Annotated in this window: 46 protein-coding genes, 2 pseudogenes and 1 riboswitch; of the genes and pseudogenes, 24 read left to right on the plus strand and 24 right to left on the minus strand. The window is 66.0% G+C overall.

The genetic code is table 11. The features are described 5' to 3' along the window. Positions 1–457 precede the first annotated feature (457 nt). Positions 458–727 (plus strand): annotated as a pseudogene (locus VAE54_RS07255) (IS110 family transposase); the annotation flags it as partial. A 137-nt stretch (positions 728–864) separates the two neighbouring features. After that, positions 865–1701 carry an IS110 family transposase gene (locus tag VAE54_RS07260; RefSeq protein ID WP_322801326.1) on the plus strand — a complete coding sequence of 279 codons (837 nt, stop codon included), beginning with the start codon at positions 865–867 and terminating at the stop codon, positions 1699–1701. A gap of 470 nt (positions 1702–2171) precedes the next feature. Here VAE54_RS07260 and cofD read toward each other — a convergent pair whose 3' ends face one another. Then, positions 2172–3095 (minus strand): 2-phospho-L-lactate transferase, encoded by a 924-nt coding sequence (cofD, locus tag VAE54_RS07265; protein WP_322801281.1) that lies wholly within the window; start codon positions 3093–3095, stop codon positions 2172–2174. A gap of 254 nt (positions 3096–3349) precedes the next feature. Between cofD and dnaG the strand changes: the two genes are divergently transcribed. From dnaG to VAE54_RS14595, 3 genes and pseudogenes are all read left to right on the plus strand, one after another. Next, on the plus strand, positions 3350–5293 hold the full coding sequence (dnaG, locus tag VAE54_RS07270; protein WP_322801282.1) for a DNA primase: 1944 nt from the start codon (positions 3350–3352) through the stop codon (positions 5291–5293). Between the two features lie 302 nt (positions 5294–5595). After that, positions 5596–5661 (plus strand): annotated as a pseudogene (locus VAE54_RS14590) (sigma-70 factor domain-containing protein); the annotation flags it as partial. 258 nt (positions 5662–5919) lie between these two features. After that, positions 5920–6921 (plus strand): sigma-70 family RNA polymerase sigma factor, encoded by a 1002-nt coding sequence (locus VAE54_RS14595; protein WP_416223785.1) that lies wholly within the window; start codon positions 5920–5922, stop codon positions 6919–6921. 13 nt (positions 6922–6934) lie between these two features. On the opposite strand, the gene VAE54_RS07280 is transcribed toward VAE54_RS14595, so the two are convergent. Further along, on the minus strand, positions 6935–8749 hold the full coding sequence (locus tag VAE54_RS07280) for a heme o synthase (protein WP_322801284.1): 1815 nt from the start codon (positions 8747–8749) through the stop codon (positions 6935–6937). A 431-nt stretch (positions 8750–9180) separates the two neighbouring features. Here VAE54_RS07280 and VAE54_RS07285 point away from each other — a divergent pair, with 431 nt between their 5' ends. Genes VAE54_RS07285 through VAE54_RS07300 form a run of 4 tightly spaced genes read left to right on the plus strand, consistent with a single transcriptional unit; the run spans position 9181 to position 12249 of the window. After that, a complete protein-coding gene (locus VAE54_RS07285; RefSeq protein WP_322801285.1) occupies positions 9181–9633 on the plus strand; it encodes a Fur family transcriptional regulator in 453 nt (150 codons plus the stop codon). Then, positions 9630–10619, plus strand: a complete 990-nt coding sequence (locus tag VAE54_RS07290; protein WP_322801286.1) for a metal ABC transporter substrate-binding protein — start codon at positions 9630–9632, stop codon at positions 10617–10619. The genes VAE54_RS07285 and VAE54_RS07290 overlap by 4 nt, the downstream gene beginning before the upstream one ends. Continuing rightward, a complete protein-coding gene (locus VAE54_RS07295; RefSeq protein ID WP_322801287.1) occupies positions 10619–11407 on the plus strand; it encodes a metal ABC transporter ATP-binding protein in 789 nt (262 codons plus the stop codon). Before VAE54_RS07290 ends, VAE54_RS07295 begins: the two co-directional genes overlap by 1 nt. Further along, the gene (locus VAE54_RS07300) at positions 11404–12249 is read left to right on the plus strand and encodes a metal ABC transporter permease (RefSeq protein ID WP_322801288.1); all 846 of its coding nucleotides are present in this window, start codon (positions 11404–11406) and stop codon (positions 12247–12249) included. The genes VAE54_RS07295 and VAE54_RS07300 overlap by 4 nt, the downstream gene beginning before the upstream one ends. A 58-nt stretch (positions 12250–12307) precedes the next feature. Here VAE54_RS07300 and VAE54_RS07305 read toward each other — a convergent pair whose 3' ends face one another. The 8 genes from VAE54_RS07305 to VAE54_RS07340 all read right to left on the minus strand — a co-directional run bounded on the left by VAE54_RS07305 (position 12308) and on the right by VAE54_RS07340 (position 20784). Beyond that, a complete protein-coding gene (locus VAE54_RS07305) occupies positions 12308–12862 on the minus strand; it encodes a CPBP family intramembrane glutamic endopeptidase (RefSeq protein ID WP_322801289.1) in 555 nt (184 codons plus the stop codon). A 155-nt stretch (positions 12863–13017) separates the two neighbouring features. After that, positions 13018–14253 carry an HlyD family secretion protein gene (locus tag VAE54_RS07310; protein WP_322801290.1) on the minus strand — a complete coding sequence of 412 codons (1236 nt, stop codon included), beginning with the start codon at positions 14251–14253 and terminating at the stop codon, positions 13018–13020. Between the two features lie 68 nt (positions 14254–14321). Continuing rightward, positions 14322–15575 (minus strand): HlyD family secretion protein, encoded by a 1254-nt coding sequence (locus VAE54_RS07315; protein WP_322801291.1) that lies wholly within the window; start codon positions 15573–15575, stop codon positions 14322–14324. Positions 15576–15673: 98 nt separating this feature from the next. Next, positions 15674–16627: an ABC transporter ATP-binding protein gene (locus VAE54_RS07320; protein WP_322801292.1), complete on the minus strand. Its 954-nt coding sequence runs from the start codon at positions 16625–16627 to the stop codon at positions 15674–15676. Beyond that, a complete protein-coding gene (locus VAE54_RS07325; protein ID WP_322801293.1) occupies positions 16620–17549 on the minus strand; it encodes an ABC transporter ATP-binding protein in 930 nt (309 codons plus the stop codon). Before VAE54_RS07325 ends, VAE54_RS07320 begins: the two co-directional genes overlap by 8 nt. A gap of 39 nt (positions 17550–17588) precedes the next feature. Then, positions 17589–18710: an ABC transporter permease gene (locus VAE54_RS07330; RefSeq protein ID WP_322801294.1), complete on the minus strand. Its 1122-nt coding sequence runs from the start codon at positions 18708–18710 to the stop codon at positions 17589–17591. A 160-nt stretch (positions 18711–18870) separates the two neighbouring features. Beyond that, positions 18871–19506, minus strand: a complete 636-nt coding sequence (locus VAE54_RS07335; protein ID WP_322801295.1) for a TetR/AcrR family transcriptional regulator — start codon at positions 19504–19506, stop codon at positions 18871–18873. A 255-nt stretch (positions 19507–19761) separates the two neighbouring features. After that, positions 19762–20784 carry a glycosyltransferase gene (locus VAE54_RS07340; RefSeq protein WP_322801296.1) on the minus strand — a complete coding sequence of 341 codons (1023 nt, stop codon included), beginning with the start codon at positions 20782–20784 and terminating at the stop codon, positions 19762–19764. A gap of 1275 nt (positions 20785–22059) precedes the next feature. On the opposite strand from VAE54_RS07340, the gene VAE54_RS07345 reads away from it, so the two are divergent. Then, complete coding sequence (locus VAE54_RS07345) at positions 22060–22836, plus strand: sortase (protein WP_322801297.1); 777 nt, start codon at positions 22060–22062, stop codon at positions 22834–22836. 128 nt (positions 22837–22964) lie between these two features. On the opposite strand, the gene VAE54_RS07350 is transcribed toward VAE54_RS07345, so the two are convergent. From VAE54_RS07350 to VAE54_RS07365, 4 genes are all read right to left on the minus strand, one after another. Beyond that, a complete protein-coding gene (locus VAE54_RS07350; RefSeq protein ID WP_322801298.1) occupies positions 22965–24887 on the minus strand; it encodes a heavy metal translocating P-type ATPase in 1923 nt (640 codons plus the stop codon). A gap of 3 nt (positions 24888–24890) precedes the next feature. After that, complete coding sequence (locus tag VAE54_RS07355) at positions 24891–25352, minus strand: Fur family transcriptional regulator (protein WP_322801299.1); 462 nt, start codon at positions 25350–25352, stop codon at positions 24891–24893. A gap of 200 nt (positions 25353–25552) precedes the next feature. Continuing rightward, positions 25553–25921, minus strand: coding sequence for an NUDIX domain-containing protein (locus VAE54_RS07360; protein WP_322801300.1), 369 nt, complete (start codon positions 25919–25921; stop codon positions 25553–25555). Positions 25922–26039: 118 nt separating this feature from the next. Then, positions 26040–27365 carry a pitrilysin family protein gene (locus tag VAE54_RS07365; protein ID WP_322801301.1) on the minus strand — a complete coding sequence of 442 codons (1326 nt, stop codon included), beginning with the start codon at positions 27363–27365 and terminating at the stop codon, positions 26040–26042. Between the two features lie 196 nt (positions 27366–27561). Here VAE54_RS07365 and VAE54_RS07370 point away from each other — a divergent pair, with 196 nt between their 5' ends. The 5 genes from VAE54_RS07370 to VAE54_RS07390 all read left to right on the plus strand — a co-directional run bounded on the left by VAE54_RS07370 (position 27562) and on the right by VAE54_RS07390 (position 33809). Then, positions 27562–28161 carry a hypothetical protein gene (locus tag VAE54_RS07370; RefSeq protein ID WP_322801302.1) on the plus strand — a complete coding sequence of 200 codons (600 nt, stop codon included), beginning with the start codon at positions 27562–27564 and terminating at the stop codon, positions 28159–28161. After that, positions 28158–29543, plus strand: coding sequence for a hypothetical protein (locus tag VAE54_RS07375; protein ID WP_322801303.1), 1386 nt, complete (start codon positions 28158–28160; stop codon positions 29541–29543). Before VAE54_RS07370 ends, VAE54_RS07375 begins: the two co-directional genes overlap by 4 nt. Before the next feature lie 293 nt (positions 29544–29836). Continuing rightward, positions 29837–32110, plus strand: coding sequence for an FdhF/YdeP family oxidoreductase (locus tag VAE54_RS07380; RefSeq protein WP_322801304.1), 2274 nt, complete (start codon positions 29837–29839; stop codon positions 32108–32110). A gap of 77 nt (positions 32111–32187) precedes the next feature. Beyond that, positions 32188–33051: a formate dehydrogenase accessory sulfurtransferase FdhD gene (gene fdhD, locus VAE54_RS07385; protein WP_322801305.1), complete on the plus strand. Its 864-nt coding sequence runs from the start codon at positions 32188–32190 to the stop codon at positions 33049–33051. Next, positions 33048–33809 carry a WecB/TagA/CpsF family glycosyltransferase gene (locus VAE54_RS07390; RefSeq protein WP_322801306.1) on the plus strand — a complete coding sequence of 254 codons (762 nt, stop codon included), beginning with the start codon at positions 33048–33050 and terminating at the stop codon, positions 33807–33809. The genes fdhD and VAE54_RS07390 overlap by 4 nt, the downstream gene beginning before the upstream one ends. On the opposite strand, the gene VAE54_RS07395 is transcribed toward VAE54_RS07390, so the two are convergent. From VAE54_RS07395 to VAE54_RS07415, 5 genes are all read right to left on the minus strand, one after another. Next, positions 33773–35179, minus strand: a complete 1407-nt coding sequence (locus VAE54_RS07395; RefSeq protein WP_322801307.1) for a glycoside hydrolase family 10 protein — start codon at positions 35177–35179, stop codon at positions 33773–33775. The two genes, VAE54_RS07390 and VAE54_RS07395, sit on opposite strands and share 37 nt — an antisense overlap. 375 nt (positions 35180–35554) lie before the next feature. Further along, a complete protein-coding gene (locus VAE54_RS07400; protein WP_322801308.1) occupies positions 35555–36676 on the minus strand; it encodes a thiamine ABC transporter substrate-binding protein in 1122 nt (373 codons plus the stop codon). 87 nt (positions 36677–36763) lie between these two features. Continuing rightward, on the minus strand, positions 36764–37411 hold the full coding sequence (locus VAE54_RS07405) for a TenA family protein (RefSeq protein WP_322801309.1): 648 nt from the start codon (positions 37409–37411) through the stop codon (positions 36764–36766). 24 nt (positions 37412–37435) lie between these two features. Further along, complete coding sequence (locus tag VAE54_RS07410; RefSeq protein WP_322801310.1) at positions 37436–38086, minus strand: thiamine diphosphokinase; 651 nt, start codon at positions 38084–38086, stop codon at positions 37436–37438. A gap of 17 nt (positions 38087–38103) precedes the next feature. Beyond that, positions 38104–38226 (minus strand): hypothetical protein, encoded by a 123-nt coding sequence (locus VAE54_RS07415; RefSeq protein ID WP_322801311.1) that lies wholly within the window; start codon positions 38224–38226, stop codon positions 38104–38106. 95 nt (positions 38227–38321) lie between these two features. Then, a riboswitch (TPP riboswitch) is annotated at positions 38322–38482 on the minus strand. Positions 38483–38775: 293 nt separating this feature from the next. Between VAE54_RS07415 and VAE54_RS07420 the strand changes: the two genes are divergently transcribed. Beyond that, a complete protein-coding gene (locus tag VAE54_RS07420) occupies positions 38776–39036 on the plus strand; it encodes a glutaredoxin family protein (RefSeq protein WP_322801312.1) in 261 nt (86 codons plus the stop codon). A gap of 75 nt (positions 39037–39111) precedes the next feature. Then, positions 39112–39447 carry a co-chaperone GroES gene (locus VAE54_RS07425; RefSeq protein WP_322801313.1) on the plus strand — a complete coding sequence of 112 codons (336 nt, stop codon included), beginning with the start codon at positions 39112–39114 and terminating at the stop codon, positions 39445–39447. A gap of 188 nt (positions 39448–39635) precedes the next feature. Here the strand turns inward: VAE54_RS07425 and VAE54_RS07430 are convergent, their stop codons facing one another. Then, positions 39636–40595, minus strand: coding sequence for an ABC transporter substrate-binding protein (locus VAE54_RS07430; protein ID WP_322801314.1), 960 nt, complete (start codon positions 40593–40595; stop codon positions 39636–39638). 202 nt (positions 40596–40797) lie between these two features. Here VAE54_RS07430 and VAE54_RS07435 point away from each other — a divergent pair, with 202 nt between their 5' ends. Continuing rightward, positions 40798–41205: an FHA domain-containing protein gene (locus VAE54_RS07435; protein WP_322801315.1), complete on the plus strand. Its 408-nt coding sequence runs from the start codon at positions 40798–40800 to the stop codon at positions 41203–41205. Between the two features lie 15 nt (positions 41206–41220). On the opposite strand, the gene folP is transcribed toward VAE54_RS07435, so the two are convergent. The 4 genes from folP to VAE54_RS07455 are packed head-to-tail and all read right to left on the minus strand — an operon-like array spanning position 41221 to position 44895. After that, positions 41221–42603, minus strand: a complete 1383-nt coding sequence (folP, locus tag VAE54_RS07440; RefSeq protein WP_322801316.1) for a dihydropteroate synthase — start codon at positions 42601–42603, stop codon at positions 41221–41223. Continuing rightward, the gene (locus VAE54_RS07445) at positions 42581–43069 is read right to left on the minus strand and encodes a 6-carboxytetrahydropterin synthase (RefSeq protein WP_322801317.1); all 489 of its coding nucleotides are present in this window, start codon (positions 43067–43069) and stop codon (positions 42581–42583) included. The genes folP and VAE54_RS07445 overlap by 23 nt, the downstream gene beginning before the upstream one ends. Before the next feature lie 21 nt (positions 43070–43090). After that, a complete protein-coding gene (locus VAE54_RS07450; RefSeq protein WP_322801318.1) occupies positions 43091–44224 on the minus strand; it encodes a glycosyltransferase family 1 protein in 1134 nt (377 codons plus the stop codon). 11 nt (positions 44225–44235) lie between these two features. Then, a complete protein-coding gene (locus VAE54_RS07455; protein ID WP_322801319.1) occupies positions 44236–44895 on the minus strand; it encodes a hypothetical protein in 660 nt (219 codons plus the stop codon). Between the two features lie 343 nt (positions 44896–45238). Between VAE54_RS07455 and fabG the strand changes: the two genes are divergently transcribed. The 6 genes from fabG to VAE54_RS07485 all read left to right on the plus strand — a co-directional run bounded on the left by fabG (position 45239) and on the right by VAE54_RS07485 (position 49467). Next, entirely contained in the window at positions 45239–45988 is a 750-nt protein-coding gene (gene fabG, locus VAE54_RS07460; protein ID WP_322801320.1) for a 3-oxoacyl-[acyl-carrier-protein] reductase, read from the plus strand. Positions 45989–46054: 66 nt separating this feature from the next. Next, positions 46055–46450 (plus strand): Asp23/Gls24 family envelope stress response protein, encoded by a 396-nt coding sequence (locus VAE54_RS07465; RefSeq protein WP_322801321.1) that lies wholly within the window; start codon positions 46055–46057, stop codon positions 46448–46450. Continuing rightward, positions 46410–46904: a transcription antitermination factor NusB gene (gene nusB, locus VAE54_RS07470; protein WP_322801322.1), complete on the plus strand. Its 495-nt coding sequence runs from the start codon at positions 46410–46412 to the stop codon at positions 46902–46904. Before VAE54_RS07465 ends, nusB begins: the two co-directional genes overlap by 41 nt. Positions 46905–46965: 61 nt before the next feature. Continuing rightward, positions 46966–47283 carry a Sec-independent protein translocase subunit TatA/TatB gene (locus VAE54_RS07475; protein WP_322801323.1) on the plus strand — a complete coding sequence of 106 codons (318 nt, stop codon included), beginning with the start codon at positions 46966–46968 and terminating at the stop codon, positions 47281–47283. Then, positions 47243–47983 carry a twin-arginine translocase subunit TatC gene (gene tatC, locus VAE54_RS07480; protein ID WP_322801324.1) on the plus strand — a complete coding sequence of 247 codons (741 nt, stop codon included), beginning with the start codon at positions 47243–47245 and terminating at the stop codon, positions 47981–47983. Before VAE54_RS07475 ends, tatC begins: the two co-directional genes overlap by 41 nt. Before the next feature lie 119 nt (positions 47984–48102). Further along, positions 48103–49467 carry a cyclic 2,3-diphosphoglycerate synthase gene (locus tag VAE54_RS07485; RefSeq protein ID WP_322801325.1) on the plus strand — a complete coding sequence of 455 codons (1365 nt, stop codon included), beginning with the start codon at positions 48103–48105 and terminating at the stop codon, positions 49465–49467. Positions 49468–49798 lie beyond the last annotated feature (331 nt).

Below are 49798 nucleotides of genomic sequence, written 5' to 3' on the forward strand. Positions count from 1 at the left end.
AGCGAGCCCTACGGTTAGCGTAATCAAGGCAAGCAAACTGAGCAAGCCTTTTGCGATCTTTAGATAGCGGTTCATTTTGCACCTCCATACTTCGTGCCTGAAGGGCGATCCGAAACGGGCCCAACGACAAAGCTCAGCCGCGCCGCCGAAGGCGGCGTCGGCTGGAGCGAGTGGTTATTAGAATGTCGTTGCGGTTGGGCGCGGAGTGTGCTATCCTGATCGCGATGAGTGACGGGAACGCACCGGGACGGAGCGTGTGGGCGAGCCGCCGCGGCCTATGGGATGGTCCCTGACCAAGCCCGCTTGTGTTATTTGGCTCCCCGTCGCATACTCTCATCTGGGACAGCCTCTCTTCGCTGAGCCCGCATCGGTAGTTGAACCGCCTGCCCCAAACACCTGCACTTGCGTAACCGCAGGTGCAAGTGTCCGCGCCCAACCCTATCTTATGGAGGCTCACATGGACAACTCTCTCTCACCGCGCTTCGTCGGCATTGACCTGCACAAACATTTTGCCGTCGTCGCCGCCGTCAACGCTCAGCAACGCCTCGTCCTGCCACCCACGCGCCGCATTGACCTCGACGAGTTCCCTGCCTGGGCGCCCACCCATCTCTACCCCACCGATGTCGTCGTCCTCGAAGCCACCAGCAACGCCTGGTGGCTCTACGACCTCATCGCCCCTCTCGTCCAGCGCGTCGTCATCGCCAACGCACTCCAGGTCAAGTGGATCGCGCACGCCGCCGTTAAAACCGACAAACATGACGCCGTTCGCCTCGCCAAACTCCTCGCCGCCAATCTCATCCCAGAGGTCTGGGTGCCACCCCTCACGTCCGCGAACTCCGTGCCCTCCTCGCCCATCGTCGCGCCCTGGTCAAACAGCGCACCGCCGTCAAGAACCGCCTCCACAGCGTTCTCCATCGCCATCACGTTAACCCGCCCACTGGCGACCTCTTTGCCGACCACAACCGCGATTGGTGGCTCGCCCTCGACCTTCCACCTACCGAACGGCTGCGCACCCACCAGGACATCGCTACCCTCGACCACATCGAACATCTCCTGGCCGACCTGGACGCCGAACTCGCCCGCCTCAGCACCCAGCCGCCCTGGAACGAGTTCGTGCCGCTCTTAATCCAAATCCCCGGCCTGGCCCTGCTCAGCGCTATGACCGTCCTGGCGGCCATCGGCGACATCTCCCGTTTCCCCACCGACAAGCAGCTCGTCGGCTATGCCGGCTTGGGGGCTGGCGTTCGGCACAGTGGCAAGTCACACCACGACGGCCACATCTCCAAACAGGGCCGCCGTGACCTGCGCCGGGTGCTCATCGAGGCAGCCTGGAGTGCCGTCAACACCCATCCCTACTGGAAGAGCCAGTTCGCCCGCCTGTGCCGCCACAAGCCGCAAGGCGTTGCCATCGTGGCCATCGCCCGCAAACTCCTCGTCGCCATCTGGCACATCCTCTCCGAACGCGTCGCCGATTGCCACGCCGAACCCGCGATGGTCGCCTGCAAACTGCTGCGCTGGTCCTGGCAACTCACCGACGAGCAGCGCGGCGGCCTCACCTCCCGCCAGTTCGTCCGTTACGGCCTCTTGCGCCTGCAGCTTGGCCACGACCTCAAAGACCTGACCTACGGCGGCAAGCCGCGCGGTCTGGCCCCGGTCGACGAAATCCTGGCCCTCTTCCCTGAGTTGGCCCCTCTGGCCTGATCGGGAAGCGGCCCCAATTGCATAGCACCTTTCGAGCCCGCGCCGCGAAAAAAGTGGGCGCTGGGGAGGGGGGAGGTATGTCTTATGCCCGCCTGATCGAGCGGGAATGGAATTGGACAAAGATTTTTTGGATAAAGAGGAACTGGAGGGATTCACCCGGCGGGTCGCGGAATCCCGGCCGGGCATCGCGGAAATCGCCGCATGGCGGAGAACCCACACCGCCCCCGAAGACCGGGAGCCTCCCCGGCTCCCTGCGACCCGCTGCAAACCCCTCCTCTTCGAGCGCCCCAGCCGCTTTCTCACTTCCCGCAGGTTGTTGCAGACCGCCTTCGGACGCCGAGCCCCCGCGAGGGGGCCTGCACGATGCCGGCGAACAGCCTGCGCTACGCCAAAACCGCATCGTTTCCCGTGAGTTGCGTCATGTAAGTCATGCTATGGATCATCCGCCGCGGAATGGCGAGGCCCTGCGCTTAGGAGGCCACCCATTGCAAGATTTCCTCGGCGAGACGGAGGCGCGCGGCGGGATCCAGAATGCGGATATCGGTGACCAGCGGGCGGATCCCCATGGCCTCCACCGCGGGGGCCAGGGCGGCATCGGCGCGATCGAGCACAAAGCCGTCCAGGAAGGACCGATAGCATCGGGCGACGCCGAGAGCGGAAGGGGCCTCTCCCAGCTCGGCCATCATTTTGGCCGCCGGCCCTTTCAGCGCCTGCCCGCCGATGATGGGCGAGACCGCCACGACGGTTCGATCCTGCAGCAGCTCCCGAACGCCCGGAAGGGCCAGGATGGGGCCGATGCTCACATACGGATTCGAGGGGGCGATCACCACCAGATCCGCCTTCTCCAGGGCGGCCTGGGCCTCCGGAGATAGCCGCGCCCCTTCCAGGCCTTCCCAGCGAAAGCCCCGCACCCGCGGCTGGCACCCCCGGCGCACGAAGTAATCCTGAAACGGCAGCGGCCCCTCCTCCGTGTCCACGATCGTCCGCACCGGCTCGTCGCTCATCGGCCAGATGGCGACCTCCACCCTTAGGGCGCGGCGAAGGCGGGCGGTGACCTCGCTCAGCCGCAGGCCCTGACGCAACAGGAACGTGCGATAAACGTGAGTGGCCAGATCCCGATCCCCAACCCGGAACCACGTCTCCCCACCGTATCGCCCCAGCATCTCCAGCGCTCCCCAGGTATCCCCCCGGATCCCCCATCCGGTCTCCGGGTTGGCGATCCCGGCCAGGGTATACATCACGGTATCGAGATCCGGGCACACCACCAGGCCATGCCATTCGAAATCATCGCCGGTGTTCACGATCACCGTGAGATCCTGCGGCGGCACCGCGCGGGCGAACCCCTCCGCCATCCGCGCGCCGCCCACCCCTCCGGCCAGAACCACGATCCGCATGGCGCATCCCTCCTCTTGGATCTCGCTCCGGGCAGTGGAGTGCGGTGCCTAGGCACCGCACTCCGTTCCGCGCCGCTCCCGACCCGATCCGGATTTGGCAGGATCCCTTCCGACCGCTATGATGGAGACCAGAAGGTGCCCATCCTTTCCCCCATCCCCCAGGAGGAGCCCTTCACCTGCGGGAGGATCCCAGCGGTCCGTATCCGGAACCGAACGCGTCATCGACAGAGCATCCTGTGCTGTCCGGAGCGCCCATGTCCCTGATCGAGGAAATCAAATCCCGACTGGATATCGTCGAGATCATCGGCGAGAGCGTCCCGCTGCGCCGCTCGGGGAAGAACTATATCGGGTTCTGCCCTTTTCATCATAATGTGCGCACGCCGGCCTTTGTGGTTTTCCCCGATACCCAGACATGGCGGTGTTTCGGCGCCTGCAACACCGGCGGGGATGTCTTCCAGTTCGTGATGCGGCGGGACGGGCTGACCTTCGCGGAGGCCCTGCGGGTCCTGGCGCAACGGGCTGGCATCCCCCTCGAGCCGAAGACGCCGGAGGCCGAGGCCCGGGAGCGGGAGCGCGCGCGCCTCCGCGAGGTCCTGGAGGCCGCGGCCCTGTTCTATCAACACCAGCTCCGTCACAGCCCGGAGGCGGAGCCCGCGCGGGCATATCTGGCCGCCCGGGGGCTTACTCCCGAAACCATCGAGGGCTTCGGCCTGGGGTATAGCCCCAGCGCCTGGCATGCGCTCATCGATTTCATGCGCCACCGGGGCTTTTCGATGGAAGCCCTTCAGGCCGCCGGCCTGGCAGTGATCCGGGAGGACGGCACGGCCTTCGATCGGTTCCGGGGCCGCCTGATGATCCCGATCCGCGATCCTCAGGGCCATGTGATCGGCTTCGGAGCCCGGGCGCTGGGGGGCGAGGAGCCGAAGTATCTCAATTCCCCCCAGACGCTCCTTTTCGACAAAAGCGCGGTGCTCTTCGCGCTGGATCGGGCCCGCGCGGAGATCCGACGGACCGGCGTGGCGGTGATCGTCGAAGGGTATTTCGATGCGATCATGGCCCATCAGGCAGGCTTCACCAACGTGGTGGCTGCGCTGGGAACCCGCCTCAGCGAGGCCCAGCTGCGCCTGCTGAGCCGCGGGCTGAAGCGCCTGGTGCTGGCCCTGGACGCCGACCCGGCCGGGATGCACGCGGTGTTGCGAGGGCTGGCCTCGGCCCGCGAGGCCTTCCCCGAGACCACCCTGGAGCTCAGCCCTCGGGGATGGATCCACCTGAGCGGTCAGCTCGGAGTGGACCTGCGGGTGCTGTCCCTGCCGGAAGGCGTGGATCCCGATGAGCTCATCCGCCGCGATCCTCAGGAATGGGCCCGGGCAGTGGAGAGCGCGCGCCCGGTCATCGCCTTCCTCCTGGATTACCTGGCCGCGCAGCATCGCCTGGAGGATCCGAAAGGGAAAGCCGCCTTCGTGCGGGAGATCGTTCCCATCCTCGCCGCCATCCCGGATCCGGTGGAGCGGGATGTTTACATCCAGCAGGCCGCCCGCATGGCCCGGCTGAACGAGCGGGTGCTGCTGGAGCAGGTCACCAGCCATCGCATGAGCGGGCATGAGCGGCGGGCCCGCAAGGGATCGGCGGCGCTTCTGGCCTCCGCCCCCGAGAAACCCCGAACAGGCCTCGAGGCTTTCGGAAGCGGAACGGAGGCAGAGGCGACCCTGCTGGTCATGCTGGGCATAGGGCCTGACCTCCTGCCCTACCTGAACGTCCGCTTCGCCGAGCTGGGCCTGGAGCCGCTTACCGAAGAGGATTTCCTGGATTCCACCCACCGGGCCCTCTTCCGGAACCTAACGGAGTTCGGACCGGTGGAGGATTGGCCGGAGGAGGCGACGGATCCCCAGCGCCCCGGGCTGCTCCGAACCTTGTGGCTGGAGCTTCTTCAGCGCCGCGGGCCGCTGCTGCGAGGGTTCGACCCGGAAGACAAGCGATGGGCGGAGGAGGCGTTGCGCCTGGCGCTGTGGCTCCGCGAACAGCGCCTGAAAGGAATCCTTGAAGAGCTCCAGGCGCTGGCGGAGTCCGTGCCGGATTGGCCGCAGGACGAATTCATGGCAAAATGGCAGACGCTGGCGGAAGAGCTCAATCAGACGCAACGCTTCCGATACCGCCGATGGACGATGGATGATCCGCTTTCCACAACCGTCCGACGGTAGCAGGCCGCACTGCCGAAGGGCCGCCCCAGAAGTCGAGTCTACCCGATCCGTCGGGAAAGGAGTGTCCGCGGATGTCGCAACAGCCATGGGAGAACGATGAAGAGAAGCGGGGCCTCGAAGAGGAATGGCCGGAGGAAGAGGAAGGGTTCCTGGAGGAGGAAGAGGAGGAGGTGGCGGAGGAACCCTTCCCGGAGGAACCGGAGGAGACTGAGCTGGAAGAGATCGAGAGCGAGGGGATCGAGGAGGAAATCGAGGCCCTGGAGGAGTGGTGGGGCCCGGAGGTGGCCGAGGACCCGGTGCGGATGTATTTGCGGGAGATCAGCCGGGTGCCGCTGCTGGAACCCACCCAGGAGCTGGATCTGGCCATCCGCCTCCAGGCCCCCCGGCGGCTGGATGAGATCCGCGCTGGCCTGCGCAAGCCTTCCCAGACGGATCTGGCGATCGCGGTGTATCGGGATCTGGTGGCCACATGGGAGAAGGCCACCGAGATGGCCGCCCGGCTCCGCCGTCCGATGCCCCGCCTGAGCGATCTGATCGCCGATGTCAGCCGCCCGGTTCTGGAAGCCCGCGCGCGCTCCCTCGAACCCTACCTGGAGCGCCAGCGAGGCAGCCGCCGGCTCGCCGACCTGCTCCAGCAACTGGTCCGGATCTACACGGACCTGTTGCTCCTTCCCCCCGAGGCGCTTTCGTATCTGGCAGAACATGCGGACGCGGGTTCGGCCCCGGCGGTCCGCTGGCCGAGCGAGCGATCCCTTCGGGCCCATCTTCCCCCCGAGGAACACCTGAGCCGGTGGTGGCGACATGTGCGGGATCAGGCGGCGGAAGCCCGTTCGTGGTTGATCCGGGCGAACCTGCGCCTGGTGGTCAGCGTGGCCAAGAAATACATCGGCCGCGGCGTCTCTTTCCTGGACCTGATCCAGGAGGGAAACCTGGGGTTGTTGCGCGCGGTGGAGAAATTCGATCCGGGACGAGGCTTCAAGTTCTCCACCTATGCCACCTGGTGGATCCGCCAGGCCATCACCCGCGCCATCGCCGATCAGGCCCGCACCATCCGCATCCCGGTCCATCTGGCGGAGTTCCTGAGCCGCCTCATGCGCGCTCAGCAGAAGCTCCAGCAGGCCCTGGGCCGGGATCCCACCCCAGAGGAGCTGGCCCTGGAAGTGAACCTGCTCTCCCCCCAGGAGGTCCTGGAGATCCAGGCCGCCTGGAACGCCAACCAGCCCCTGCCTCCCCATCTGGCCCGCCGGCTCCGGGAGGCCACCCGGAAGGTGGAGCGGGCGCTGCGCTGGGCCGCCGAGCCGATGTCGCTGGAAACGCCGGTTGGAGAGGAGGAAGACAGCGAGCTGGCGGATTTCATCGAGGATCAGGGAACCCGCAGCCCGCTGGAAGAGGCCCATCTCACCATGCTCCGGGAGCAGCTCCGCGAGATCCTGGATACGCTCCCCGAGCGGGAGCGGCAGGTGCTGGAGGTCCGCTTCGGGTTAAAGGACGGCCAGTGGCGGACCCTGGATGAGGTGGGGCAGATGTTCGGGCTGACGCGAGAGCGGATCCGGCAGATCGAAAGCAAGGCGCTGCGCAAGCTACGCCACCCCCATTACAGCCGACGGTTGAAGGATTACCTGAGCTGATCCCTCACCGCATTCACTGGCGAATTGCCCGATCCAGCACCATCCAAACGAAGAGCAGGAACAGATAGGCGTTCGACGCGTGATACATCCGGCGGGCAGTGGCCTTCTCCGGTGCCCGCCAGAGGCGAAACGCCAAGAAGAGCAGCCATGCACCCAGCGCCAGCGCCCCGGCCAGATAGATCCACCCCATCGCTCGCGTGGCGAAGGGAACCAGCGTGAGCAGCACGAGAAGGATCGTATACAAGAAAGCCTGGAAGGCCGCCGGCCGCACGCCCGCCACCACCGGCAGCATCGGAACCCCCACTTCCCGATAATCCCGCTCCGTCAGGATGGCGAAAGACCAGGTATGAGGGGGCGTCCAGAAGAAGATCAGCGCGAATAAAAACAGCGCCATCGGATCCACCCGCCCGGTCACCGCCGCCCAGCCCACCATCGGAGCGAACCCTCCGGCCGCCCCGCCGATCACGATGTTCTGCGGCGTCCACCGCTTCAACCCCATCGTGTAGATCCCCACATACCAGATCCATCCCGCCAGCGCCAGCAACGCCGCCGTCGTGTTCACGAAGGTCCACAGGAGCAAAAAGCCGAGGAGGGAAAAGAGCGCCGCCACCCCCGTCGCCTCCCCCCGCCCCAGCCGGCCGGCCGGGATCGGACGACGGGCCGTGCGATGCATCCGCCGGTCCAGCTCCGCGTCCCACACGTTGTTCATGGCGTTGGCCCCGCCGGAGATCAAAAAGCCCCCCAGCAGGGTGTAGATAAAGGTCACGATGGGGGGCAGCCCGCCCTGGGCGATCATCATCGCCCCGGCCGTGGTGACCAGAAGCAGCGCCACGATCCCCGGTTTCGTCAGGGTGAAATACGGCTCCCAGAGATTCCGCAGACGGACGGTTTCCTCGGGGATGCCCTCCACCCATTGCGCCTCGCCCAGCGCCCATGTCCAGGCGATCCCCAGCGCCGCCCAGATCGCCGTGGCCAGCCCCAGATGTAGGGCGTTCAACAGCGCCGGGAACCCCATCCACAGGTTGATGGCCCCCAGGCCGATCTGGATCAGATAGAGCACGAAGGCCGCCAGAACCCAGTGGAAGATCCCGCGGGCGATCCCGCGCCAGGTCGCCAGCCGCACGGCGAGCCAGGCCAGCGCAAGGCCCACGCCGAGGGCGGCCAGCCGATGCAGCATGTGCACACGGCCCAGCAGATCGCCCGGCCAGACCACCCACCCCTCACAGAAGGGCCAGCTCGAGCACGCCCGCGAGGCCCCGCTCCCCGTCACTGTCGCCCCCACCAGCGTGAGGATGAACAGCCCCATGCCCGTCATCCCGATCCAGCGCATGGCACGGGCAGCAGATTGAACCGAAGAAAGCTCCCGATGCGGCGCGTGGGCGGACCAGGGGGCGGAGGCGCGCACCGCCGCCACCAGCGTCAGGGCCAGGATCGACAGCGCCAGCCCCAGATGGACCGCGACCATCGTGGGCGGGAGCTCCAGGATCACCGTGAGCCCGCCCAGCAGGGCCTGCCCGAACACCAGCCCCAGCGCCCAGAGGAGCGGGCGGTAGAGATCTGGACGTCGTTCCTTTCCCCAGGCGATCCACGCGGAAAGCGCCAGCAACGGCGTCGCGCTGGCCGCCAGAAGCCGGTGGATCCACTCGATCCAGGCGGCCGGATCCTCCAGCGGAGGAATCACCCGCCCATGGCATAGCGGCCAGTCCGGGCAACCCAGACCCGATCCGGTCGTGCGCACCAGCGCCCCCCACATGGTCAGCAAGCCGATCGCCAGCGCTGTGATCCCCAGCAGGATCCGCAATCCCTTCCAGGCCTTCGCGCTCTGCATGGGATGCTCCGACAAAGAGGAAGATTCTTCACGGATATATCATACAGACAAATCCCCATCCGCCCCACTCTATCCCCCGGAAATTGCAACATCCAGATCCAGTAATCAGGAGGCATGGCAGCTGGCCCTTCCCACGCCGCTCGGCGGTCAGGAAGCTTTCGCCCGCACTTTCGCCACCCCTGCGGTTCCTGCCAACAGCTCCCGCGGGTCCGCCGACGGTCGTTCTGGGGATCACCACGGCTACAGGCGCTTCGAACCCCCCAACGACTCGGACGATTGTCTCGGTCAGAAGGCGGCCCGAGGAGATTCGATCTGGACCTCGGGAAGGTTGACGAATGAAAGTTGTCGCCCTATATTTGCAATAGCAAAAGATTGCAACAAGATCCTCCTGACCGACCGGTTGGGAAAGGCGCCGCCCCCGGAGGGACGAGATGCCGCACTGTCATCCGATCCGACGAACCCTTCGTCAACACGGCTGCCGGGCCACGCCCCAGCGAGTGGTGATCCTGGAGGCCCTGCGATCTTCCGGGCGCCACATGACGGCCGAGGAGATCCATGCCGCGGTGCGGGATCGCTTCCCTGCGATGGACCTCTCCACGGTGTACCGAACGCTGCGGCTGTTCACCCGGCTCGGGCTGCTGGAACGCCACGTGCTGGGCGAGGGACGGATCGTTTACGAGTGGCGGGATCGGCCAAGCCATGGCCATCTCCGGTGCCGGTCCTGCCATCAGATCTTCCATCTGGAAGAATCGGTGCTCGAAGACCTGCGTCAGGAGCTCCAGAGCCGCCTGGGCCTGCCTGTGGAGCAGATCACCCTGAGCGCTCTGGGGCTCTGCTCCCGCTGTCGAGCTCGGGGATCCTTTCCATCGGAGGCGAACCCATGAAAATCAAGAGCTATCGATGGGGAGGGATACTGCTGGCTGTTCTGCTGCTTGCCGCCTGCGCATCGCCCCGCCCTGCAGCCCCCGCCCGCCGGTTGCGCGTGGTCGCCACCGTCGCCCCTTTAACGAATCTGGTCTATAACGTCGGGGGGAATCGCATTGATCTCCACGGCCTGATCCCGGAGGGGGTGGATTCCCATACCTTCGAGCCTGCCCCGGAGGACGCCCGATATCTGGCGCAGGCCGATCTGATTGTCCTCAATGGTCTGAACCTGGAGACCTCTATTGAGCGTCTGGCCCTGGCGAACAAGAAGCCTGAGGCCGTCTTGCTGAAGCTGGGGGATATGCTCCTCTCCCGGGAGGAGTGGATCTTTGACTTCTCGTTCCCACCCGAGAAGGGCGATCCAAACCCGCACGTGTGGATGGACCCTATCTACGCTCGGGGCTATGTGGAGCGGATCCGGGACGCCCTGGTGCGAATGGATCCGGCCAACCGGGCTTACTACGAGCAGAACGCGGCGGCGCTGCTCGCAGAGCTGGACCGGCTGGATCGCGCGATCCGTGAGGCCATCGCTACGATCCCGCCATCGAACCGCAAGCTGCTCACCTATCACGATTCGTGGGCCTACTTCGCTCGTCGCTATGGGATGACCGTAATCGGGGCCATCCAGCCCTCGGATTTCCGGGAGCCTTCGGCGCGGGAGGTAGCCGCCCTGATCGAGCAGATTCGACGGGAGAAAGTCCCGGCCATCTTCGGCTCGGAGGTATTCCCCAGCAAGGTCCTGGAGCAGATCGGCCGGGAGACCGGCGCGCGCTATATCGACACGCTGCGGGATGATACCCTGCCGGGGGAGCCAGGAAGTCCGGAGCATAGCTATCTTCACATGATGGTGGAAGACGTGCGGACCATGGTGACCGCCCTGGGGGGGCGCGCCGACGCGTTGCAGGCGGTGGACATCCGGAACATCCCGGATCGGAGCCGGCCGTGATGACGCCGCTGGTGGAGCTGCGCGGAGTGACCTGTGGCTATAACGGGCAGCCGGTTTTCCGAGACCTCTCTTTGCGGCTGGAGCCAGGCTGCTTCGTGGGTGTGGTAGGCCCAAGCGGAGCGGGGAAAACCACCCTGCTTCGCGTCCTGATGGGCCAGATCCGCCCCCTCACCGGAGAGGTTTGGTTTGAAGGGCACCCCCTGTCGCAGGTGCGCCCGCTGCCGGTCGGCTATGTGCCGCAACTGGAGACAGTGGACTGGACGTTCCCTGTGACCGTGGAGCAGGTGGTGCTGATGGGGCTCGCCCTGGATGAAGGACCGGGTCCCTGGTATGGACGGGAGGCCCGACGGCGCGCATGGACGGTGATGGAGCGGTTGGGCATTGCTGGGTTGGCCCGTCGCCACATCGCAGAGCTCTCCGGCGGGCAACAGCAGCGCGCCTTCCTCGCCCGGGCCCTTGTCCGTCGCCCCCGGCTGCTGCTGCTCGACGAGCCGACCAGCGGGGTGGACATCGCGGTCCGCCACGAGATTCTACATCTGCTGGAAGAGCTCCACCGCGAGGGGATTGCCATCCTGCTGACCACCCATGATTTAAACGCGGTGGCCGCGCATCTGCCCCGCCTGATCTGCTTCAACCGCGGGGTGATCGCCGAAGGAGCACCTTCGGAAGTGTTCCAACCGGAGATCCTGCATCGCCTCTACGGGGCCGATCTGGTGGTGGTCCGTCAGGGAGAGCTACAGGTGATCGCAGATCGCTGGCACGGTCAGGGAGATAGGAGGGCGGGATGAGCCACTGGCTGCTGGAGCCCTTTCAATTTGAGTTCTTCCGACGGGCGCTGCTGGCTGCGGTGCTGGTGGGGGGATTGTGTGGCCTGGTGAGCCCCTATGTGGTCCTGCGCCGCATGAGCTATATCGGCCACGGGCTTTCCCATGCGGTGTTCGGCGGCGCGGTGGTGGGCTACGTCCTGCGGCTGAACTTCTATCTGGGCGCGGGGGCGTGGGGATTCCTTTCCGCCTTGCTGATCGGGTTGATCGCTCGCCGGCGGAAGATCGGAGCAGACGCCGCCATCGGGTTGGTGACCACGGCCAGCTTCGCCCTGGGGGTCGCGCTGATCAGCCGCACCCGCCAGTTCACCCGCAACTTCGAGGCCGCCCTCTTCGGCCACATCCTGGGGGTGACGGAGACGGATCTCTGGATCATCCTGGGCGCCTCTCTTCTCGCCCTGGCCCTCCTGCTTTTCCACTACAAGCCCCTGCTCTTTGCCCTGTTCGATCCCGAGGTGGCAGAAGTCTACGGCGTCCCCACCGCCCGGATGGAGCTGATGCTCTCCATGCTGCTGGCGGCCGTGGTGATCGCGGCGATGCAGGTGCTGGGCGTGACCCTCATCGCCGCCGGCCTGGTGGTGCCCGCCGCCACCGCCCGCCTGCTGACTGACGATTTCGACCGCCTGGTGCTCCTCTCGATCCTCCTGGGCAGCCTCAGCGGCCTGATCGGCCTCTATCTGAGCTACCATCTGGACATCGCCTCGGGGGCGGCTATCGTGCTGGTGGCAACGGGGATGTTCGCTGGGGCGTTGGGATGGGAAGCCCTCGCGCGGCAGCGCCCGCTGCGGCTCCCCGCGGGATTCTAAGAGCTCAGGGTCCGCGCTACTTGCGCCCTTGCTCCCGTCGCCACACAAGCGGCTCCTATTACAGAACAGAAACCTTCCCGCCAATGAATAAGAAGATCAGAAAATCCATCGCTGTGTGACCGACTACCGCGCCGACCATGTTGCGCCTTTTCAGGGTGAGCCAGGCCGCCACCCCGCCGAAGGCGGTCACCAGCCCCAACGTGAGCCAATCACCCCGCAAAATGTAGCGACGATGATGAAAGGGTCCGAAGAGCGCAGTGATCACAAGGATCGACCAAAAAGAGGAAAGGCCCCATCGCTCGCACAGCATGCCGAGAAACAGGCCACGATATGCGAGCTCTTCCTGCAGACCAGCCGGTATGAAGGCGGCAAGGAGGGTGGGAAACCAATCCTGTCGGGGAAGCCAGTAGACACCGCCGAGCCTCCAGTGCGCATAGGCCCAGCCGATAGGAACAAAGGCGATGGCCAGCCCGAGACCATCCCGCAACGTCAGTTTCAGATTCCGCCTGGTGATGAAAAAGTCCTCCCAGTGTCCTCTCTCAAGCCACAGGGCCCAGCCGATCAGGGCAAAGCGAGATAACACCGAGATGACGTAGCGCGTGACCGAATCCATCTGAAAGAGCAGAAACCACCCGGGCCATCCCCACTGGGCCAGCAACAAGAGGGAGATGGGCAAGAGAGACCTGGGGAACGCCTTTTTCGGATGGACAATTTTTCGTCTTCCTTCCGTCGGGATGGCCTGGATTCCATCCTACAATAGTATGCAAACTAAGGTAGAATTTGCACATCGGCCGGCATCCCCGCTTTGAGACGTCCCTCCGGATTGGGAACCCGGGCTGTCACCGCGAAGACCAGCGTCTGTCGCTCCTCGCGGGTCTGGACGTTCCGCGGGGTGAAGGTGGCCTCGGGAGCGATCCGAGCGATGACCCCGGGAAAGGCTTCCCCTGGGAACGCATCGACCTGGATGCGCACCGGCTGCCCCACCCGCAAACGGCCCAGAAGGCTCACGGGCACATAAATGGTCACCTCCAGGGGATCGATCGTGCTCAGGCTGAGCACCGGTTGCCCGGCGCGAACGATCTCCCCCTCATGGGCCAGGCGCTCGGAGACCGTCGCCGTGAACGGCGCGGTCAGACGGAGCCGGTCCATCTGCAACCGCAACAGATCCCGCCGGGCCTCCGCCAGGGCTACCGCTGCCCGCGCCTGATCCCGCTCCCATGGCGTCGGCCCGTTCCGGGCGCGATCCAAACGGGCCTGGGCCGCGCGCAGGGCGGCCTCCGCGGCCCGCATTTGCGCTTCCGCCGCGTGAACCTGCGCCTGCAGGGAGAGGGGCCGCTCCCGTATGGCCAGCAGGCCCTCCAGGCGAGCCCGGGCCGCATCCCGCTCGGCCTCTGCCGCCCGCAAGGCCGCCTCCGCGGCCGCCACCTGCCGGTCGGCGATCTCCCGCTGGTCGAACGGCAGGCGGTCCCGATCCGCCCGCGCCTTCTCCAGATCCGCCCGGGCACGCTCCACGCCGTGCTCGGCCACCGCCAGAGCGGTCCGCGCCTCGAGGATCTGGCGCTCCAGATCCTGGGGCTCCCGAAGCTGACGCCGCAGCGCCTGCCAGAGGCGCTCCGCCGCCTCGCGCTCCGCCTCGGCCTGCCGCACCTGAGCGGCCAGCACGGCCTCCTGCTCCGGCGGGACCCCGGCCTCCAGCGCAGCCGCCTCGGCCCGGGCCGCGGCCCGGGCCGCTTCCGCCTCCAGCAGCTGCTGCGACAGGACGGGATCCTCCAGCTCGGCCACCGCCTCCCCCGGCTTCACCGTCGCCCCTTCCTCCGCCAGCCATCGCACCCGCCCGCTCACCTCCGCCGAGAGCTGCACGCTCCGCCCGGTCAGCGTGCCGGAGAACACCCAGCCTCCCCCCGATCCGCTCGCCGCGGGTCGGGGGAGCCCCCATGCGCTACCCAGATACAGGATCCCTCCGAGGAGGATCATCGCAATCCCGGCACGAAACGGTTTGCGCATCGACAGGCCTCCATACGATTCCAGGAGGAATGGCAAGGAAATCATGCGCCCGGAGCATCCCGGCTGCGTCAGGGCACTTCCACATCGGCCGGCATGCCGGGCTTCAGGCGACCCTCCGGGTTCTCCAGCCGGATGCGGACGGCGAACGTCAGATGGGCGCGCTCCTCCTGAGTCTGGACATTGCGGGGAGTGAACGAGGCCTCCTCTGCCACATGGGTGATCAGGCCCTCAAAACGCTCGCCGGGAAACCCCTCCACGATCACCGGAACCCGCATGCCCGGGCGAACCCGACCCAGGGCGGTTTCCGGGACATACACGGTCAACGTCAGGATCCGGAGGTCCATCAGCTGCATCACCCGTGTCCCCGGGGCCACCAGCTCGCCCGGCTCCGCCGCCCGTGTGGCCACGATCCCCTCCTGAGGGGCCTGCAGGACATACCGCCCCCGTCGGGCTTTGAGGGCTTCCAGCGCCGCTTCGGCCTGGCGCAGGCGGGCGCGGGCCGCCTCCCGCTGTTCCGGCGTCGCCCCCGCCCGGAGCGCCGTGAGCCGGGCCTGGGCAACCTCGAGGGCGGCCTCCGCAGCCCGGTAACGGCCCTCGGCCTCCACCACCTGCGTCCGCAGCGTTAGTGGATCCTTCACCACCGCGTCCAGGTAATCCCGCAGGGCGCGGCTGCCGTCATAGGCGGCCCCCGCCCGGTTGACCTCGGCCCACGCCGCCCAGTAAGCGTAAGGGGCATCCAGCACCTCGACTGGCAAGGGAGGGCGCAGATTCGGAGGGAGCTGTTCCCGGTTCCGCATCGCTGCCTCCGCGCGGTTCTTCAGGATCTCCGCGATATCTTTCATGGCTACCGCCTGCTCCAGCTGGGCCTGGGCCGCGCGCGCCTGGGCCGCAGCGATGGCCTGCTGCATCCGCAGCTCCTGAGGCTCCCGCAGCATGGCCAGCGCATCCTGCCATGCCTGATACGCCCCATCCCGCAAGGCCCGGGCCTGATCCGCCAGCGCCATCGCTTCCCGCACGTCCTCCTCCCGGGGGCCCGCCTCCAGGGCATCCAGCGCAGCCCGCGCCTGGGCGACCTGGGCCTCCGCCATCCGGATCTGTGCATCCAGGAGGGCCGGGTCCAGCTCCATCAGACGCTGGCCAGCCTGCACCGCGTCGCCTTCCTCCACCCATACCTGGAGCACGCGGCCGCCTTCCACCGCAATGACGTCGATCGTCTGAGCCTCCAGATAGCCGGAGGCCCGCAACGGCCATTCCATCGCCGGCCGGCATGCGCTGGCGAATCCCAGCAGACCGATGAGGAACAGATGGAACATCCTCTTCATAGAGCCTCACCTCCGGTTCCAAACCCGACGCGCCGTTTCGGGAACTGGCGGGCACCGAAGGCGCCCTGCCCGCCTCCCCACCGGGCTTCGGAAAGGGATCATCGCGCCTCTGGGTCCTGGCCGGATCGCTCCCGCTCGATCACCCACAGGAAGATATCCTCCAGCGAGGGAACCGCGGGCTCCACCGAAACGGACTCCAGACCCGCTGCTTCCAGACGCCTCCGGATTTCCTCGATGGGAACTTCACCCATGGGGAGGTAAGCATGGATACGGGCGCCGTGGAAGGCCACATGCGGGAAGATCGACCATTCCCGAAGCAAGGCCAGCGCGCGATCCAGAGGCGTCGCCACGATCTCCAGCACGTTCCCCAGACCTGTCATCGTTTTCAACTCCGTCGGCGCCCCCTGCATGACCAGGCGGCCGTTATGGATGAGGGCCAGACGAGAGCACTGCTCCGCCTCATCCATATAGTGCGTGGTGACGAACACCGTGATCCCCTGCTCCGTTAGCTGATACAGCAGCGACCAGATCGCCCGCCGCGCCAGCGGATCCATCCCGGCCGTCGGCTCGTCCAGGAACACGAGCTCCGGCTCGTGAAGGAGCGCGACCGCCAGGGCCACCCGCTGGCGCCAGCCCCCCGCCAGATGCCGGACCAGACGCCGCTCCTGCCCGGCCAGATCCAGAAGCTCCAGCAACCGGGGGATCCGATCCGCCAGGCGCGGAAGCGGCAGCCCGTAGGCCGCCCCGTAAAACCGCAACGTCTCCTCCACCGAGAGATCCGGATACAGGCTGAAGCGCTGGCTGACATAGCCGATCCGCGGGCGGATGCGTGCCGTCTCCCGGGTCGCATCATGCCCCAGCACCCAGGCCCGACCCTCGCTGGGCTCCAGGAGCCCCAGCAACATCCGGATGGTCGTCGTCTTCCCGGCCCCGTTCGGGCCCAGAAACCCGAAGATCTCCCCCCGGCGAACCTCGAAGGAGACATGATCCACCGCCGTGAACGCCCCGAAACGGCGGGTCAGCCCCTCGGCGCGGATCACCACCTCATCCATTGGCCCCCTCCCGGCGCATGAGATGGGCGAAGACCTCCTCCAAGCGGGGCGTGGCCCACCGCGCCTCCCGAACCGTAGCGCCCGGGATCGTCCGTACCATGCCCTCCACATCCACCGGGGAAAGGCTTCCCGCCCGCACCACCAGCCGGATGCGGTCCCCCAGGATCACCGCCTCCAGAACGCCGGGATGATCCGCCAGCGCGGCGTGCACCCGCATGATCGGCCGGGCGATGATCTCAATGACGGGGTGGCCCAGCGAAGCGCGCAGCCGATCCGGGGCATCGACCGCCAGCATCCGCCCTCGATGCATCAACGCCACCCGCGTGCAGCGCTCCGCTTCGTCCAGATAGGGCGTGGTCACCAGGATCGTCACCCCCTGGAGATGAAACTCGCTGAGCAGATCCCACAGCTCCCGCCGCGATACCGGATCCACACCGGTGGTGGGCTCATCCAGCAGCAGGAGACGGGGCCGATGGATCATCGCCCCGATCAAAGCCAGCTTCTTCTGCATCCCCCCGGAAAGCTGGGCCGCCCGGCGCTCCAGGAACCGCTCCAGGCGGGCGAAGCGCAGCAGACGCTCCATCCAGGCGGGATCGGAGGTTCCATACATCGTGGAAAAGAACACCAGGTTCTCCCGCACCGTGAGGTCCCCATACAGGCTGAAGTTCTGGGGCATATAGCCGAGAAGCGGCCGAGCCCGCTCCAGCTCCCGCAGCAGATCCCGCCCGAACGCCCGTATGGAGCCCGTATCAGGCCGCAGGACCCCGGCGAGGATCCGCAACAGGGTCGTCTTTCCTGCCCCATCCGGCCCGATGATCCCGAAGATCTCGCCCTCGTCCACCGCGAACGAGACATCCGCCAGGGCCCGGACGGGGCCAAACCGCTTCTCCAGATGGTCAACCTCCAGGATCGTCCGGTTCATCTCCCCCTCACCGCTCCGCATGGAACGAGGGCCGGATCCCTACTCCAGGCGCTTCTGAAAGCGGCGGGCCGCCAGGCCCATTACGGCGATCCCGAAGAGGGTCAGCGCCAGCGCCTCATCCCACAGGGGCTCAACTCCTACCCCTTTCACGATGATCCCCCGCAGGATCACCAGCATGTAGCGCAGAGGGATCAGATAGCTGATCCATTGAAGCGCTTGAGGCATCGCCTGGATCGGGAACAGAAATCCGGCCAGGAAGACCGATGGCAGCAGAAGGAAATACGTGAGCAACATCGCCTCCCGCTGGGTGGAGGCCACGGTGGAGATCAACAACCCGAAGCCAAGGGAGGAAAGCAGGAAAAGACCCGAGAGGGCCAAGAGCAACCCCAGATGGCCCCGGATCGGCACGCGAAACCAGAGGGCTCCCAGCATCAGGATGATGCCGAAATCAATGAAGGCGATCGCCACATAGGGAACCACTTTCCCGATCACCAGCTCAGCCGGACGGATCGGGGTGACAATCAGCTGCTCCATGGTCCCCTGCTCCCGCTCCCGCACAATCGCCTGAGCCGTGAGCAGCATCGTGAGGAACTGGAGGATCGTACCGATAAGCCCCGGGATCATGTAGTTCGCGCTGCGAAGCTCCGGGTTATACCAGACCCGCGGGCGGGGATCCAGCCCCGGCATCCGCCGGGGATCCAGATGAAGGACCTGCCGGAGGATCCGGGTGGAATGATTCTGTGCGATCGATAGCGCCGCCGCGTAAGCGTTGTTGGCGACCGTGGGATCGCTGCCGTCGATCACCAGGCCGATGGTCGCCGGGCGGCCAGCCAGGACGTCCGCCCCGTATCCTTTTGGGATCAACAGCGCCACCTGCGCTGTCCCCGCGTCCAGCAGGCGGGCCAGGTCCTCCTGCCGCTCCACATAGCCGATGATCCGGAACGCATCCACAGCACGATAAGCATCCACCAGCTCCTGGCTCTGCGGCGTCCGATCCCCGTCTAAGACCACCATGGGCACATGTTTGACATCTGTAGTCGCCGCATAGCCCAGGAGGAAGAGCTGGACCACCGGGATCAGGAACATCACCGCCAGCGTCCGGGGATCTCGCAGGATGTGCAGAACCTCTTTATAGATCACCGCGCTGATCCGACGAAGCATCGAACCGCCCCCTGCATATTCCGGGATGGGAGATCCTCGTTCCCCACTCATAGGAATCGCCCGTCGGGCCCTGTCGAAGCCGCTTCGGCGACGATGAGGGCATCACCCGATCCGGAAAGCCCCGCTGGTGCCGGACGAGGCTCCTCATCCTCCATGCACATCACGAGGGCGAAGGGGCGCGGGCCAGGACCCCATGCAGATACACTTTGAGCGCCTCCGTTAGCAGCCGATCGATGGGCACCGGAGAGGGGATCCGCAACAGATCGCTCAGCAGGATCTGGGAGAACAGAAGGCCCATCCATAGCCGGGCTCCCACCTCGGGATCCATAGGGCGCAGAAGGCCTTTGGCCTGCTGAGCCGCCAGATAACCGGCCACCGCTCGGAGCCCCGGGCGGATCGCCCGGGCGACAAACACCCGGCGGACCCGTTCATTACGGATGGCCTCTGGAAGAAGCAACCGCATGGCCGCCACGATCGCGGGATCCCGAGCCAGGGTGATCCCCATTTCCACCACCCGGGCCAGGAACTCCTGAGGGGGAGCCTCTCGCATCGTTTGCGCCATCTGCTGAAGCGGGAAGACGAACGACTTCGCCTCCACCACGGCCCGGAACAGCTCCTCTTTGCTGGGAAAATACCAGTAGATCAAACCCGGAGAGATCCCCGCCTCCCGCGCGATTTCCCGGTTGGAGGTCCCCTTAAAACCTTTCCGGACGAACACCCGGAAGGCCGCCTCGATGATGCGCTGGCGGGTTTCCTCTCGCTGTCGCTTTCGGAGGAGAGGACGCCTTTTTCCCATGGCGCGGCGCTCCTTTTCTGGATAAGCGGGACGGCTCAGGCCTTGTCAGGCATGCGCTCCGCTATGAAATTGATTGATCGGCCAATCAAATTATAGACAGCTGTTTCTCACTGTCAAATGGATTTCCTCGAGATGGGCTGTTCGCCGGCGATTCCCAAAGGGAATCCGCCTCTCCCTGGGAGGGAAAGGGCCGTGGGAAGAGAGGGGGGTCGTTTCCAGCGATCCTCAGGAAAGCCCTCCGCCCGAGCGCTCTCCTTATGGGGCGGAAGCGGAATCCGCTTCTCGGGGTCGAAGCCCGGTGAACCCGCGAGGCCGGCGAAGGCCCCGGAGATGACGCCAGCGCCACCACACCCCCACCGGATAGCCACACATCTTGGCCAGGTCCCCCCACACCCGGATCCATGGGACCCAGAGGGCCATGCGCATTCGATCCGACCAAGGGTAGCCCTGCCAGAGCCGGAAGAGGCGACGATAGGGAACGCGCAGATAGAGCCATCCCCCCAGCAGATAGCCCAGGGCGAACAGGGGATGAACCCCCAGGCTGAGGGCGGCCAGCGCTGGGATCAGACCCAGGTAGGTGCCGTAGCGGATCGCATGGCGCAGCCGCCACAGATCCGCTTTCCCATCCCCCCGGGCATACCGGTAATATTGCAGGAAGAAAGCCCGCATCGTCGGGCGGGGCCGGAAGTAAACCACCGCCTCAGGGACGAAGGCGAAGGGGCCGAACCGTTCATACAGGGCGAAATCGAAAACCAGATCCTCGCAGTAATCCAGCCACTCGGGATAGCCGCCCACCGCCTCCCATGCGCTTTTGCGGAAAGCGACGGAACGGCTGGAGGGCCAGAAACGATCCGGCCGGATCTCCTGCTGCTCCGGCAACACGGTGGCGGCCATCGCGACCTCGAAGGGCGTGCGGGGATCCGGCAGGAAGAACCCCGCAGCCACCATCGTCTCCGGCCGCTCCTCGAAGGGGCGGAGCAGGCGCGCCAGCCAGTGGGGATGCAATCGCACCCCGGCATCGGTGACCGCGATGATCTCCCCCCGGGCAGCGGCGATGGCCCGATTGCGCCCCTGGGAGATGTTGGCGCCCGGGGCTTCAATCACTTGCAGCGGCAGCCGCCGCTCCGCCCGAAGGCGCTCCAGGGTCCCATCGGTCGATCCCCCATCGGTGATGATCACCTCATCCGGGGGACGGGATTGGAGGGCCAGGGAATCCAGCAGATCCTGGATGGAATCCTCCTCGTTTTTGACGGTGGCGATCACGGAAACCCGCAACATCGAAGGCCCCCCGGAGTTTGAAGTCTGCTCGCTCCCCACCCTCTGCCCCCCCAGCTATTTTAGTGAATTCCGGGATCCAGATCCCAGCTCGGAAAGGACGGATCCCCTCCCTCAACCCCTCCGGTGGCTGAGATCGGAGTGGGACTTTCGTCCTATCCCCCGGGATACATCCCGTCTTTCTTACGAAATCCTTACGATATCAAGCCTTAGCCTGCGGTTTAATAGATGCAGTAAGGAGGCAAAGAACCAGATTAGTCAGAAAAATTTAACTATCAGGGGGCTGGATATGAGAATGGATGCCAGAGCGTGGAGGGCTTTTCGGAATCTGACCTGGTTTCTGGGTTTGATCACTCTGGGCGTCAGCCTGATCCTTCAAGGAATTCTCAGCCCTGCGATCGCAGGGTCCTCGGTTGTGCTGGATGGCTACCGGATCACGTTTCTGGGGGTCACTTACAATTCCGATCAGACCTCGACATGGCAGTATGAGGTTCGGCCGGCCTCCGCGACTCAGGATCTCAGCCACTGGGTGCTGGGGCTCTGCGCCACTCATCAGGTGCTCTCCAGTGATCCGACCGGGACTGTCGGAAAGGATCCAACGACCGGATTGTGGGGGATCAAGTGGGAACAGCCGATGCGGACCACGGATAGTCCACGCCGGTATACCCTCGTCCTGAACGGCTGGTTTGAAGTGGGCACGACTCAGGTAGCAGTGAAAGCCGGGCGGGATCCAGAGTCCGGGACTATCGATGGACCCTCCTGTGTGCCCCCGGCCCCCACCCCCACGCCGGCACCCACCGAGCCACCGGCGCCCACCCCCACGCCCATCACCCCCACCCCCACGCCGGTGATCGAACCGCCCACCCCCACACCAGCGCCCACCGAGCCACCGGCGCCCACCCCCCACGCCCATCACCCCCACGCCGGTGGTTTACCCTCCAGCGCCCACACCGACGCCGGGGGTGAACCTCCCGCCGGCTCCACCTCCTGGAGGCGGCTCTCCCCCACCCAGCGATGGGGCCTCCGATCTGCTTCCCGTGACCGGGGCCGCTGGAGGCGGATGGTCGATATGGAGCCTTCTTCTGGCCCGCCTGAGCGGGTTATTCATGGGACTGGGCCTGGCAGCTCACGTTATGCTGACCTGGCGCTCCCGCCACGGATGAAAACAAATTCGGTGGATCCATCTCGCCATTCCTCGCTCCCTGCAAAAACCGGGGGTGTGCGTGGGCTTTGCCCGCGCACACCCCAGGCAACGCCCAACGCACCAGGGAAAAGACGATGCCTGGGATTCGCATTCAGATGAATCAGAATCATATAAACCTGTTCCCATTGCCTCCAGCGTTCCGAAGCTATAGCGGGTTCCTGTTCTGGCTCGGGCTTCTCGGGGCCATTCTGGGGATCTGGAGCGTCCCCCAGAAAACGCCCTTCCCGGCCCCGCCGGAAGCGGCCTTGCTTTCCCAAGGAGATGAAGGGAGCTTCTTCCAGCGGATGGAGCAACCGGAGCGCGCGCCCGCCCTGGAGCCTGAAACCGTCCCGGACCCTCTCACACCTGTCCCCACTCCCGTCCGGGGATGGATCCCCCAGCGCATTGTCATTCCAGCGATCCACCTGGATGCTCCTGTGGTTCCGGTTGGCTTCCAGGAACTCCGCGTAGGAAATCAGAGGGTTCGGGCCTGGGAAACTCCGAACTTCTTCGCGGCCGGATGGCACAGGACTTCCGTCCCCCTGGGGATGCCCGGAAACACGGTGCTGAACGGCCATCACAATATTTATGGGGAAGTGTTCCGGGATCTGGTTCGCCTGAAGCCCGGAGATCGGCTCTTTGTGTATTCGGAGGGTCGGGTTTTCGTTTATGAGGTGCAGGAAAAACACATCCTTCCAGAGCGCGGCCGTCCGCTTTTAGAGCGCCTGGCCAATGCCCGCTGGATCCAGCCCACGAAGGATGAGCGATTGACGCTGATCACCTGCTGGCCTTACACCAGCAACACCCACCGGCTCATTGTGATCGCCCGGCCGCTCCCCCTCCGGGACAACCGGTGGAAAAATATGGAATAGCGGGAAACCGCGGGGTTCTCCGGGCTCTGGACAACCGGGAAGGGCCGCGCAGCATTGGGAGCTTTTGGGGCGGATGGGCGCGCCGGGGGCACGTCCACTGGTCCCGAAAGAGGGCGTGTATCCGGACATCAAACTCCCACTGGGTTCTTTCCCCCACCGGAGGATCGCTCCCTCCACCGCAGAAGGCGCAGGCCATGGAGCACCACCAGCAGCGTGCTCCCCTCATGCCCGACCACCGCCAGCGGCAGGGGGATCCCCAGCCCGAAGGTGAGGGCCACCAGCAGGACGATCACGCCGCTGGCGAAGGCCAGGTTCCGCCACACGGTGCGCATCGCCGCGCGGGCCAGGGCGATGGCCTCGGCAACCCGACGGAGATCCTCCTGAAGCAGCACCACATCCGCCGTCTCAATGGCCACATCGCTTCCCATCTTCCCCATGGCGATCCCCACCGAGGCCGCGGCCAGGGCCGGCGCATCGTTCATCCCATCCCCCACCATCGCCACAGGCCCGATCGATCGCGCCAGCGAGCGGATCCGCTCCAGTTTCTCCTCCGGAAGCAGCCCGGCCTCCACGTGCCGGATCCCCACAGCCTGAGCGACAGCACGGGCGACCGCCGGATGATCCCCCGTCAGCATCACCACTTCGATCCCCAGGCGGCGCAACGCCTCCACCGCCTCCGCCGCCTCCGGCCGCACCCGATCCGCCACCTCAATCAGGCCCCGCCATTGCCCATCATAGACCAGCAGGGGGGTCCGACCGGCCCGTTGTGCCTCTTTGAGCAGGGCAGAGACCTCGCCGGGGAGCGGAATACCCTCCTGCTGGAACAGACGAGGAGAGCCCACCCAGATGGCATGGGCATTGGCGAAGCCGATCACCCCCAGCCCTGGACGGGCGTTGACCTCCCGGATCTCCGGGAAGGATAACCCGCGCGCCCGGGCCTCCTCCACGATCGCCCGGGCGATCGGATGCTCCGAACGGGCCTCCACCGCAGCCGCCAGGGCCAGGATCGCGTCGGGATCGTTTCCATCCAGCGCGCGCACCGCCTGCACCGTCACCCGGTTCTCGGTAAGGGTCCCCGTCTTATCCAGCGCGACCACCCGCACCCGGGCTAAGCCCTCCAGGGCCATCCCCCCTTTAAACAGAAGCCCCCGGCGGGCCCCGGCGGCGATCGCGGAGAGGAAAGCCGCGGGGGTGCTGATGACCAGGGCGCACGGCGAAGCCACCACCAGCAGGGTCATCGCCCGATAGAAGGCCCGATCGAAGGCTTCCCCCCAGAGCGCGGAAAGGATCATCGTGAGCGCTGCTCCTGCCAGGACCGCCCATGCATAGCGCTGCTCAAAGCGATCGATCACCTGTTGCGTGCGGGCGCGCTGCGCCTGCGCCTCCTCCACCAGATGGATGATCCGCGCCAGCATGGTGTCCGAGGTCGGATGGGTGACCCGGATCTCCAGCGCCCCATGGCCGTTGAGCGTGCCCTCGAAAACCGGATCCCCCGGACCTTTCGGCACGGGCATGGACTCGCCGGTCAGCAGGGATTCGTCGGCCGTGGAGGAACCCGCCACTACCACCCCATCCGCCGGGATCCGTTCGCCGGGCCGAACCAGCAAGTGATCCCCCACCTCGATCGCCTCGATGGGGATCGTCTCCTCTTCCCCACCCCGGATGCGGCGGGCGACGGGAGGGCGGAGGTTCAGCAGCTGCCGGATGGCTCGACGGGTGCGCTCCAGGGCCATGGTCTGCAGGGCGTTTGAAAGGGAAAAGAGGAACAGCAGCGTCCCTCCCTCCTCCGCATGGCCGATCAGGGCAGCCCCCATGGCGGAGAGCAACATCAACAGGTTGACATCCAGACGCCCTGCGCGCAACGCCAGGGCGCCATCGATCACCCCGTAGAAGCCCCCAAACAGATAGGCGGCAACCCAGAAAGCGCCTTCTGCGCCAGGGGCCACCCAGCGCGAAGCGATCCCGCCGATCAACGCGGCGAGGGTCAATCCGACAAAGGGGAACTCCAGCCGGCGTTCCTCCAGGACAAAGCGACGGGCCCACTCTCCCATCGTTCAGGCCCCCCCTGCGATGGAGGTTTTCGTTTTCCGCTGGCAATCCGGGCAGAGACCGTAATAGACCAGGCGGGCTCCATGCAGCGCGTAGCCCGATCGGGCGGCCACCCGCTGATGCATCGCCCGGACGTCCACGCCTTCCAGGTCCTGCACCCGGTGGCATGACAGACAGACCAGGTTGATGTGCGGCGTGGTGTCTCCATCGTAATGCACCATCCCATCCCCGGCATCCCCCAGCGCGCTCACCAGGCCCAGCCGCACCAGCGCATCCAGGGTCTTGTAAACCGTGGCCAGGCTCATCGTGGGGAACCGGCGGCGAAGACGCCGGTAGACATCATAGGCCGTGGGATGGTTCCGGCTCGTCGCCAGGACCTCGCAGATGGCCACCCGCTGAGGCGTCAGCCGCAACCCCGAGGCCCGCAGGCCCTCCAGCATCGCCCTCAATCGCTCCGAACGTCGCATGCTGTAATCCCTATCTGGAGATAACTATTTTCCAAATCGGAAAAAACGATATCCCAGAGCCCGCGCCCTGTCAAATCGGCGGGGTTCTCCCCTGGGCAGAGGGGATGATCCTCAAAGGATGGGGTCGGACCGGGTGCCCTTCGGGGCCGGCCCGGCCCTGGAACTTCGGTGGGGGAGAATCACGGGAACGCCCGGGAAGCTCACAATACCTGCAGCGCCCGATAGATCGCCGCCCGCTGTCCGGGATCCAGAGGAGGAAGATGCTCGATGTGAAAGAGGCCGGAGCCGGGGAGCTCAGAGGGCGGGCGCGGCTCCTGAAGCAGGCGGCAGGCGTAACGGAGGATCAGCTGCCAGCGTCCGTCCTCCCGGCGGGAGGCCGCCTCCAGGATCACGGACTCCTCAGGCTCCACCCCGGCCATCTGGACCATCCATCGCCGGACGCCATCCACCGGATCCTCGCCTTCCATCAGAGGACCGCTCGGCAACGTCCAGTTCCCCTGGGGCGATTGCACCAGCCAGACCGCCTCATCCGCCAGCGCGACGATCTCTACCCGGATCTCCACATCCATCCGGCTCTCTCCGCTTTCCGGCTTTCAGAGAGGAGGGTTATAGCGTTTTGATCCCCAGGCGCTACACGGCTGGCCACTTCCTGTCGGAGATTGAGGCGTGAAGGCAGCCCTTTGTCCCTCAAGAAGGCCCGGGGAGCTTCGGCTCGGGGCCCGCTGTGGAGAGCACCATGCGCTCTGGATCCAGATATTTGCGGGCCACCGCCTGGACCTCCGCAGCCGTGAGGCTGGCGATGATCTCCGGATAGCGCTCCAGATAATCCAGGCCCAGCTCAAATAACTCGATATCGACGAGGACCCCGGCGATCCCCTCATTGGTTTCGAGCCGGAGTGGAAGGGAGCCGATCAAGAACGATTTATTGTCCTCCAGCTCCTTCGCCGGGATCCGCCGCTCCAGGAGGCGACGGATCTCGGTGCGGATGCCCTCCACCGCCCGGGGGAGATGTTCCGGGGCCACTCCGGCGATGACGCTCCACGGGCCGGGGGCCAGACCAGCATCGAGACGACTATACACATAATAAGCCAGCCCGTCCCGGTCCCGGACGTGATCCCCCAGCCGGCCCATCATCCCGAACACCCCCAGGACGCAGTTCGCCAGCGCGGCCGCGTAGTAGTCTGGATCCTTCCGGGCCAGCCCAACCGTGCCCATCACAAGATCGGTCTGGGTTTTGCCCGGGATCGGCGTGTGCACGTGGATCCAGCGGTCCGGACGCGAGACCGGAGGCAGGGGATCCGGCTCCGGGCGGCGGGCGATCCAATCCCCGAAAGCTCGACGCACGGCCTCGATCCCCTCCTCCGCGCGGATCGCGCCCACGATGGCGATGATCATCCGCTCGGGGCTGTAAAACTTCCGATGGAAAGCGACCAGATCCTCCCGGGTGATGGCCTGCACGGTCTCCCGGTAGCCATCCACGCTTCGCCCATAGGGATGGCCCTGAAAGAGCGTCTCCCGGAACCGGAGCCCGGCCATCCGCCGGGTGTCATGCTCCCGCTCCTGAAGATCCGTGAGGATCTCCCCCCGCACTTTCTCCACCTCTTCCTCGGGGAACACGGGGTTGCGCAGGACATCCGCCAGGATCTCCAGCATGGCGGGCAGGTCCTCGGCCAGGGCCTTCAGGCTGAAGCCGGTGGTATGATAGCCCGCCCCGATATCCAGGCTGGCACCGACCGACTCGATCGCCTCATAGATCTCATGGAACGTTCGATGGGCCGTCCCCCGGGTCAGCATTTCGGCTGTGAAGGCCGCCAGCCCCGTTCGCTCCGGCGGCTCATCCACCGCCCCCGCCCACAGGAGGCCGGAGAGGACGACGGATGGGCTGCTGAAGTTCTCATAGGCGAGGGCAATGATGCCGTTCGGCAACACCTCCCGCGCGATCGTGCGCGGGTTAGGCACGGCCCAGGCCCGGACCCGTTGAAGCATCGAGGATGGACCGCTTTTGCGCGCCATTCTGGACTCCAGATGAAGGGTTGAGCTGTCGGAGCATCGGGGAGCGCGGGCATTCCCCGCTCGTCCCGCTGCTGGATACTATCATAGCGCAACCCGGGCTTCGAGGGGCCTTCCTCCATATGGGTTCAGCGCTTGTGCATTCGATCCGTGTGCTTCTAAACTGAATCGGAACCATGAGGATGGCCGGGAGGATGAGGTGTTCGAGGCCTGGAACATCAGCGAGCTGATCATTCTGGCGGTTGTGGTCCTGGGGGGGCTTGTGCTGGCCCTCGATGACTGGCGGGGGATGCTGCTGGCATGGGCCCTGATGGGCATGGGGGGCGGCGTTCTCCTTCAGCAAACCACGGAAGTCCCCAGGGAGCTCGTTGGGATCCAGATCCTGGACAGCGCCCTGCTGACCTTGTTGTTTTATCTGGCGGGCCGGCGGGCGCAGACAAACATCCCCAGAACCCTGAACGCTCGGCCGGTAATCCACTGGCGGTTCCGGATCCTGGCCGCCCTTTTTCTTTACACCATCGCCCGCATGATGGCGATCCGGTTTCCTCTGCCTATTGCTTCTCCACCTCTGTTGATCGTGACATACACCCTGATTGGAATCGGCCTGCTGATCGCCACGTTGAGCCGTTCGCCGCTGAAGGCCGGGCTGGGGGTGCTGACCATGCTGAACGGTTACCAGATCTCCTATCTCTCTGTGCAGGACAGCTTGCTCGCCATCGGATTGATGGCCGGGATGAACCTTCTGGTCGCCTTCCTTATCGTCGCCCTCACCCTGGTCCGTCAGGAGGTGTCCGCGTGAACTTCCCCCTGCTGATCCTGCTCGCCGTTCCCTTCCTGGCCGCTCCTGTGATTTATCCGCTCCGCCGCACGCCGCTGGCGGCTCCCTTCTCGGCCGCAGTCGCCATCGCGCTGGTGGGCTTCATGTGGATCGTTCCCTGGCCGGTGATCACCCCGCGACCGGATCAGGCGACCCTGGGCGCGCCGCTGGTGCTGCTGGGGCGGAGCCTTCGTCTGACCGAAGCGGACCGTTGGGCGCTGAGCACGCTGTGGGGAGGGGCAGCCCTGCTGTTTCTGACCGCATGGCCCTTCCGCTTCGAGCGCCGCCTGTATCCGCTTGGCCTAGTCGCCGGCGGATTGTGGACCATCGGGCTGCTGCTGCGGCCGATCAGCCTGGGGACGTTTTTCACCGGCGCCGCCGCTCTGCTGCTGGCGCTGGCGCTGCTCGGGGAAGGCCACGGCATGGAGGGGGCGACCCAGTATCTGATCGCCGCCAGCCTGGGCTTCCTCGCCTGGGTCACGGCCGCCTGGGCGGCCGAGCAGGCGACGCTGAACCCGGGTCAACCCCTCTGGACCACATTAACCATGCTGCTGATCGGCATAGCGATGGTCCTCTGGTTGGGGGTCTGGCCGGCCTACCGCTGGGTTCTGCTCCTGTTCGCCGAAGGCGCCCCGGTTGGAGCCGCCTTCACCGTGTTCCTGCTGAATTGCGGAACCTGGTTCTGGCTCCTCGCCTGGGCTCAGGAGTTCCCATGGTTGCCACAGCTCCCCGGGTGGAGCGCCGGCCTGCAGGCCATGGGGATCCTGATGATGCTGAGCAGCGCCGTGCTGGCCTTGGCGGAACGGGGCTGGGGCCTCATCGGAGGATACGCCTGGCTGGCCTCCAGCGGCCTCTCCTGGCTGGCGCTGGGCCTGGGGACCGTCGAGGGAATTCACCTGAGCGCGTGGACGCTATGGGTCCGGATCATCGCCCTGCTGGGGCTCGCCTTCGGACTGGCGGCGCATCGTCGGATGAGCGGCTCAACCGAATCCGGCCGCATCTCGCTGGACCAGGGGCCATGGGTGATCGCGCTGTTGCTGGGAAGCGGCATGGCCCTGATCGATGTTCCCCCCTTCGCGAGCTTCACCGCCCGCTGGGCTCTAACTCGGTTGTTGCTGCCTTCCCGCCCGATCCTGTCGCTGGCATGGATCGGGAGCACCGGCCTTCTGGGCTGGGCGTTGCTGCGGGAGCTGACCCGGCCGCGCGAAGAGACGCCGCCGTTGCGTCCAATGCCACGCTCCGCGGTCTGGTTTGGGATCGCCTGGTGGACCGCCGAGCTCCTGCTGCTGTTCATCAGCCCATGGCTGGGCTCTCAGCTCCGGCCCCTGGCCGACGCATGGATCCACCTGAGCCCGCTGGAATAAGTAAGTTAAGTATGGGAGGCAGCCAGCGGCGTAACCCTTTTCAGATCTTGCCCCATTTCCCGACCAGGTCCCTCCCAAGGGCACCTAAGGCCATTCCGCCTTCCGGAACTTGAGCTCCAAGGCGTAAGCATAATAAACTTAAACGGTGGAAACATCCCCGAACAGGAGCAGGGCAGCGGCGAGGGCGCCCATTTCAACCCATTCGTGACAAACGGTGAACATGCGGCGCGCTCTTCGACGAGGAACCGGGAAACAACCCGTAGCGGTTCGCACTTCATCCGGAGGGGCCAGCGATGGGAGGGGTTCGGCAAGCGGTCCGATGGCCGGCCCGTCGGTGGATGCCGCACCTGTGGGCCAGCTGGAAGCCTTTCGGGATCGGCGAGCAGCGCCCGAATAATTACCTGGAGATCCTGCGGGCGCTCTGGGAGAACCGGGATCAGCTGGGCTACGCCTGGCGCATCCTGAGGGATGGGGTCTGCGACGGATGTGCTCTGGGCACCAGCGGGATGCGCGACTGGACGATCACCGGGATTCACCTCTGCAATATCCGCTTACGCCTGCTCCGCCTCAACACAATGCCTCCCCTGGATATCCGAATGCTCTCCGATGTCCGTCCCCTGGCCCGGCGATCCTCGCGGGAACTTCGATCCCTGGGCCGTCTCCCCTACCCCATGATCCGCCGCCGCGGCGAACCCGGATTCCGCCGGATCTCCTGGGAGGAAGCCCTGGATTTCATCGCCGGGTTCATCCGTCAGACGTCGCCGGAGCGCTTAGGCTTTTACCTCACCAGCCGGGGCCTTCCCAACGAGGCCTATTATGTGGCCCAGAAGGCGGTCCGGGCGATGGGGACCAACTCCATCGATAACGCGGCGCGGGTCTGCCATGCGCCCAGCACCCTGGCCCTCAAGGCGGCCCTCGGCGTGGCCGCCACGACGTGCTCCTATACCGACCTGATCGGGACGGACCTGATCGTCTTCTTCGGCTCCAATGTGGCCAACAACCAGCCGGTGATGATGAAGTATCTCTACTATGCCCGTAAGGCCGGGACACGGGTGGTCCTGGTGAACCCCTATCGCGAGCCGGCGATGGAACGCTACTGGGTTCCCTCCGATCTGGAAAGCGCCCTTTTCGGGACCCGGATCACCGACCGCTTCTTTCAGATCCGGGTGGGGGGCGACATCGCGTTCATCAATGGGGCCATCAAACACATGATCCAGCAGGGATGGGTGGACGAGGCCTTCATCCAGGCGCATACGACAGGCTTTGAGGAGCTGCGGGCTGTGCTGGAAGCGACGCCGTGGGAGGAGCTGGAGGAAGGCGCAGGCCTTCCCCGGGAGGAGATGGAGGCCTTCGCCCGGATGGTGGCCGAAGCGCAGCGGGCCGTCTTCGTGTGGAGCATGGGGATCACCCAGCATCCTTATGGCGAGGACAACGTGCACGCCATCATCAATCTGGCTCTGACCCGGGGCTTCGTCGGACGGGAGGGATGTGGCCTGATGCCCATTCGGGGCCACTCCGGAGTTCAGGGCGGGGCGGAGATGGGAGCCTATGCCACTGTATTCCCGGGCGGCCTCCCGATCAACGAAGAGAACGCCCGCCGCCTTTCCGAGCTCTACGGCTTCGAGGTCCCCCCGAAGCGAGGCCTCACCGCCCCGGAGATGATCGAAGCTGCCCATCGGGGGGAACTGGATCTCCTCTTCAGCGTGGGCGGCAACTTCCATGAAGTGCTGCCGGGGCCGGACTTCGTTCGCGAAGCCCTGGAACGGGTTCCCCTCCGGGTTCATATGGATATTGTGCTCTCGCCGCCTATGTTCTTCGAGCCCGGCGAGGCCGTGATCCTGCTTCCGGCCACTACCCGTTATGAAGGGCCCGGTGGGGTGACCGAAACCACCACGGAGCGCCGGGTGATCTTCAGCCCGGAGATCCCCGGGCCGCGGATCGGAGAGGCCCGGCCCGAATGGTGGGTCTTCGGCGAGATCGCCGCCCGCGTCCGTCCGGACCTCGCGGATCGTGTCCGCTTCCCGAACACCCAGGCGATCCGGGAGGAGATCGCCCGGGTGATCCCCTTCTACGATGGGATCCAGCATCTGCGGAAGAAGGGGGATCAGTTCCAGTATGGCGGGCCTTTGCTCTGCGCGGGCGGACGGTTCCCCACCCCGGATGGGAAGGCCCACTTTAAGGCCGTGCGGCCGCCGCGGGTGGAGATCCCCGAGGGGGCGTTCCGGGTCGCCACCCGGCGGGGAAAGCAGTTCAACAGCATGGTCCACGAGGACATCGATCCCCTCAACGGCCTTCCACGGGATGCCGTGCTGATGCATCCTGCGGACATCGAGCGGCTCGGGCTCCGGCCGGGAGATCCGGTCCGGCTCTGGAACGCCTGGGGCGAATTCCGGGGGCGGGTGTTCCCGGGGGATGTGAAGCCGGGCACCCTGCAGGTGCACTGGCCGGAAGGAAACGCCCTGATCCCACCCAACATTCGATCCCCGCTGGCCGGGATCCCGGCGTATAAGGCGATCATCGCGCATGTGGAAAAGGTGGGGGAGCTCCTGGGCGCCCCTCGCTCGTAGCGGGATGGGGCGCCAGGGCCTCACGCTCCTTTCGGTGGCAGGGGTGAAGGGAAAGGGAATGGGGGAGGGAAATCCCGATGATCCGGGATGGCGCGCTGAAAGGATGGCCGGTAACCGGCTGGCGGCAGGACCGTTCCGAGATCGGTGAGGATGTGGTGATCGTGGAGGAGCCCCTGGAGATCCAGGTGGCGCTTCGAGGCGAGGCCTCGATGGAGATCTTCCCGATCGCCGTTACGATGCGGACCCCCGGGCATGATGAGGACCTGGCCCTGGGGTTCCTCTACACGGAAGCCCTGATCCCCGAGCCCGGCGTCATCGCCCAGGGCCTGTCGCTGGAACGCCCCTCCCCGAACGAAATCCGGGTGATCCTTCCGGAGGCGATGCGCATCGATCGGGAACGGCTGACCCGACATTTCTACATGACCAGCAGCTGCGGGGTATGCGGGAAAGCGGCCATTGAAGCGATCTTCGTTCAGGGGTATCCGCCGCTGCCGGAAGCGGAGCCCGTGATCCCCATCGGGCTCCTCTGCGACCTCCCCCGGCGGCTCCGGGAGGCCCAGGCCCTCTTCCGCCGAACCGGGGGGCTGCATGCGGCGGCGATCTTCGATGCGGAGGGCCGATTGCTCTGGCTGCGGGAAGATGTCGGCCGCCACAACGCCGTGGATAAAGCCATCGGCGCCGCGCTTCGGGAGGGGCGTCTGCCCCTGAGCCGGTCGCTGATGCTGGTGAGCGGCCGGGCGGGCTTCGAGATCGCCCAGAAAGCCCTGCGGGCGGGCATCCCGATCCTGGCCGCCCTGGGGGCGCCCTCCAGCCTCACCCTCGAGCTCGCCCAGGCCACCGGGATGACTGTGGTGGGATTCTTGCAGGGGGACCGGGCCAATGTCTATACGGCCCCATGGCGGGTGAGGATGAGCTCTCTCGCTTCCAGCGACCGCCCATGATCCAGGCGCCCATCCGACGCATCCTGGGAGTTCGCATCCACGACGTCACATTCGGGGAAGCGCTCGACATCGTGGACGCTTTCCTCGCAGGAGGAGGCGCGCATCAGATCTGCACTGTGAACCCGGAGTTCGTGATGCACGCGCTCCGGAACCCGGCGTTCTTCCAGGTGCTGGAACAGGCTGACCTGAACGTCCCGGATGGCATCGGGTTGTTGTGGGCGGGGCGGATCCTGAAGCAGCCGCTGCGGGAACGGGTGCCCGGGGTGGAGCTCATGGAGGCGCTGGCAGCCCGGGCGGCGGAACGGGGCTGGCGGATCTTCCTGCTGGGGGCCGCCGATGGCGTGGCCGATCGCGCGGCGCTAAGGCTCCGCGCCCGATACCCGTCCCTGATCGTCGCCGGAACCTTCGCCGGGTCTCCCCGGCCGGAGGATGCCCCGGAGATCCTGGAACGCCTTCGAGAGGCCCGACCGGATCTTCTGTTCGTGGCGTATGGGGCGCCCCAGCAGGATCTCTGGATCGCCCGTTACCAGCCGGAGCTGCGGATCCCGGTGGCGATGGGGGTGGGAGGGGCCTTCGATTTCATCGCCGGCATCGTTCCCCGCGCCCCCCGCTGGATGCGAGAGCACGGCCTCGAGTGGCTTTACCGGCTGATCCGCCAGCCGTGGCGCTGGCGCCGGATGCTCGCCCTCCCCCACTTCGTCCTCGCCGTCCTGGCCGCCCGCTATGGCAGGGGAGGGACAGGGGCCGGCGCGGGATAGGCCTGAATCGCGAACTCATCCCAGTATCCCCTCATACTCACCGGGCCGTAAGCGAAGATCGCCATCCCGCGGGCGCCCAGCGCCCGCGCCGCCTCTATGCGGTCCCGGATGTCCTGAAAGCAGGCGTAGCCGCCATGGATCCCGGGGAACACATACCGGCCGGAAGCGCTGGCGAGGAAATCCGCCACCAGGGTGCGGAATCGATCCAGCGTCCACACCGTTGTATCCGGACAATTCGCCGAGGGACCGGCGGGATAGATCATGGGCATGATCGCATCCACCCACCCCTCCCGCAGCCACCGCTGGGAATCCTGGTAGTAATCCGAATACCCGGAGGTGAACCCCGGCCACCCCCATCGATTTTGATAAACGCCCCACACGGCCGCCGTTACCCATGCTTGGGGGCGAACGCCCTTCACGGTCGCGTAAACGTCGCGCACCATGGCGTTCACCTGTTCCCGCTGCCACGCTGCCCGCTCCTCCGGGCTGCTGAACGAAGGGGTGAACGGATCATAGGAATAACCCCGGCCCGGATAGCGGATCAGATCCAGGTGCACGCCATCGAGATCATAGCGGCTGGCCAGATCCCGCACCACCCGCACCACCTGATCCCGCACGCCAGGCCATGCGGGCGTGGCCCAGAGATATGTATCGCAGGTCATCATATTCATTGGCGTTCCTGAGGAATCATAAACGCGCCACGCGCTCCATGACCGTCCATTCGTTCGAGAGAAGGTCCAGAACGGGTGGGGGGGGTTCAGGCCATCCGGCGGAGCGCCGACGCCACAGAGCCATGTAGGGTAAACATTGACGTAGGCATGGACCTGCAGACCGCGGGCGTGGGCGGCGTCCAGCAGCACCCGCAGCGGGTCAAACCCGGGGGAAGTTCCCAGCGTGCGCGTGACGGTGCCTGTGAGGCGGGCAGCCCATGGCTCATAACCCGGGGTGTAATAGGCGTCCCCGACGCCCCGAACCTGAAAGAGGAGCACATTGAAGCGGGCGGCGGCGGCCTGCTCGGCGATCGCCACCAGGGTTTCCGGCCGCGCCCACGGGCCATCGGCCCGTGTCCAGTCGAAACGGGTGACCCACAGGGCGCGGAACTCCGACCGCGGGGCGCGGAGGATCAGGGGGAGATATACCCGGTATGGTCCTCCCTGGTTTGTCGGAACTGCCGACGTCGCCGGGCGGGAGGCTTCGGGCGCCCCAGCGGGGATCTGAGGGATATATCCGCTCCACCGATACCAGAGGGCGTTTTCCACATCCGCGGGAGGCAGTGAGCCCATCAAGGGCAGCGAGCCGGAGCCCAGAACCAGGATCCCCATCCCCAGCGCCAGCGCTCTCCATCGGATATTCCACCCGGACACACCCATGGCTTTTCCTCTGTTCTTGAAGGAGGATCTTTGAACTCCTTCCCCGGAGGACCCCTCCCCCATCCCCTCCCTGCACCGCTGCGCGGCGAGGAAGGGGAGGAAGGATCCAGATCGGGTTTTCGAAAAGACGCCCGCGCTCCCCCCTGGTGTGCTCCGAGGGGGGACGGGCTTCCCCTGGAATCGAGAAGGCCATGCATCGGCCGAAGGGCCGCCCGGAGGACATCGATACCGCTATGGTAGACGGGAGACGTCGGATCGCGCAAATCGCTACGAACCGTCCCGGGATAAGCCGGACGGCTTCAGGATCCCCTCGGTGCCCCGAACCTGCCGGCGAGCACGGGAGGGATCGAATCGCGGATGCGCTGAACGGGTTCCTCACCGCAACATCACATCCGTCCACTCCTGAATCCACCGTTCCCGGTTCGCATCAATCCGGGCAGGGTCCAGACGAGCTGGCTCCGGTGGGACCTCAGCGAATTTCTGGAAGAACTCGGGGAGCCGGGCCTTCGGGTGAACCGGGAAGACAAACATCTGGAGCGGGATGTCCTCCTGAAACCGCAGGCTGATCATGTAATCCATCCACCGCTCCGCCAGATCCCGGTTCTTCGCCCCCTTCAGGATGCCGGCGAACTCGATCTGGCGGAAGCAAGCATCCTTCCCCAACACGTTCCCCGTGGGCGGCTCCGTGAGCTTCCCCTCGCTGAAATACACCTCTGCCGCCGGGCTGGTGGCGTAGCTCACCACAATCGGGCGGGTCCCCGGGCTTCCTGTAGCGCCGCTGAATTCCTTGTAGTATGCATCCTCCCATCCCTCCGTGATCTTCACATCGTTCGCCTTCAGCGCCCGCCAGAAGTCCAGCCACCGCTCCTCCCCGAAATGGGCAATGGTGGCCAGCATGAACGCCAGACCCGGGGAGGACGTAGCCGGGTTCTCCACCACCAGCAGCCCCCGGTATTCCGGCCGAATGAGATCCTCCAGGGTCTCCGGCGGCTTCAGGCCCTTCTCCCGGAAGTATTTCTTGTCGTAATTCAAACAGACGTCCCCATAGTCGATGGGGATCAACCGATACTCAGGATCCAGGAGGAACGCCCGCGGGATCTCCTCAATGCCCTGGGGCCGGTAAGGCTCGAACAGATCCTCCCGGATCGCCCGGCTGAAGAAGGTGTTGTCCACGCCGAAGAAGACATCGGCCAGGGGCGCCCCTTTGGCCAGGATCGCTTTGTTGAGGGCGGCCCCGGCATCGCCGGCCTTGAGGATCTGCACGCGAACGTTGTAACGCCGCTCGAATTCGCGCAGGACTTCCTCGCTGACACTGAAGCTGTCATGGGTCATCAGCACCAGCTCCCGCGGGCCCGATGGGGTAGCGGTCGCTGTCGCGGGAATCGGGGAAGCCGTCGGGGCCGGCGTCGCCGTCGCCGGAGCGGCGGTCGGCGTTGGCGTGGTGCAGGCCGCCATCAGGGCCGCCAGAACCCATCCCCAGAGCCACCGATATCCCATCCTTACGCCTCCTCGAGCTGGTGAATCGAGCTCCAGGCACCCCACTTCATTCCATGTCCTGCTCAACCAATGGGGGGAGAGGGTGTTTCAAGGCTCGAAAACGAAGGGGTGGTGATCCCCGGCGCGCCAGGCCGCCTCGAAAAACGCAAGCTCGAACCGCAGGGCGGCCTGGTAGAGGGCCTGCTGGGCCTTCTCATCCCCGGGCAATCGATCCAGCAGCGTCTCCAGCCGGCGGGCCAGCGCTTCGAAATCCGCGCTGGAATAGGTCTCCACCCACTCCCGATAAGGGCTGGCGGGGTTGGTCTGCGGCCGGAGGAAAGCCCCCAGATCGGCATACAGGCGCATGCATGGCGTCATCGCCGCCACCAGGTGCCCCACCGGCTCCAGGGCCGCCACCCGTAGCAGGAAATCCGTGTAGGCCTGGGTGGCCGGCGCGGGCTCCGGGCGCAGGTTCGCTCCCCAGCGCGCCGCGTAGCCCTCGTGGAGTCGAAGCTCCTCGAAGACGCCCTGGAGAAGCTCCCGGAAGGCGTCCATCGTCTCCCGATCCGGGGCCTTGGCCAGGCCGAGGGCGTAAGCGCGGGCGAAGGCCTCCAGGAAGAAGGCGTCCTGCTCCACATAGAACACGAAGCGCTCGCGCGGCAGATCCCCCGAAGCAATCCCCTGCACAAAAGGATGCATCCGGCAGCGTGTGATCAGATCCAAGCACGCCGTGTAGAACGCCCGAGCCTTCCCCATCGATCCCCTCCTGCATCCTCCAGGTCAGTCCGGCTCCCCGCGCTCATGGATCACCAGCAGGAGGCCACGGCGAACCCGGATGCGGGCCCGCGGGGCGATCATGCGATTGCTGATCCCCAGGGTGGACCCGAAGGGCAGAACCCCTTCCTGCAACGGATAGAAAAGGCCTTCCAGCGTGACGCCCTCCGCGTCGCCGGTCAACGGGATCAGGGAGACCCGATCGCCGGGCTGGCCTTCGATCCATCCTTCACCCCGGAGGACGAAGGCCTCCCGCCCCCCGCCCACGAAGCGGATATCCCAACCGGCCCAGCGGGGATGGGCCAACAGCAACAGAGAGGCCACGGTCTGATCCAGCCGCGAGCCCCACCCGCCGAACACCCGGATCGCTCCCCTGAGCTGCCGGGCGTATTCCAGGGCCAGCTCCAGGTCTGTGGCGTCCTTGTCCACTGGATGGCGCTCGATCGGCGCTCCGATCTGTTCCAGCCAGGCGAACGTCTCCGAATCCATCGAATCCAGGTCTCCGATCACCCGATGGGGCATCACCCCGATGGCCCGAAGATGCGCGGCGCCGCCGTCCGCCGCCAGGATCCACCGCGCCCGGGAAGCCGCCTGGCGCAACGCCTCTCGATCGACTTCACCCCCCGCCACAATCAGGACGATCTCCGGCTCGCCCATCGGATTCTCCTTGAGGATTATGCGGGGGCCTTCACCGCCTTCTTCCCCGACTCCACCAGCCCCCGCCCGAAGGAGCGCTGCATTTCCCAGAAGGGCAGGCCGCCCGGGGCCTTCCCCAAGCCCCACGGGAGAACGAACATCCGGCCGGCCTTCCCGCATCCATCCGGGGATCCTCAAACGGCGGAAGAAAAGGGGATATCCAGACATGGAAGCCGCTGGGGCCGCGACATGCGAGGGCTGTCCATGTCCCCCTTCCCTCCGCCGGTATGACCCGGATCAGGTTCAAAGGGTCGGCGCCGGGCGTGGAAGAGGAGCCCACCGTGGGAACGGTCAGCCTGCCTCTTCCAGAAGGCGCCCTCTCAGCCTGCTTGCCCGCAGACTCCCCCGGGAAACCATCCGTCCCACAGTTTATATTCGGCCGGAGAGAGCGTCAAAATCCCGGATGGAGGCCATCCCAGGTATATCGTGGATGCACTTCGCCCGGTATCCTGCTGAGGCGGGTTCCTGTCACCGAGACAGACCGATTGCATCTAAAAATTATGGCGGGGCAGCTGCCCCTGGCAGCGCCCACCCCCCGAGAATCCGCGGGTGGATCCAGCGCGAGGGCGACCAGGGTAAGATGAATGTTGAAAAAGCCTTCAGGCGGAGAACCGCGAAGAAGATCCCAGAATCCGTCCGGAGGGGAACCGATGGCCGGAACCACGCGATGGCCCCGGGTGATCATCTTCACCACGCCCAACTGCCCATGGTGCCGCGCGGCCAAGGAATACCTTCGGCAGCGTGGCGTCCCCTTTAAAGAGGTCGACGTCAGCCGGGACGCTGCGGCAGCGCGGGACCTGGTGCGCCGCACCGGACAGATGGGCGTGCCGGTGCTCGACATCGGTGGTAAAATCGTGATCGGTTTCAACCGGCCCCAGATCGACGCCTTGCTGGGGCTGAAGAAGAAGTAACAGGTTTTGCAGGTTACGGTATCGCCTCTGGCGACGGTGCAGCCCAAAAATCTGGAATACAGAGGAGGGGAACCCATGGCGGACGAGCGTTTCCCATGGCAGCCGTTGGGCAGCCGCGTGGTCATCCGCCCGGTGGAGCAGGAGAGCCGAACCCCCAGCGGCCTGATCATCCCCGAAACAGCCAAGGAGAAGCCTCAAATCGGGGTCGTGGTCGCCGTCGGCGACGACGAATCCATTAAGGTTCGCATCGGCGATCGGGTGCTGTTCCCCAAGTATTCGGGGAACGAGGTGAAGGTGAACGGCGTGGAATATCTCATCATCGATGCCAATGATCTCCTGGCCTACGACACCGAAACCCGTGCTTCCCTGCCGGAGGAGAAGCCGGCGAAGAAGGCGCGGCGCAAGGGATAAAGGATCCCCTCTCTCATCGGATCGCATGGCGATCGCGATCGGGCGGTGTATCCTCATGCCGCCCGATCGCGATCATGGGCCGGATTCCCCCCATTTCCCCCTGTTTGCACGCCAAAGACATCCTCTGCCTCCCAAAATCCTCTCCCCGTGGCCCGGAGGACCACCGGGAGAAAGTCCGCCTTCACCCTCTAATCGCCAGCGCCTCGCGCCACAAAGAACGCTGGGGTCTTTCGCAAACGCTCTCCCTCCCAGCTCCAGATTCCGGTCTTTCCTTCCCACTGAAAAGCCGGGCGGGCATGCATCTGCATCACGACCCAGATCAGATCATATCCCAGCGGCGCGTAAGGGCCTGGAGGTGTCCCCAGGGAGAGCTCGCGATAGGCGTCGACCCACTCCGGATCCTCCACCGGCCGGGTCTCCGCCACCACGCGGATCCCGGGATCCGCGGGCAGCACCGCCCGCAGATCCGGATGCAGCAAACCGGGTCCTCCCAACAACAGGCCCCGCCAGCCCTCCTGTCGCCAGCGCCGCGCGGCTTCCCCCGCGTGGACCGCCCGGCCATCGAAAAGGACCGGCTCTTCTCCCCGGGGGGAAGCTTCCTCCCCGCGGGCCTCCCGCACCGTCCACCCCCGTTCGCGGAAAAACGCTGCCAGCTCCGGACCAAACCACTGTTCCTCGTCGTCGCGAACGATCCACAGGATCGATCCGCCCCCCGGCGGAAGGACCTGAAGCAACGCCTCCGCAATCGTTCGCTGATCCGGAGCGGTCGCCAGCGCGCCCTCCGGCACCCGGTCCGCCGGAAGAAGGGGCGCGATGAGAGAGATCCCCGTCGCCCGATAAACCGGCACCGCCGCCCGCGTCGTCTCCGGTCGGAAGTGGCCGATCACTGCAATCAATCCGGGATAGGTCACGATCTGGCGGGCTCGCTCCTGCGCCAGGATCGGATCCCCCTGATCATCCAGAGCAACCAGCATAGCCAGGGGGCCTGCGGGATGAGCAGCGTTCCACATCCGCACCGCCAGACGAGCCCCAAAGATCACATCGTAACCGATGGGTCGATCTCGCCCTTCAAAAGGGGCCACCAGGCCGATATAGACAGTCCGTATCGGCCGACAGGCCAGCAGCCCCAGAACCAGGAGCGGAATCACCCTCCAGAATGGCCTCCGGCCCATCGCTTCTACGCCCAACCAGCGTATAATACATGTCAAGACCTGGGCTATTGAGCTCAGATCCGGGGCCGTGCCGGCCTCCAAACTCCTGCAAGGGAAACCTGTGGCCCGATCTCTGAGCGAGCGCAAGATCATGCCCGAGCGCAACTCATTGGAATGGGAATCTTCCAGGGAACCCCCTATGCCAGAGGCGGAGCGCTGGCATACGGCTCCCCTCGCGGAGGGAGAAACCGGGCTGGAGGAGCCTCCTCCTGCGGCACCCGCTGCGTTGCTGCGCCTTCGAGTTGCTTCCACCGGGCGCGTCATCGAAGTGCGCTCTCATCAGATCTGCGAGATCGGACGCTCAGACCCCAGCCTGGGCCTGGCCCCGGATGTGGATCTTTCGCGAGAGGGCCCCGAAGCCATGTGGGTCTCCCGCCGTCACGCGCGGATCTTTTATCACGACGGCTATTTCTACATCGAAGACCTGGGGAGCACGAACGGAACCTATCTCAACAACAAACGCCTGGTCTCCGGCCTGCCGTATGCGCTTCAGGACGGCGACGAGCTCCGCTTCGGGCGGATCATCGCCCACGTGCATATCGAGTAAGAGGAAGATCTCGGTTTAAAGCCAGGGGGGCCCCCGACGGACAATGGCATCGGTCATACGGGCGACGCGGACGATGGGCTCAACGTCGTGGACGCGAACGATGTCCGCCCCGCGCACGATGCTGACCGCCACCACCGCCGCTGTCCCCTCCAGGCGCTCCTCTGGCGGCAGGTTCAGGGTGTAGCCGATGAACGATTTGCGGGAAGGGCCCACCAGGATCGGAAAGCCCAGCTCCCGCAGCTCCCCCAGCCGATCCACCAGCTCCAGGTTCTGAGCGACGGTCTTGCCGAACCCCAGCCCCGGGTCCAGGATGATGCGATAAGCGGGGATCCCTGCCGCGCGGGCGGCCTCCACCCGCTCCATCAGGTGGGCGCGCACAGCGGCCACGATATCCCCATGCCCCTCCCCTTCATAGCGGGCACCCAGGCGAGGATCCCGCACCACAGCCTCCCGCCGGCTTCGGTTGTCCATCAGAATAATGGGAACGCCCAGCTCAGCGGCCGCATCCGCCATCTCGGGATCCGCCCTCATCGCCCACACATCGTTGATCAGGTCCGCGCCGGCCGCGACCGCCGCCCGCGCCACACAGGCCTTGTAAGTGTCCACCGAGATGGGGCCCAGGCCTTCTGCCACCAGCCGCTCGATGACCGGGAGCACGCGGCGCATTTCCTCCTCCGCCGATACCGGCTCCGAACCCGGCCGGGTGCTCTCCCCCCCGACATCCAGCAGATGCGCGCCGGCCGCTTTGAACCGTCGGGCCTGCTCCAGGGCGGCCTCCACCCAGTCCGGGCCTTTCAACAGGCCATCCCCGGAGAAAGAATCCGGCGTGATGTTCAGAATGCCCATCACTAGGGTCTCCCTTCCCCAATACAGGAAGCCCCGGCCGGCCCGCATCGGTGCCCGGGCCCAGCGCCGGATCCCCGTGCCGGGCGGCTCCGCCGCCAGCGCCGCCGCCGTCCGCCCCAGTCGGGGATGCACCCACTCCGGAGCGATCTCCGCCAGGGGGATCAGGACGAAGGCTCGCTCCGCCATCCGGGGATGGGGAAGGGTGAGGGTTTCGTCCTCCAGGCACAGATCATCGTAGAAGAGCAAATCCAGATCGATCGGACGGGGCCCCCAGCGGGGGCCGGGGCGTCGCCCCATGGCCGCCTCGATGCCCTTGCATGCTGTTAGGAGCTGATGCGGGGAGAGATCCGTCGTGCCGATGCAAACGGCGTTCAGAAACATGGGCTGATCCACATAGCCCACCGGCTCGGTCTCATAAAACGAGGAGACGGCTTCGATCTCCACCCATTCCAGGAGGCGCTGAAGGGCCTCCCGCAGCGCGGCATCCCGATCCCCCATGTTGCTCCCCAGGGCAACGCCCACCCGGTGCTTAAGGCGTCGCAACGGCGGCATCGATCACCTCCCGGTAAACCGCGCACTGACCAAAGGACTCTTCCACTTCGACCTCCAGGGCATGCAGGCGCAGATTCGATGGGAGACGCGCCCGCAGCTGAGCGGCCAGATAACGGGCCAGCCACTCGGCCGATGTGTTGGGGATCGGCAGGATCCGCACATCCTCCGCGGGGAAGAGATAGCGTTTGGAATCGATCTCCGCCTCCACCTGTTCTTCCCGGATCGTCAGACGAAGGCGAGGATGCTCCGCCGGAAGCAGCACCCGGTGATCCAGCTCGTCCACCAGCGCCTTCACCAGGCGCTTCAGGGCCACGAAATCCATCACGATGTCCTCCTGCAGCGGGCCCTCCAGAGACACTGCCACCCGGTAGTTATGACCGTGAAGCGGCTCGCTCCCATGGGGGAAGATCATAAAGTGCCCGGCGCAGAACACCAGATGATCCTGGGAAACCCGCACCCGATCCATCGCCGTCCTCCTTTTCGTCCCCTAAGGAGTGCTCCCCTCCATCACCTCCGCCGTGCGCTGCGCGCAGGCGATCCAGGTAAAGGCCGCCGCGCGCCGGATCCCTCGCTCGCGCAACGTCCGCCCCAGGGCCGTATCCACCAGCACGGCGATCAGCGCCCCGGCCATCCCCCGGGCATCCTCCGGGGGGATCAGATAAGCGGCATCCCCCGCCAGCTCCATCAGCGCCGGGATCTCCGAGGCGACCACCGGGACCCCGCAGGCCATGGCCTCCAGCACCGGGAGGCCGAATCCCTCATAGCGGGAAGGATACAAGAAGGCGGAGGCTCCTCGATAGAGCGCTGGCTTGTCCTCCTCCGCCACCGGCCCAATGGTTCGCACCACATGCTCCAGCCCCCATGCCCGGGCCAGCGGTCGGGGATCCACGAACAGACGGCTCGAACCCTCCGGCAGGCGCCCGGCGATGACCAGGGGGAAGTTCTCCCCGATGGCATCCTGGGCCCAGGTGTACACCGCGAGGAGCGTCTCGATGTTCTTCCGCCGATCGAAGCCCCCCAGGTAGAGCACATACGCTGGGGGCAGATCGTATCGGTTCCGCACCCGCGCATCCTCCACCGGATCCGGACGGGGGGTGAACCGCTCGGACACGCCCAGGGGGACGGCGGTGACCCGCTCCGGCGGCAGCCGCAGACGTTGAAGGAGATCCTGTCGGGAGGCTTCGGAGTCTGTGAGGAGGTGCGCGGCGCCCGGCGTGGCCGCCGTCACCAGGGCGGTATACAGCCGGGCGGCCAGGGTCGCCCGATACTCCGGAAACCGGAGGGGGATGAGATCGTGCACGGTGACGATCACCGGCGCAGGGGCGCGGAGCGGCGGCGCCCAGTAAGGGACGAACAGCCGATCCGCCCGCCAGCGGGCGGCCGCGCCCGGCAGGCCGATCTGCTCAAACCAGAGTTTCTGAAAATCCGGCGGAAGCCGGGGCAGCCGGACCCGGACCGGCTCCACGCCCTCCGGCAACGGGCCCGCCCAGCCCTCCGGGAGGGCCACGCCGATCGTCCAGCCCGGCCGCACCCGGGGGAGATGCCGGAGGATCTCTCCGACATACTGGCCGGTGCCCGTCGCGGGATGTTGTAGGAACCAGCCGCTGACCAGGATTCGCATGGGCGCTGGACCTACGCCGGGATGGGAATCAGATCCAGGAACCAGAAGCCATCCCGAAAGACCGCTTCTCCCCGCACGAAAGGGACAGGAGAGCGAAACCCTGGCCCATCATACACAAAGGTGTGGAACTCCCCGTTCTCCCCTGCCGGATCCACATCCGCTGGCAGATCAGCCAGGAAGGCGAGATCGAGGGTTCGCCCCAGGAACCCTGGGCCCAGGCGGTTCCCATCGATGCACACCGTCACCGCCCGAAAACCCAGGGCGATAAACCGCTGAACCAGATCCCGGGTGGGCTCACCCCAGAGGGGGAACAGCACGTCCACCCCCAGGGGGAGCAAATGGCGCAGCCGATAGGCCCGGATCTCCTCCAGGAACAGATCCCCGAAGGCGAACCGGCGGATCCCCTGCTGCATCAGGCGCCGGGTGGCCTCCCCCATCCGCTGTTCGTAGACCTCATTCGGACAGGGATGCGGGAGCCAGACCTCATAAACCGGAAGGCCGAGGGCCGCGGCCTGGGCGTGGATCAGGGAGCGGCGCACGCCGTGCATCGTCACCCGATCGAAAGCCTCGTTCAGGGTGACCAGCAATAGCCCCACCGCCTCCCCCCGTCGCCGCAACGCGTGCAGCGCCATCATGCTGTCTTTGCCACCGCTCCAGGCCAGCGCGATCATGGGCCCAACCTCCTCGATCCGATCATCCACGGATCGCTATGGCGGGCGACAGGCTCGGGGCAGGAAGGGGAAAAGCGCCCCGGGGAGAACCTCTACCGCCTCGCTTTCTGACGATTACCCCAGAAAGAGTTCTGACGCAAAATCATCCGGCTCGCCCCCGAGCTGGGCGCCGGACAGACGGGCAGGATCCGGGGAAACGGCGGAGGTCCTGTTCCATGTCCATGGGAACAGGAAATCCCCGGGGCTGAATCCTTGCGCCCGATTGATGTAAAATCCTCAGAGGTGAATCCCGCCGCAGAGAGCGTTTCCAGCTCATCCAACCCGGGATCATGGAGGCGCATCGATGGGAAACCTGGAAGGCCGCGTGGCCGTAGTCACTGGATCCTCCCGGGGGCTGGGACGGGCGATCGCCCTGGAGCTGGCCCGACGGGGCGCCCGGGTCGTGGTGAACTATCGTCAGAACGAGGCGGCCGCCCAAGAGGTGGTGGAAGCCATCCGATCCGCTGGTGGGGAAGCCATCGCCGTGCAGGCCGACGTCAGCCGCTACGAAGAGGCTGAGCGGTTGATCCGTGCCGCCTTAGAGGCGTTCGGGCGGGTGGACATCCTGGTCAACAACGCAGGGGCCACCCGGGATAACCTGCTGGCGATGATGAAGGAGGAGGACTGGGACTTCATCCTGACCACCAACCTGAAGAGCGCCTTCAACTGCACGAAGGCCGCCCTGCGGCCGATGATGCGCCAGCGCTACGGCCGGATCATCAACATCACCTCGATCGCCGGCCTGGTGGGCAACGCCGGCCAGACCAATTACGCGGCCGCCAAGGCCGGCCTGATCGGTTTCACCAAATCCCTGGCCAAAGAGGTCGGTTCCCGGAATATCACAGTCAACGCCGTGGCCCCCGGCCTCATCCCGACGGATCTCACCGAGCCGTTACCCCAGGAGTTCAAGGAGGCCGCCCTGCGGATGACCCCGCTGGGACGGCTGGGGACCCCGGAGGATGTGGCCTACGCCGTGGCGTTCCTGGCCTCCGATGAGGCCGCCTTCATCACCGGCCATGTCCTCACGGTCGATGGGGGGATGACCTGTGTGTAGGGGCATCCCCACCCGGAGAATGAGGTCAGCTCCCTGAGCCCGGTCTTCGGGAGGGATCACCCCGGAATGGAGGTCCAGGTGTCTGGGACGCTGGAGGAAATCCATGAAACGATCCCGGGGCGCATCATCATCGCCCCCCAGGTCCTGCGGGACATCGTCCATCAAACGATCGCGCAGATCCCGGGCATCGCCCGTCTCGCGCAGGCGCGGGTGGGACCCTGGTCGCTTTCTGAGGGCGTGCGTGTGACGATGGTGGAGGATCGGGTGCGCATCGACCTGGCCCTGGTCATGCGCCCTGATGTTCCCTTCCGGGAAGCCGCCCGACAGGTCCAGGAGGAGGTCGCCCGCGCGATCCGCGATCTGACCGGCCTGGAGGTGGCGGCCGTGAACGTCCTGATCACCGATGTGGAGGTGGAGGAGCGTGGCCCGTCGCCGGCCTCCGGATCGAGCGGACGAGCCTGAGGAGAGCCGCCGGGCGCGGGAAGGGATCCCCCTGATGCGGCGGGCCCGCATGGTGGCATTGCAGGCGCTGTATGAGATCGATGCCGCCGGCCACCCGCCCGGCGAGGTCCTGTCCGCCCGATTTCAGGCGGAGCCGCTCCCGGCCGAGGCCCGGGCCTTCGTCCAGGAGCTGGTCACCGGGGTCCTGGCCCATCGGGGGGAAATCGACCGCCTGATCCAGCGCTACGCGCCGGCATGGCCGGTGACCCAGATGGCCATCATCGACCGCAACATCCTCCGCATGGCGATTTTCGAGTTCGTCATCGCCCGCCGCACCAGCCCGGCCATCGCCATTAATGAGGCCGTTGAGCTGGGGAAGCTCTTCGGCTCCGATAGCACCCCCCGCTTTGTCAATGGGGTGCTCGGAAGCATCGCGGAAGAAATGGAGGGCGAACCGGAGGGCCCGACCTCATGAGCATCTGTCCCGATCCCCTTCTCCAGGGCACGAGGAGGGGAAAGGGGGAGGATCCCGGACTATGGATAGCCTGTTCGGCATTGGCCCGATGGAACTGGCGTTCATCTTCCTGCTGGCCTTCATCCTGCTGGGGCCGCGGGATCTGCCCCGCATGGCCTATCAGCTGGGCCGATGGATCCGCCAGGCTCAACTTCTCTACGAAGAAGTGCGGCGGGAATGGGAAGCCGAGGTCCAAGAAATCAGCCGGGAGATGGAGCGAACGGCCTCCGATCAATTGGAAATCCCCCTCCCCCCGGAGGCCGCCACCTATCAACTCCCATCTTCGAGCGGGACTGCGGATGCGAATCCCTCGCCGACCGATCGTCCGGAAGACCGGTAAGACGCGCGCCCAGGACCAGCCCCGTCCGCTGCTGGAGCATCTGGAAGAGCTGCGCCAGCGGCTGCTCCGCAGCCTGATCGCCCTGGGGGTGGGAACGGGGATCGGATTGCTGGTGGCCGATCGGGCCATCGACTTCCTGGCCGCCCCGGTCGGGGGGCGCGCCGGCCTGATCTCCATCGACGTGACCGAAAGCATCGCCGCCTACATGCGGGTATCCCTGCTCGTCGGGTTCGCCCTGGCCTTCCCCTACATCACGTATCAGATCCTGGCGTTCATTTACGTCGGGCTGCTTCCCCACGAGCGTCGGATCGTCCTCCTGCTGGTGCCGCTGGCCACCCTGCTTTTCCTCGGAGGCGCCGCCTTCACCTACTTCGTGATGATGCCGGTCGCCATCCCCTTCCTCACCACCTTCGCCGGCATCCGAACCCAGCCCCGGCCTTCCACGTATCTCACCTTCGTGGTCTCCCTCATGTTCTGGCTGGGCCTCAGCTTCGAGATGCCCCTGGCTTTCTTCGCCCTGGCGAAGGCCCGGCTGATCACCGCCCGTCAATTGCTGAGGGCGTGGCGGATCGCCGTGCTGGCGATCGCCATCCTGGCCGCCGCCATCACGCCCACCGTGGACCCGGTGAACATGTCCATCGTGATGATCCCCCTGATCGGGCTTTATCTGCTCAGCGTGCTGCTCGCCGCCCTGGCCTGAGTAGGGGCACAGCAGTGCTGTGCCCCCAGCCCAGCGGTGCTGTGCCCTCAGCCCAGCGGGATTTCCAGGGTGCGCTGTCAACGAAGCATGACCAACCCTTCTGCGGAGGAATATGCATCATGGCGGAGCGTATCCGGGTGATCATCATGGGCGCCGCAGGGCGAGATTTCCATAACTTCAACATCTTCTTCCGGGACAACCCTGCTTACGAGGTGGTGGCCTTCACGGCCGCCCAGATCCCCAACATCGAGGGACGACGGTATCCCCCTGAGCTGGCCGGCCCCCTTTACCCGGATGGCATCCCCATCTACCCCGAGGAGGAGCTCCCCGAGCTGATCCGCCGCTTTCAGGCGGATCGGGTGGTGTTCGCCTACAGCGACGTGAGCCACGAATATGTGATGCACCGGGCCAGCATCGCCCACGCCGCGGGGGCCGATTTCTGGCTGATGGGCCCCCGGGCCACCCAGCTGAAATCCCGCCGGCCGGTGGTCTCCATCGGCGCGGTGCGCACCGGCAGCGGCAAGAGCCCCACCACCCGCCGGGTGGCCCGCCTCCTGCGGGAGCTCGGCTGGCACCCGGTGATCGTCCGTCATCCGATGCCCTACGGCGATCTGCGCAAACAGGTCGTGCAGCGGTTCGCCTCGTTTGAGGATCTCGATCGCTATGAATGCACCATCGAGGAGCGGGAGGAATACGAGCCCCATCTGGCCAACGGCTTCACCGTCTACGCCGGGGTGGATTACGAGCGGATCCTGCATGCGGCGGAGGAAGAGGGGGACCTCATCCTCTGGGACGGGGGGAACAACGACTTTCCCTTCTTCGTCTCCGACCTTCACATCGTGGTCGTCGATCCCCATCGGCCGGGCCACGAGCTGCGCTATCATCCCGGCGAGGCCAACCTGCGCATGGCCGACGTCGTGGTGATCAACAAAATCGACACCGCCGCCCCGGAGGCGATCCTCCAGGTCCGGGAGAACGTCCTCCAGGTCAATCCCCGGGCCGTGTTGATTGAGGCCGCTATGCCCATCTTCGTGGAAGATCCAAACGCCATCCGCGGCCGGAGGGTCCTGGTCGTGGAAGATGGCCCAACTCTCACGCACGGGGAGATGGCATATGGGGCCGGGGTGGTCGCCGCCCGGCGCTTCGGGGCAGCGGAGATCCTGGATCCGCGACCCTATGCGGTGGGCAGCATCCGGGAGACCTATCAGCGCTATCCCCAGACCGGCCCGGTGCTCCCGGCGATGGGCTACGGGGCGGAGCAAATCCGGGAGCTGGAAGAAACCATCAACCGGGCCCCCTGCGATCTGGTGCTGACGGCCACCCCAGTGGACCTCACCCGGATCCTCCGGGTGCGCCATCCCGTGGTGCGGGTGCGCTACGAGATCCAGGAGATCGGCCGCCCGACCCTGATGGAGGTCCTCGAGACGCGCCTGGGGCGCGGCCCACAGCTGCCCCAGCCCCCTGCCCCGCGCGGGGATCGCTGATCCCCACCCACCGATCGGGGGGCGACTTCGAAGTCGCCCCCCGATCGAACAGCGCCCCATCCCTTCCCACGAATAGGCCATCGTCCCCAACCTCAAGGCCCCTTCCCGGGTATTTCTTTATGGAAGCGGAATCCGGATCCGATCCTCCCGGCCTATCCCTTGATCCGAATGTGTGAGAATCCTAAAATAGGACCGGGTGGAGGGAACGCTATGGCGATCGGCGTGGTGAGCGGATGCCCCCTCCGGGCCCTCGGCCTCCAGGCCCTGGCCGAAGCGGAGGGCTTCCCCCTGGCCTGGATCGCCCCCACCGCGGCGGAGGCCCTTTGCCGCG

The sequence above is a fragment of the Thermoflexus sp. genome (assembly GCF_034432235.1).
Classification (GTDB): Bacteria; Chloroflexota; Anaerolineae; order Thermoflexales; family Thermoflexaceae; genus Thermoflexus.

Excerpts from the sequence above, each read along its gene's own strand:
- fdhD (WP_322801305.1), top strand. The coding sequence starts at position 32,188 with ATGATCCGGGATGGCGCGCTGAAAGGATGGCCGGTAACCGGCTGGCGG.
- VAE54_RS07320 (WP_322801292.1), bottom strand. The coding sequence starts at position 16,627 with ATGGATGAGGTGGTGATCCGCGCCGAGGGGCTGACCCGCCGTTTCGGG.
- VAE54_RS07340 (WP_322801296.1), bottom strand. The coding sequence starts at position 20,784 with ATGTTGCGGGTTTCCGTGATCGCCACCGTCAAAAACGAGGAGGATTCC.
- VAE54_RS07475 (WP_322801323.1), top strand. The coding sequence starts at position 46,966 with ATGGATAGCCTGTTCGGCATTGGCCCGATGGAACTGGCGTTCATCTTC.
- VAE54_RS07425 (WP_322801313.1), top strand. The coding sequence starts at position 39,112 with ATGGCGGACGAGCGTTTCCCATGGCAGCCGTTGGGCAGCCGCGTGGTC.
- folP (WP_322801316.1), bottom strand. The coding sequence starts at position 42,603 with ATGCCGCCGTTGCGACGCCTTAAGCACCGGGTGGGCGTTGCCCTGGGG.
- dnaG (WP_322801282.1), top strand. The coding sequence starts at position 3,350 with ATGTCCCTGATCGAGGAAATCAAATCCCGACTGGATATCGTCGAGATC.
- VAE54_RS07365 (WP_322801301.1), bottom strand. The coding sequence starts at position 27,365 with ATGGCGCGCAAAAGCGGTCCATCCTCGATGCTTCAACGGGTCCGGGCC.
- VAE54_RS07350 (WP_322801298.1), bottom strand. The coding sequence starts at position 24,887 with ATGGGAGAGTGGGCCCGTCGCTTTGTCCTGGAGGAACGCCGGCTGGAG.
- VAE54_RS07380 (WP_322801304.1), top strand. The coding sequence starts at position 29,837 with ATGGGAGGGGTTCGGCAAGCGGTCCGATGGCCGGCCCGTCGGTGGATG.
- VAE54_RS07410 (WP_322801310.1), bottom strand. The coding sequence starts at position 38,086 with ATGGGCGAGCCGGAGATCGTCCTGATTGTGGCGGGGGGTGAAGTCGAT.
- VAE54_RS07405 (WP_322801309.1), bottom strand. The coding sequence starts at position 37,411 with ATGGGGAAGGCTCGGGCGTTCTACACGGCGTGCTTGGATCTGATCACA.
- VAE54_RS07305 (WP_322801289.1), bottom strand. The coding sequence starts at position 12,862 with ATGGATTCGGTCACGCGCTACGTCATCTCGGTGTTATCTCGCTTTGCC.
- tatC (WP_322801324.1), top strand. The coding sequence starts at position 47,243 with ATGCGAATCCCTCGCCGACCGATCGTCCGGAAGACCGGTAAGACGCGC.
- fabG (WP_322801320.1), top strand. The coding sequence starts at position 45,239 with ATGGGAAACCTGGAAGGCCGCGTGGCCGTAGTCACTGGATCCTCCCGG.
- VAE54_RS07285 (WP_322801285.1), top strand. The coding sequence starts at position 9,181 with ATGCCGCACTGTCATCCGATCCGACGAACCCTTCGTCAACACGGCTGC.
- VAE54_RS07335 (WP_322801295.1), bottom strand. The coding sequence starts at position 19,506 with ATGGGAAAAAGGCGTCCTCTCCTCCGAAAGCGACAGCGAGAGGAAACC.
- cofD (WP_322801281.1), bottom strand. The coding sequence starts at position 3,095 with ATGCGGATCGTGGTTCTGGCCGGAGGGGTGGGCGGCGCGCGGATGGCG.
- VAE54_RS07315 (WP_322801291.1), bottom strand. The coding sequence starts at position 15,575 with ATGAAGAGGATGTTCCATCTGTTCCTCATCGGTCTGCTGGGATTCGCC.
- VAE54_RS07485 (WP_322801325.1), top strand. The coding sequence starts at position 48,103 with ATGGCGGAGCGTATCCGGGTGATCATCATGGGCGCCGCAGGGCGAGAT.
- VAE54_RS07330 (WP_322801294.1), bottom strand. The coding sequence starts at position 18,710 with ATGCTTCGTCGGATCAGCGCGGTGATCTATAAAGAGGTTCTGCACATC.
- VAE54_RS07420 (WP_322801312.1), top strand. The coding sequence starts at position 38,776 with ATGGCCGGAACCACGCGATGGCCCCGGGTGATCATCTTCACCACGCCC.
- VAE54_RS07450 (WP_322801318.1), bottom strand. The coding sequence starts at position 44,224 with ATGCGAATCCTGGTCAGCGGCTGGTTCCTACAACATCCCGCGACGGGC.
- VAE54_RS07325 (WP_322801293.1), bottom strand. The coding sequence starts at position 17,549 with ATGAACCGGACGATCCTGGAGGTTGACCATCTGGAGAAGCGGTTTGGC.
- VAE54_RS07445 (WP_322801317.1), bottom strand. The coding sequence starts at position 43,069 with ATGGATCGGGTGCGGGTTTCCCAGGATCATCTGGTGTTCTGCGCCGGG.
- VAE54_RS07395 (WP_322801307.1), bottom strand. The coding sequence starts at position 35,179 with ATGGGTGTGTCCGGGTGGAATATCCGATGGAGAGCGCTGGCGCTGGGG.
- VAE54_RS07435 (WP_322801315.1), top strand. The coding sequence starts at position 40,798 with ATGCCAGAGGCGGAGCGCTGGCATACGGCTCCCCTCGCGGAGGGAGAA.
- VAE54_RS07295 (WP_322801287.1), top strand. The coding sequence starts at position 10,619 with ATGACGCCGCTGGTGGAGCTGCGCGGAGTGACCTGTGGCTATAACGGG.
- VAE54_RS07400 (WP_322801308.1), bottom strand. The coding sequence starts at position 36,676 with ATGGGATATCGGTGGCTCTGGGGATGGGTTCTGGCGGCCCTGATGGCG.
- VAE54_RS07390 (WP_322801306.1), top strand. The coding sequence starts at position 33,048 with ATGATCCAGGCGCCCATCCGACGCATCCTGGGAGTTCGCATCCACGAC.
- VAE54_RS07465 (WP_322801321.1), top strand. The coding sequence starts at position 46,055 with ATGGAGGTCCAGGTGTCTGGGACGCTGGAGGAAATCCATGAAACGATC.
- VAE54_RS07415 (WP_322801311.1), bottom strand. The coding sequence starts at position 38,226 with ATGTTCGTTCTCCCGTGGGGCTTGGGGAAGGCCCCGGGCGGCCTGCCC.
- VAE54_RS07280 (WP_322801284.1), bottom strand. The coding sequence starts at position 8,749 with ATGCAGAGCGCGAAGGCCTGGAAGGGATTGCGGATCCTGCTGGGGATC.
- VAE54_RS07300 (WP_322801288.1), top strand. The coding sequence starts at position 11,404 with ATGAGCCACTGGCTGCTGGAGCCCTTTCAATTTGAGTTCTTCCGACGG.
- VAE54_RS07345 (WP_322801297.1), top strand. The coding sequence starts at position 22,060 with ATGCCTGGGATTCGCATTCAGATGAATCAGAATCATATAAACCTGTTC.
- VAE54_RS07355 (WP_322801299.1), bottom strand. The coding sequence starts at position 25,352 with ATGCGACGTTCGGAGCGATTGAGGGCGATGCTGGAGGGCCTGCGGGCC.
- VAE54_RS07455 (WP_322801319.1), bottom strand. The coding sequence starts at position 44,895 with ATGATCGCGCTGGCCTGGAGCGGTGGCAAAGACAGCATGATGGCGCTG.
- VAE54_RS07310 (WP_322801290.1), bottom strand. The coding sequence starts at position 14,253 with ATGCGCAAACCGTTTCGTGCCGGGATTGCGATGATCCTCCTCGGAGGG.
- VAE54_RS07360 (WP_322801300.1), bottom strand. The coding sequence starts at position 25,921 with ATGGATGTGGAGATCCGGGTAGAGATCGTCGCGCTGGCGGATGAGGCG.
- VAE54_RS07290 (WP_322801286.1), top strand. The coding sequence starts at position 9,630 with ATGAAAATCAAGAGCTATCGATGGGGAGGGATACTGCTGGCTGTTCTG.